Raw genomic sequence first — 52,328 nt, forward strand, 5'->3', positions numbered from 1 at the left:
TCACACCGAGCGCAGCGGCGCCAAGACCATTGTCATTGATGACCAGACCGGCGCATCGAAGGATGGCAAGGATCTCGGCATTCCGCTCTCCGACGAAATCAGGAAGGCAATCGAAGCCGCGAACCTGCCGCTGAAAACGCCATCGCGCGGCGACAACGGCAAGGCTGGCAGTTCCGAGAAACCCGGCACCACCATCGCCAACGTCGACCAGCAGCAATATTTCACCGATGTTGTGACGAAAGCGGTGCTGCCGATGTTCAAGGCGCGCAACAAGCCGTTCGTGCTGGTGCTGTGGTCGCGCGATCCCGACGGCACGCAACACAATCAGGGCGACAGCCTCGGGCAGTTGACGCCCGGCATCAACGGCCCGACCTCGCTCGCCGCGATCAAAAATGCCGACAACAACCTCGCGCAGGTCCGGCAAGCGCTGAAGGATCTGGGTCTCGATGCCAGCACCAACATCGTCGTCTCGGCCGATCACGGGTTCTCGACCATCTCGAAGGACAGCACGACCAGCGCCGCCGCCAAGGGCGAGTATAAAGATGTTCCCAAAGGCCAGTTGCCTCCGGGCTTCGTCGCGCTCGATCTCGCCAGGGCGCTCGATCTTCCGCTGCTCGACCCCGACAGCAACAACGCACCCGTCGCGGCGAACACCTATCCCCGCCTCGGCAACGGCCTGCTCGGCAAGGACGCTGCGCATCCCGCCGCAATCGTCGCGGCCAATGGCGGCTCGGACCTCGTTTACATTCCGGGAACCGGCAGGAAAGGCAAAAAGGCGAACAAGGCGCTGGCGCGCAGGATCGTCGCAGCACTTTTGAAGCAGGATTACGTCAGTGGCCTGTTCGTGCATGACGAGCTTGGCCGCATTCCGGGCACGCTGCCGTTGTCCGCCATCAATCTGAAGGGTGCGGGCGTCACGCCGCATCCGGCCATCGTCATCAACTTCCGGTCCTACGCCACCGATTGCGGCGATCCGCTATTGTGCGGCGTCACCGTCTGCGACACGCGCCTACAGCAGGGACAAGGCATGCACGGCAATTTCAGCCGCGCCGACACCATGAACTTCATGGCGGCGATCGGTCCCGACTTCAAAACCGGCTATGTCGATGCCCTGCCCGCCAGCAACGCCGATGTCGGCATGACGATCGCGCAGATTCTCGGCCTGCGTTCGACAGCCAATGGCGGACTGATGGGCCGTGTGCTCTCGGAAGCGATCCCGAACGGCATCACGCCGAAGGCCGCCGTCACCAGCCGGCTGATGTCAAAGCCGAGCGATAACGGGCTGCGGACCGTGGTGCAGTATCAGCGCGTTCTTGGTCAGCGTTATTTCGATGTCGCGGGTTTCCCCGGCCGCACGCTCGGGCTTGATCCGGTCGATACCGCCGAGAAATCAAACAAGAAGCACGCCAACGCAGCGCGCTAACTGCCTGTCGCCATTTCTGGCGACTTCAAAAAAGAAAACGCCGGATCGGCTGAACCGATCCGGCGTTTTTTGTCATTCGAAATAGCGCGGCGCTTACGTCGCGAGGTCGATCACAGCCGGGAGCGCAGCCACCAGCGGCAACGTCGCGGCCCCGATCAGGCAGGCAGCGACCAGCGTTTTCAGGACGCGGTTGCTGCGGCGCTTGCCGCGCATCTGCGCCGCGATCCACTCCAGCACTTCGACATTGACGCCCACCGCAGTGGTCGGCGCCCAGCTCTCGATTGCGGTGCCCGGCTGCAGCGCGACCGAGCGCGGCGGCACCGGCAAGCCGGAAGCAGCGGCGGCGTGATGGACCACGGCCTTGGCGAGGAGATCGTCGAACCGGCCATCGTCGGAGCGATCTGCACCAGCTTCGCCGATCTGAAAAAGCGTTTCGACTTCGGCCCGGCTGACCGGAATGTCGCGCACCCCAGCCGCGGTCAGGATGCGCGCGCACCAGGCGGCGTCATCGGCGTCGAGCGAACGGGAGAAATGAATGCGGCCCAGCGTGGTCGGCCCCTCGCCGGTGATCACCCCGTCCCGTACCATGCCCAGCGCGCTGACGGCGGAGGCCCTGGCGGCATCGCTTTGCAGCGTTTCAACCTGACGGATGAGTTCGGAGAGATCGGCGGGGCTGTCCTGGATAGACATGGTACTAACTCGCTGGGTACTTCCGTAGCATTTGCTGACGGGGCTTAACGTTGCGTTAATGAACGCCGGGGCGGCATTCGTTAGTCGCCGGGCTTGCTTTTTGGTCACACTCACCGGCGGTCAGGTTCATTTCCCAAACCGGATAGGCGCACGTGGGGCGCTGCCGGGGCTAATTCAGGGCATTTGAATAAAAACACGCAGTCGTGTTGTTTCAAATTGTTACGCACGACTAGAATGGCCTTGCTCCGATCGAGCGGAGAGAAGAAGGATATTGTCCTTTTTGCCGCACCATTTCGTTTATGTGGCGGGAGGCCTATATCCAAAGGGCCTTTTTCAAGAACCCACGACATGAGGACGTCACGATGACTTTATCGATTGGTGCCAAGGCCCCCGATTTCGAAGCTGAGAGCACCGAAGGCCATATCAGCTTCCACAAATGGCTCGGCGATAGCTGGGGCCTGTTCTTCTCCCACCCGAAGGATTTCACGCCGGTCTGCACGACAGAGCTCGGCGCTGTCGCCCGCCTCAAGCCGGAGTTCGACAAGCGCGGCGTCAAGCTGATCGGCATTAGCGTCGACCCGACCGACAAGCATCACCTGTGGGCCAAGGACATCGAGGAAACGCAGGGCGTCGCTCCGAACTACCCACTGATCGCGGACGTCGATTTCAAGGTCGCCAAGCTCTACGGCATGCTGCCGGAAAGCACCTCCGGCGACGTCAACAAGCGCACCCCGGCCGATAACCAGACCGTGCGCAACATCTTCGTGATTGGCCCGGACAAGACCATCAAGACGGTCCTGATCTACCCGATGAGCACCGGCCGCAACTGGCAGGAAGTGCTGCGCATCATCGACTCGCTGCAGCTCACCGCCAAGCACGGCGTCTCGACCCCTTCCGACTGGAAGCAGGGCGACGACGTGTTCTTCTCCGCCGCAGTGCCGGAAGAAGAAGCCAAGAAGAAATTTCCGAAGGGCTGGAAGTCACCGAAGCCCTACTTCCGCATCGTCGAACAGCCGAAATAACGGCAGCGAACTCGAGACAAAAAGGGACGCTTCGGCGTCCCTTTTTTATTTTTGGACTTTAACGGTACAGTCCTAGCCTGTCTCATTACAGGTAAAGCCGACCACCGATGAATGCACCCGCCGCCACCGCCATCGTCTGGTTTCGCGACGATCTGCGCCTGTCCGACCACGCCGCCCTGATCGCGGCAAGAGATGCCGGGGCCACCCTGATCTGTCTCTACGTCCTCGACGATACGGAAACCGGAAAGCATGGCCCTCGCTCCCTCGGTGCCGCCGCGCAATGGTGGCTGGCGAATTCTCTTCGCGCGCTCGACACAGACCTGAAAAAGCTCGGCCAGCACCTCGTGCTTCGCAGAGGCGATGCCCACGAGGTTTTGCCGAAACTTGCGCGCGAAGCGAATGCAAAAGCCGTGTTCTGGATCGACAGCGAGGTCTCGGCGGAGGCTGCACGCGCCCGCGACGTCGCCGAGGCTCTGAAAGAGATCGGCGTCGAAGTCCATGTCAGCGCGAGCGATCTGCTCGCGTCTCCGCAAAGCATCCGCAACAAAGAAGGCCACGGCTTGCGTGTGTTCACGCCGTTCTGGAAGCGCGTGCGGGCGCAAGGCGAGCCACCCCGCCCACTTGCCGCGGTCAGGAAACTGCCGCCGCCGGTCGTATCGCTCAAAAGCGAAAATCTGGAAGACTGGCAACTCGAGCCCACGCGCCCAGACTGGGCGGGCGGCTTCAGGGAAACATGGACGCCGGGCGAAGCCGGTGCGCACAGGCGGCTGCACGATTTTCTCGACGGCGCGATCAAGGGCTATGCGGAGGGCCGCGATTTTCCCGGCAAGGATCACGCCTCGCATCTGTCGCCGCATTTGCGGTTCGGCGAAATCTCGCCCCGCCAGGTGTTTCATGCCGCGCGCTTCGCCGCCGAACGGCATCCCGCGCTGTCCCGCGATATCGAGAAATTCCTCTCCGAACTCGGCTGGCGGGAATTCTGCCGCCATCTGCTGTTCGATCATCCCGATCTGCACCGGCACAATCTGCAATCCTCGTTCGACGATTTTCCTTGGCGGCGCGATGCGAAGGCGTTGCGCGCCTGGCAGCAGGGTCGCACCGGCTACCCTATCGTCGATGCGGGAATGCGCGAGCTCTGGCACACCGGCGCGATGCAGAACCGCATCCGCATGGTGACGGCTTCGTTTCTGGTCAAGCACCTGCTGCTCGATTGGCGCGACGGCGAACAGTGGTTCTGGGACACGCTGGTCGATGCCGATCCCGGCAGCAATCCCGGCAACTGGCAATGGGTCGCGGGCTGCGGCGCGGACGCCGCACCCTACTTCCGCATCTTCAATCCCATTTTGCAGGGCGAGAAATTCGATCCGGACGGAGCCTATGTCGCTCGCTGGGTGCCGGAGCTTTCGAAGCTGCCGCCTGCGCTCATCCACAAGCCTTGGGAGGCCACGCCGATGGAGCTTGCGGCGGCAGGGGTCACGCTCGGCAAGACTTATCCCGAGCCGATTGTCGATCACAAAGACGCGCGCGAGCGGGCGTTGGCGGCTTACCGCAGAACCCGGCGCTAGCTGCCCGGCGAAACCTCGGGCCTTCGGTCTGGCTTGTTCACCAGAAACACGCCGGCGGCGCAGATCGCCATGCCGACGATGCCGAGAACATCGAGCCGCTCGTTGAACAGCACATAGGCCATGAGCGCCGTGGTCGCGGGCACGAGATAAAACAGGCTTGCGACCTGCGTCGCCGCTGCGCGGCGGATCAGCCAGTACAGCACGCTGATCGAACCGATCGACAGCGCGACCACAAGCCAGCTCACGCCGAGGATGAATTCCATGCTCCAGTTCACCACGCGCGTCTCGAACAGCCACGCGCCGATGGCGTAGAGAATGCCGCTGGTGACGAACTGGATGGTGTTGCCGGTGCGCCAGTCGATATTGCCGCAAAAGCGCTTCTGATAGAGCGTGCCGATGGTGATGCTGACCAATGCCACGCAGGTTGCGAACCAGCCCCACCCGACCTCGCCCGTCATCGGACGGGATTTCAGCACCAGCAGCACGCCGACAAGACCGAGCAGCAGCCCGCCCCATTGCAACGGCGTCACGCGCTCGCCGAGCCAGCGGTTGGCGAGCGTCGAGGTCAGGATCGGCTGCAACCCTGGAATCAGTGCCGACAATCCGGCCGGCACATGGTGATAGATCGCGATCGACACGCCCGCGAGATAGAAGCCATGGATCAGAAGGCCCGCGACCGCGCTGTGCGCGGCCTCCCTCGGGCTCGGCCATTTCGGCCGCCAGATCGCGATGATGATCGCGAGCAGCACCACGACATAGGCCATGCGGATGGTGAGAAAGGTCAAGGGCTCCGCGCCCGAGACGGCATACTTCGTGCCGATGAAGCCCGAGCTCCACAGCACGACAAATACCGCTGGCGCAGCGCGCGCGGCCAGATCGTCCCATCTCTGATTCATTTGCCGTCCTGATTGCCCGAACCTATGCTGGGAGGCAATCAGCCAATTTGCGGGGCGTCCTGCCCCCGCGTAACAAAAGCGTCATCCCCCTACCTACTCCAAGGATCTTCGATATGGACGTTCGCGCCGCTCTCGCCATCGCCGCCGGAAAACCGCTGGAAGTGACCACCGTGCAACTCGAAGGCCCGCGCGAGGGCGAAGTCATGGTCGAGATCAAGGCGACCGGTATCTGCCACACTGACGAATTCACGCTGTCCGGCGCGGACCCCGAAGGGCTCTTTCCCGCCATCCTCGGCCATGAAGGCGCTGGCATCGTGGTCGATGTCGGCAAGGGTGTGACCAGCGTGAAGAAGGGCGATCATGTCATTCCGCTCTACACGCCGGAATGCCGCCAGTGTCCCTCCTGTCTGTCGCGCAAGACCAACCTCTGCACCGCGATCCGCGCGACGCAGGGTCAGGGCCTGATGCCGGACGGCACCTCGCGCTTCTCGTTTCAAGGCAAGCCGGTGCACCACTACATGGGCACCTCTACATTCGCGAATTACACCGTGCTGCCGGAAATCGCGGTTGCCAAAATCCGCGAGGACGCGCCCTTCGACAAGGTCTGTTATATCGGCTGCGGCGTCACCACCGGCATCGGCGCGGTCATCAACACCGCCAAGGTCGAGCAAGGCGCAAAGGCCATCGTGTTCGGCCTCGGCGGCATCGGCCTGAACGTGCTGCAAGGACTGCGGCTTGCGGGCGCCGACATGATCATCGGCGTCGACCTCAACAACGACCGCAAGGCGTGGGGCGAACGCTTCGGCATGACGCATTTCGTCAACCCGAAGGAAATCGGCAAGGACCTCGTGCCCTATCTCGTCGATATGACCAAATCCGGCGCGGACCAGATCGGCGGCGCGGACTACACTTTCGATTGCACCGGCAATGTCACGGTGATGCGACAGGCGCTGGAGGCCTGCCATCGCGGCTGGGGCCAGTCGATCGTAATCGGCGTTGCCCCCGCAGGCGCTGAAATCTCGACCCGCCCGTTCCAGCTTGTGACAGGCCGCACCTGGAAAGGCACCGCCTTCGGCGGCGCGCGCGGCCGCACCGACGTGCCGAAGATCGTCGACTGGTACATGCAGGGAAAAATCCAGATCGATCCGATGATCACCCATGTGATGCCGCTCAACGACATCAACAAGGCGTTCGATCTGATGAAACGCGGAGAATCGATCCGCGGCGTGGTGACGTTCTGATTGCAGGCAACGGCATGGGCGACTCCGCGAAATCCTCTCCTCTCGCGCTCGTGGCGACGGATGTTCCGCCTCGCACGAAACCATCGAATTATCCCGAGCCGTTCTTTTCACGCATGTTGAAGCGCGAGAAACGTCAGCTCGGCGATCAGTTCGGCCTGAAGAACTTCGGCGTGAACCTGACGCGGCTGTTTCCCGGCGGCGAATCCGCGCTCCTGCACCGGCACACCAAACAGGACGAGTTCATCTACATCCTCGAGGGGCGGCCTACCCTCGTCACCGACGAAGGCGAGGTTGAACTCGAACCCGGCATGTGCGCGGGCTTTCCGGCTGCGGGCCGCGCGCACCAGCTTGTCAATCGTACGGCCGCCGACGTGGTGTATATCGAGATCGGGGATCGCACAGCGGGCGATGAAGGTTCCTATCCCGTCGATGATCTTCAGGCGAAGATGACTGCATCCGGCAAATGGATATTTACCCACAAGGACGGAACGCCGTACGATTAGCGCCAATCCGATACAAAGCCACGCAGGAACGAGAGGACCCTAAATGAAGTCCGTCATCGCCCCCGCAGCCGTTGCGACTTTTTTCTGGAGCGCCGCGATCGCGCCCGCCTCCGCCCAAGCCGTCGCCGTTCAGGCGGGCTTCGACTGCGCCAGGGCCGAAGCACCGATCGAGAAACTCATCTGCGGCAATCCCACCCTCGCCATGCTCGACCGCGAAACCACCCGCGTGCTCACATTGACGCGCGAGGATGCAAGCGTCTCGCAGCCGAACATTCTCAAGGATCAGGACAGCTGGCTCAAGCAGCGCAACGAATGCATGACCTCCACAGACAAGGAGCGGTGCCTCGCGGACTCCTATGTCGGCCGGATCAGCGCGCTGCGCGCGGTTTCACGTGCTGTCCGGGCGGCAAAAGCCGGCATCAGTCTCGGGCCGTTCAACGCCGTCTGCGACAACGGCAACACATCGCTGACCGTGGTGTTCGTGAACAGCAAGCCCAGCTACGCCTATGTCGCGGGCCGGAAGGACACCATCGTCCTGAAGCAGGCGCTGTCCGGGTCCGGTGCGCGTTATGAAGCGCAATATCCGAAAGGTCAGGCCCGGCTGTGGAACAAGGGCAATGCCGCGCAGATCGCGCTACCGGGCGGCAAGGACATGGGCTGCACGATGACGCCGGCCGGCAAATAGGCCGGATCAGAAATCTTCCGGGCACGGATCGGCGATCTTCCACAGGTCCGGTCCGTTCTTGATCTTCTTCATGGTGGTGGTGAGCCCGCCATTGCGACGAATCCAGTCCTTCACCGGCTGCGGATAGTACGACATCAATTCCGATGTCCCCTCCACGCTCGTCACCTTGATGCCGAAGGTGAAGGACTTGTCGTAATAGGCCTCGTGCAGCCCGATGCTGGCACGCGGCGTCACGCAGATCTTGCTGTTCGGCACAATGCCGAACACCAGCGTGCAGGCGGAATTGCAAACGCCGTCGATGACGACGCGCTCACCCTTGGCGCGGATACGCTCGTACTTGGCCTTGTATTCCTCGACATAACCACCGTGGTCGCGCGTGATGCGCAACGTCGCGTGCGCAGGCGCAGCGCCTGCGGCAACGACCGCCAAAACCAGAAACGACAGACCGCGCATCAAGGAAACGATTCCACCCCGCCGTGCGAACGCCACGGCAAATGACGACAGGACTCTGGCGGGAGTGTGTTTGCATTCCGTTAATCATGCCTGCTTGCCGCAACGGCGCAGGGCAATGAAAACGCTGGAGAAATTTCCGCTCCCCGGCCCGGAGGCACCAAGGTTTGCTTAACGAAAGGTATCCGCATCGCAAATTAACCGGGCTTTTGGATCAAATTTTCAGAAAGTTCCCGGTGGTAGAAGACTTCCCGTGACCTTGAATAACAAGGGAGGAAGCAATGGCTGTTTTCAAACGGGAATCGCGCAAGGCGCGTCATCAAACACAGCTCGGCGCCTGGCTGACTCTCGATGGCGGCTTTGCCAAGCGGCCATGCACCATTGTCGATTTGTCCGCCACCGGCGCCCGCCTCTCGGTCCAGAACGGCGGCAAGCTCGGCAGCAAGATCGCGCTCGCGCTGACCATGGATGTGCGCAAGCTCACCCCCTGCCGCCTCGTCTGGCAGCGCGGCAACGAGATCGGCGTGGAGTTCGTCCATGTGGCGGGCTGACACGCAACCTGAATGCTAGTCTTCGGTCGCCTTGAAGCGGCTCATATTTTTCAGCACGAAGGGGACGATCAGCGCGATCAGCGCGATGCCCAGCAGCGTCGCCGAGATCGGGCTTTGCACCAGCGTCATCGGATCTCCCAGGCTGATCGATAGCGCGCGCCGCAACTGGCTTTCCGCAAGCGGACCGAGAATCAATCCCACCACCACGGGCGCGATCGGAAAATCGTAGCGCCGCATCAGAAAGCCCATCACGCCAAAGCCCGTCAGCATGGTCAGTTCGACCACCGAGGGTTTCGCGGCAATCGTACCCATGGTCGCGAACACGAGAATGCCGGCGTAAAGCCATGGCTGCGGTATAGCGAGCAGCCGGACCCATAGGCCGACCAGCGGCAGGTTCAACACCAGCAGCATCGTGTTGGCGATAAACAGGCTCGCGATCAGGCCCCACACCAGATCGGGCCGTTCGGCGAACAACAGCGGTCCCGGATTCAATCCGTATTGCTGGAAGCCCGCCAGCATCATCGCCGCCGTCGCCGATGTCGGCAGGCCAAGCGTCAACAGCGGCACCAGCGTGCCGGCAGCGGACGCATTGTTCGCGGCCTCCGGCCCGGCGACGCCCTCGATCGCGCCCTTGCCGAATTCCTCCGGATGCGCGGTCAGACGGCGCTCGGCCGAATACGACAGGAAGGTTGGAATTTCAGCCCCGCCCGCCGGCAACGCGCCGATGGGGAAGCCAAAGCCGAAGCCGCGCAGCCATGGTTTCCATGAACGCTTCCAGTCTTCCTTGGTCATCCAGAGCGAGCCGCGCACGGCCTCGATCTTCTCCTCTGCCTGATGCCGCCGCGAAACGACATAAAGTGCCTCGCCGACCGCGAACAGGCCGACCGCCAATGTCGTCACCTCGACGCCGTCGAGCAGTTCCGGAACACCGAACGACAGCCGCGGCTGCCCGGTCAGTTTGTCGATGCCGACAAGGCCGAGAGTCAGACCGATGAACAGGCTGGTCAATCCGCGCACCGGCGAGTCGCCGAACGTCGCCGAGACGGTGACGAACGCCACCACCATCAGGGCGAAGTAATCCTCTGGGCCGAACTTCACCGCGATATCCACGAGGTAAGGCGCGACGAATGCGAGGCCGATCGTCGCCAGCGTTCCCGCCACGAACGATCCGATCGCAGCGGTCGCCAGCGCCGGGCCGCCGCGACCGGCCTTGGCCATCTTGTTGCCTTCGAGCGCCGTCGCCATCGAGGCACTTTCGCCCGGCGTGTTTATCAGGATCGCCGTGGTTGAGCCGCCATACATGCCGCCATAATAGATGCCAGCGAACATGATCAGCGAACCGCCCGGATCGAGCTTGTAGGTCACCGGCAGCAGCAGCGCGACAGTGAGCGCGGGGCCGATGCCCGGCAACACGCCGACCGCCGTTCCGAGGAACACGCCGATCAGCGCAAACAGGAGGTTCATCGGCTGCAGGGCAACGACCATGCCGTGAGCCAGCGCGGCGAATGTATCCATGCCAACGATCCTTGGCTGATGACCTAGAACAGGCGCTCGATCGGGCCCGCGGGAAGGCTGAGAGTGAGGAGACGGCTGAAGGCGATATAAATGATGGTGCCGATGACGAAGCCGATGGCGAGATCGGCGAGGATGGCGCGCCGGCCAAACGCGGTGGCGGTTGCCGCGAACAGCACGGTCATCGCGGGAATGAAGCCGCCGCCCAGACCGATGATCGCAATCATCGCCGCGAGGCCCGCGAGCACCAGCCCGACAGGACGGAAATCCATGTGCTCGCGCGCGGGAAAGTCGCCACGGAGCGCATTGACTAGATTGCCGATCGCCAGCACGCCAAGACCCGCCGCGATCACAAGCGGTATCGCTTCCGGACCCATGCCGTAAGTGACATTCGCCTGAATATGCATCGCGTCGAAAGCGATCACCAATGCAAGCAACACCAACGCTGCCGCAATGGCGACGCCTGCCCGATCCACCCCGCGCCGCGCGGGTTTCGTCTCCTGCGCGCCGCTGTCCATGATCATGACTTCAGGAGCCCAATGGACTTCAGAACCCCGTTCACGCGCACCGCCTCCTTCTTCAGGAAATCGGCGAACGCATCGCCGGGCAGATAAGCATCCTCCCAGCCCTTCTGGGCCAGCACTTCCTTCCATGCCGGCGACTTCACAAGACGGTCGATGGCGTCCGCCAGAACCTTCTTCTGCTCGGGCGTGATGCCGGGCGGAGCGACGACCGAACGCCAGTTGGCGAGAACCAGATCGATCCCCTGCTCCTTGAAGGTCGGGATGTCGATGCCGGGCCGTCGCTCGCTCGAAGTGATACCGATGGCGCGCAACTTGCCCGACTTGATCTGGCCTTCGTACTCGCTATAGCCGGAGATGCCCGCCGTTACCTTGCCGCCGAGGATCGCGGCGAGCGATTCACCGCCGCCGGAAAACGGCACATAATTCACCTTGGCCGCGTCGGCGCCGACGGAGCCAGCGAACAGCGCCGCCATGATGTGGTCGATGCCGCCGGCCGAACCGCCCGCGAACGTCACCTTTGCGATGTTCGCTTTCAGCGCATCCCCGAGATCCTTCAAATTCTTGATCGGCGAATTGGCTGGAACGACCATCACCTGATACTCATCGGTGAGCCGTGCGATCGGCGTCACCTGATCGAGCGTGACCGGCGACTTGTTCATCGCCAGCGCGCCGACCATGACGAAGCCGTTCACCATCAACTGGCTGCCGTCGCCCTTCGCTGAATTGACGAACTGCGCGATGCCGACCGAGCCACCGGCGCCGCCGACATTGGTGACCTGCACGCTGCGGGCGATGCCTGCGGCGACCAGCGCCTGCTGCATCGAGCGCGCGGTCTGATCCCAGCCGCCGCCCGGATTGGCCGGCGCCATGATCTTCAGTTCGAGCGGCTGCTGCGCATGGGCCGGGACCGCGAGAATTCCCAGGCAGGCGACACCGGCCGCGCCAAGAAAATATCTCCGGGTCGGGTTTCGACCAGACTTCATGGGTGTTCCTCCCTGTCGCGACCGCGCCGCCGCCTCCGGTTCAAGATCACGCGCTCACGACATATCTTTGCTATATCAGCCGGAAAAATCGCCGCTGTCCAGAAAGGCTTGGTCGTCGGTGCGGTTACGCTATCGGGGCGCCCGGTACCGCGCCGACGGTACCGCTCGCGCCTTGCGCCGGCCGGGGGTCTAATTTACTAACGGACAGACGCGCTCCTAGCTCAGCTGGATAGAGCATCGGATTTCGATTCCGAGGGTCGGGAGTTCGAATCTCTCGGAGCGCGCCACTTCGGTACAGAACTGGGCACGCCAAATCCCGCCGTTTTTGCGCTTTCAGCGGCGACTAGCGTGCGCAGGAGCGCGCTTTTCGATCCCATGATGCGCAATTCTTTCTGATCGACTTCGATGCGTTGGGCGAGGGCGCGGAGGTGATCGCGGCGGTAACTTCCGCTCTCGGTCCGCATGCGCTTGCGGGCGCTCCTGGCAAACGTTTTGAGCGCGTCCGGTGTGATCGTCGGTCCGGCCTGTCCGATCGCATCCTCGGCCCGCTCCGCGTCAAGGCGGGCTTGATCGCCCGTGGCTTTCAGCTCGGCGATCCGGGATAGCAGACGCTAAAGCTGACGTCGCAAAATCGACGCGATTGGACATCGCGCGGTCAACTTCAGATCAAGAGGACGTAATCCGGTTGATCTAGGTCAACACCGATAGCTTTCCATCTGTCACATGTACGCGTTGGCGTTGTTGGTTGCGCTGTCGTTCGGGTTGAAGACTTGCGCTCCTTTCAGAGCCGGCGCCCTCAGGACGGATCCTTAAGCGCAAGACGAGAGGATTTTGGGATGTTCAAGTTTCCATTAGCACTGGCAGGCGTTTCTGGAATGCTTCTTACCCTCGCGACGCAAACCGCCGCCCAAACAGTTTCTAATCGGCCCGCTGGCGTCGACTGCTATGGCAAGACATTGGCTGATCTGCGCTCGAGCGGCCGCGTCATGGAGTTCAAACCGACGAAGTAAGTGCAAGCAGCGGGGCGGGATGATAATCCCGCATCTTCCAACCAATTTGAGAGAGGTTGTCATGAGCACGATGCAAGTCGGTCGGCCGCCCGGAATCGGCCTTGGGTCTGTTATGGTGCATGCATTGGCGAAGAACTGGTGGATGCTATTGTTGCGCGGCGTCGCCGCGATCATCTTTGGTGTGCTCGCCTTTGCCTGGCCGGGCATGACTATCCTGACGTTGATCATGTTCTACGGCGCGTTCGCGCTGATCGATGGAGTGCTCGCTGTCGTTGCCGCCATTACCGGTGGCGCGCCTGCACCACGCTGGTGGCTGGCCATTGTCGGTCTGCTTGGCATTGCGACAGGGCTCCTCGTGTTCATGATGCCAGGTCTTACCGCGCTTGTGCTGCTGTATTTCATCGCCGGCTGGGCGATTGCGACCGGTGTGTTTCAGATTATCGGCGCGATCAGGCTGCGCAAGGAAATCGACGACGAGTGGTACCTGATTCTGAGTGGCGTCGTTTCGGTCCTGTTCGGCATCGGCGTCATGATGGCTCCCGGTGCGGGTGCGCTCGCGCTGCTCTGGGTCATCGGAATTTACGCCGTTGTCATGGGCGCGATCATGGTCGCACTGGCGTTTCGGTTGAAGAAGTTCGCCCGTCCGTGATGTCGGTATTCGCGTCGCGGAGCTGACGCAGAACAATATTTCTGATTGCTGAGAGGACTATAGATATGAACTCAGTCAGGACCGTCTTGCTCGCTTCGCTCGCAGTCGCCGCTGGAGCGACAATCGCACCGGCGGGGGCTCAGCAGCCACAGCCTGTGGGGCCGTACAAGGATTTCAACGGCACCATCAATCTTGATGTCCGCGATTCAAAGGCCGACTGGGGGCCGTTCACGCCGAAGAAGGCGCCCGAGGGCGCGCCGAACATCCTGTTCGTGCTCTAAGACGACACCGGGCTTGCCGCCTGGTCGACCTATGGCGGCCGGATCAGCATGCCCACCATCGACAAGCTGGCGCAGAACGGGATCACCTACACGCAGTGGCACACGGTGGCGCTGTGTTCGCCGACCCGGTCCACGCTGCTGACGGGACGCAACCACACCTTGAACGGTATGGCGGCCATCACGGAGGGCTCCAACGGCTTTCCGGGCTGGGCGGGTCGTATACCGCCGCAAGCCGCTACAATCGCACAGGTGCTTCAAGACAATGGCTACAGCACCTTTTGGCTCGGCAAGAACCATAACGTGCCGGAGCAGGATGTTGCCGAGGGCGGCGATCGCAAGACTTGGCCGCTCGGCCAGGGATTCGAGCGCTACTACGGATTCATCGGCGGCGAGACCAATCAGTGGTATCCGGACCTCGTCGAGGACAATCACTTCATCGAGCCGCCGGCCTCACCGGAGCAGGGCTACCATCTTTCCAAGGACCTTGCCGATCAGGCGATCAAGATGATCCGGAACCAGCAGGCCGCCACCCCCTCGAAACCGTGGTTCATGTTTTACAATCCGGGCGCCAATCATGCGCCACACCAGGCTCCGAAGGAGTACATCGCCAAATACAAGGGTAAGTTCGACGACGGTTACGAAGCTTACCGCACCTGGGTGCTGGCGCGCATGATCGAGAAGGGCATCGTGCCGAAGGACACAAAGCTCACGCCGATCAATCCGCTGCCGGAGTCCCAGGCGAACCCGGCCGACGCCGTTCGCCCGTGGAACACGCTCAACGCGGACGAGAAGAAACTGTTCTCACACATGGCCGAGGTGTGGGCGGGATTGTCCGAATACACCGATGCGCAGATTGGCCGCGTCATCGACTACCTGGAGAAGACCGGGCAGCTCGAGAACACGATGGTGCTCTACGCCGCCGACAACGGCACCTCCGGCGAAGGCACGCCGAACGGTTCTGTCAACGAGAACAAGTTCTTTAATGGCTATCCCGATGATCTGGCCGAGAACATGAAGCTGTTCGACAAGCTCGGGGGACCTGACACCTACGGCCATTTCCCCACAGGTTGGGCTGTCGCATTCTCGACACCGTTCCAGATGTTCAAGCGCTACTCGCAATACTCCGGCGGTACGGCCGATCCGCTTGTCATTTCGTGGCCGAAGGGCATCAAGGCGCGTGGCGAGATCCGCGACCAGTACCACCACTCGGTGGACATCGTGCCGACCATTCTCGACGTCGTCGGACTGGAAATGCCTAAGGTGTACCGGGGCGTAGAGCAGTTCCCGCTCTCCGGTGTATCAATGAAGTACACCTTCGATGCGGCACCTCATGCGCCGACGCAGAAGAAGCGGCAGTTCTACTCCATGCTCGGCACACGCGGGATGTGGGAGGACGGCTGGCTCGCTGCGGCGGTGCACGCCCCGTTCACCGGCAAGGGTCATTTCGATCAGGACCAGTGGCAGCTCTACCATGTCGACACGGACCGTTCGGAGTCGACTGACCTGGCGAACCAGTATCCCGAGAAGCTGGAGGCGCTGAAGAAGGCATGGAACGAGGAAGCCCGAGCCAATCTTGCTCTGCCGATTGACGACCGCAGCGCGTCCGAACTTCTTACCGTCGAGCGCCCGTCGGCAGAGCCGATTCGCGACCGCTACGTCTATTACCCCGATACGGCGCCCGTGCCGGAAGGCGTTGCCGTCAACGTGCGTAATCGCTCGTACAAGATCCTCGCCAATGTCGAGATATCAGATGTGAACGCTGGCGGCGTGATCTTCGCTCACGGCTCGCGCTTCGGCGGGCACGCGTTGTTCATCAAGGATCACAAGCTCTACTATGTCTACAACTTCCTCGGCATCAAGCCCGAGCAGAAGTTCGTCTCGTCGGTTGAACTGAAGCCCGGAAAATACACGCTCGGCATGGAGTTCACGCGGACAGGTGCCGGTCCCCACCACGAGTCTTTGGGCACCATGAAGCTGTACGTCAACGACAAGGTCGTTGCTGAGGGCCCGATGAAGACGCAGCCGGCCAAGTTCACATTGTCGGGCGACGGCCTCTGCGTCGGCTACGACAGCGGCGACGCCGTGAGCGCCGAATACAAGACGCCCGGCACATTCCACGGCGGGACCATCCAGGGTGTCGGCATCACGGTCGAAAAGGCTTCATACGAGGCCCTCGAAATGGAAGCACAGAGAGCGCTGGCTCGCGACTAGACTAGTGAGGAGGTCCACAGTTCTGCGGGCTGCTCGTACGGCCCCGTGATCACTCTGCCTGAAGACCACGCGCTGAGAAACGCGAATGTCTGTTTGTAGCCCTTCGCGTGTATCTCGGAGGCTGATCGAGATTACCGCTATTTGAGGGTAAGCAGACCACCCGGCAACATCGGGGAATCCACGATGCGTAGTGCTGGATGGCAAAGCATCGCAGACTTGCCAATTGGAGCGTATCGCGGGCTGCAGCATCATAGGGGAATCGCGAAGGAGTAGTGCCCACCTTCATCGGCCGTGGCGCGCCACCGCCCTGTTCAGCCAAGCGTGAACGCCGTCCCGCTTGTGGGTCATCCCGAACCGGCGCAGACTTTGCGCCCGCCTTCAGGTTCAGGATCGCGCTCATGTCCCACGCGGATCAATCCACCTCCTCCAAGGCCATTGCCGTGCTTCGCGTCACCAGCGGCAATTTCCTTGAGATGTTCGATTTCTTCCTGTTCGGATTTTACGCCACCTATATCGCAGCGGCCTTCTTTCCCTCCCATAACGAATTCACCTCGCTGCTCGCGACCTTCATGACTTTTGGCGCGGGCTTCCTGATGCGGCCGCTCGGCGCCGTCGTGCTCGGCGCCTATATCGACAAGGTCGGCCGCCGAATCGGTCTGATCGTCACGCTGTCGATCATGGCGGTCGGCACCGTGCTGCTCGCCTTCACGCCGAGCTATGCCAGCATCGGCCTGCTCGCGCCCTTCCTCGTTTTGATCGGCCGGCTGCTGCAAGGCTTCTCCGCCGGTGTCGAACTCGGTGGCGTGTCCGTCTATCTCGCGGAGATCGCGCCACCCAACCAGAAGGGCTTCTATGTCGCCTGGCAATCCGGCAGCCAGCAGGTCGCCATCATCGTCGCGGCGCTGATTGGCTACACGCTCAACCGCACGCTCGCGGTGGAGGTGATCCACGACTGGGGCTGGCGCATCCCCTTCCTGATCGGCTCCCTGATCGTTCCTTTCATCTTCGTCATCCGGCGCAAGCTGGAGGAGACAGAAGAATTCCTCGCCCGCAAGCATCACCCGACCATACGGGAAATTCTCGCCTCGCTGACATCGAATTGGCGCATCGTCATTCTCGGCATGATGCTCGCGGTGATGACGACGGTGTCGTTCTATCTCATCACCGTCTACACCCCGACCTTCGGCAAGAGCGTGCTCAAGCTCTCGATCACGGATTCCCTGATCGTGACGTTCGCGATCGCGCTTTCGAACCTGTTCTGGCTGCCTGTCATGGGCGCGCTGTCCGATCGCATCGGACGAAAGCCGATTTTAGCCGGGATCACCATTCTGACCATTCTGACCGCCTACCCCACGATGTCATGGTTGGTCGCAAGCCCCTCCTTCGCCCGCATGCTGGAAGTGGAACTCTGGCTGTCGTTCCTGTACGGCAGTTACAACGGCGCGATGGTGGTCGCGCTGACGGAAGTGGTGCCGCCGAACGTGCGCACAGTCAGCTTCTCGTTGTGCTACAGCCTTGCGACCGCATTATTCGGCGGCTTCACGCCCGCGGTGTCCACCGCATTGATCGAACTGACCGGCGACAAGGCCGCGCCAGCGATGTGGATGACGGCCGCCGCCGTTTGCGGCCTTGCCGCCACGCTGCTGATTTACGGACGAAAGACCAAAGTGCTCAGTCCGGCCATGCCTTGATTGCACCTCAGGCGTGAACCAAACCATAAACCTCGGGCAAAGGCGCAACGGTTCCTTAACGCCACCGTCAATTCGAGGTTCGGGAACATGCCTCGCTGGCATAATCTGCCGGCGGAGGCTGTCCATGATCCATCTCGTCAAGGTCGCCGATGTGCTCGCCGCCAATATCGGCGTGCGTGCGCCCGCCACCATCGACACCAGCGACAAGGATGCCACGAGCTATTGGGCTTACCGGCTCAACGTCTCGCCGCAGGATCTTGCTGACGCGATCGCGAAGGTCGGCCCTTCGGTCGCGGCTATCCGCCAGCACCTCAACACCTGAAAGCTACCGCGCCGCTTACAGCGCCGCGCGCTTGTCGAACCTCGCCACCCGCGACAGCAGATAATCGACTTCGGACCGCGCCGCGGGTGTCAGGCCGGACGCCGGCTTGCGCTGTGCGTCGGAAGCCAGCAGGCCGCGCTTCTTCAGAACATACTTGCGCACCGCAAGGCCCACGCCCTGCTGCTGCTCGTAGCGGACCAGCGGCAGATGTGCATCGAACAGATCGTGCGCCGCATCGCGCTTGCCTTCCTTCGACAGCCGCACGACATCGACCAGCATGTCGGGAAACGCATAACCCGTCATCGCGCCGTCCGCGCCGCGCTCCATTTCAAAATCAAGGAACAGTCCGCCATTGCCGGTGAGGATCGACAACGGCCGCAGCGATCCGTCCTTCTGGAAGTTGCGCAGCGCCGTGATCTTCTCGAGACCCGGCCAATCTTCATGCTTGAGCATGACGCAGGACGGGTTCTCGGAGACGATGCGTTTGATGACGGCAGGCGTCATTACCACCGACAGCGTCAGCGGATAATCCTGCAATACCCACGGCACATCGCCGCCGATCGCCTCGACCGCCTGGCGGAAATAATTAACGATCTGATCGTCGGTGCGCAGCGACGGCACCGGCGCGATCATTACCGCCGCCGCACCGGCATCCATCGCGCCGTGTGCGAGCGAACGCATCGCGGCGAATCCCGGCGCGGACACGCCGACAATCACCTGCCTGTTGCCTGCGCGCTTGATGAAGCGCGACGCGACCGCGAGGGATTCTTCGCCATCGAGCTTCGGCGCTTCGCCGAGAATGCCAAGGACGGTGACCCCGGCGCAGCCGACCTCGCCATAGAAATCGCTGAGGCGATCGATCGAGCCTTCATCGATCCGGCCATCATCGTGGAATGGCGTGGGCGCAATGGTGAACGTGCCGTTCGCGGCAGGGGTCAGTTTCATGGTGATCTCGGCAGGATTCAAAAGGGTGAGATGGTTCCGAAGCGTTAGCATATTTGAAGGCAGCGGGAACCCCGCACTTGCGCATATCCGAGAGGTGGAAAGCTCGGAACATCAGGAACTGGCGTCCCTCCGGGCGGTTGCCTTTTCAAGGCATCCAACGAGGAGGATACAATCATGATTGTTGACCGTGATCCGAACGATCTGGCGCGGGATCAAGAGGAATGGCGCCGCCGTCAGACACTGGACAACGAATTGCAGGCCGATCCGGAGTTGGCGGAAGGCTCTGCGGGCGGCGGTCGAATCGCATTGTTCGCGATTGCTGTGCTCGCGATCCTCGGCGTCGTGCTTTACGGGTTGAACAGCACCTCGCCGACCGACACCGCCAGCAATCCGCCGGCGCAGACGTCAGCCAGCGGCACGACGGCGCCGGGCAAGATGTCTCCGAACAGCAATCCGGGCCAGACCACGGGCTCGGCGCCTGCCCCGGCGCCCAAGGCCGCGCCGCCTGCGGCTAACCAGTCACCGTCGCCCAGTGGCGCTGCGTCCGGCAGCAACGCGCCTGCCGGTGCATCGGGCAGCGAATAACGACCGGACCCTCGCTCCATCCGGAGCGAGGGTCTATTTTTCGTCGAAGAGACGATTGAGGTCGGCGTATTTCGCGGCATGAGCGAATTCGCCGAACTCGCCCTTCTCCAGAATCTCGTGCGCAGCACGCTGCACCGCGCCCCATGCGGCGCGCGCCATCGCACCGCCGACGCTGATCCGCCGCACGCCTAGCTCCGCCAATTCCATGACGCTGAGGCCCGGCGCGCCCATCAGGATGTTGACCGGCTTGGGAGCAACCGCCTTCACCATTTCGGCGACCTGCTCGCGTTTCGTGACACCCGGCGCATAAAGACATTCCGCGCCAGCCTCGGAATAAGCCACCAGACGGCGGATCACCTTGGCAAGGTCTGTCTCGCCCGTGAGGAAGCCTTCACAGCGGCCAATCAGCATGACATCGGCCTTGCTGGCATCGATGGCGCTGCGAGCGGCCGCGACGCGCTCGACGGCTTCATGAAAATCGTAGAGCGGCTGGCGCGCATCGCCGGTCGCGTCCTCGATCGACAGGCCGGCCACACCGGTCTCGATGCAGCGGCGGACATTGGTGGCCACCCCTTGCGGCGTTTCGGCAAACCCGCTCTCGAAATCGGCGTTCACCGGCAGGTCGGTCGCCGCGCAAAGCACCGACAGATGCGACAAGACGTCCTCGCACGTCACCTTGTTGTCCGGCCGCCCCTGCGACCACGCATAACCGGAACTGGTGGAGGCGAGAGCCTTGAAGCCCATCGCGGCGAACAGTCGTGCGCTGCCGACATCCCAGGGATTGGGCAGAACGAAACAGCCGCTGTCATGCAGACGGCGGAAAATGGTGCGTTTGCGGTCCAACGAAATCGGCATTCAAGCTCTCTCCTGTCTGTCCGAGCTATATCATGGCGAATGCGCAGTTGACATCCGATAGCAAGATTCGGCGTAATCGCTGCGCTTTTGACAGGCTTTCAGGACTGGGGCGGTTCATGTTGCGATCATTGATGCTGACCGGCGCGGCGCTGGTCTCGGCGGCCTCCATGGCGATGGCCTATGACATCAAGCCGAAAACGCCGGACACCGCGTTTTCCGGAAAATTACGCCCCGATATCATCGGCATTTCCAGCAGCGACGACGCCGCGAAGGTCGGCGGCACGTTCGAGGCCTATCTGAAGGATTTCCCGAACGCCAAACCGCAGGCCACCCAGCAGAAGTTCGGCAGCACCGACGTGACCTACGCCACCTTCATGAGATTCGACGCGCCGGCAAGCAAGGACCATGGCGCGGAATCGATGGAGGTGCATTTCACCTCGCCCGCGAGCGGCAATTTCGCCTATTACATCGCTCGCGATCTCGGCTTCGCCAAGGACAAGCAGCCCACGCAGCAGGAGATGATCCAGCGCGTGACCGATAAATACGGCAAGCCCACCGCGATCGGAGACGGCAGGCTGTATTATTTCTACAAGGGCGGAAAAACCGTCTCCGTCAAGCAGAAGTATACACCCGAGGGCGCCGTGACCGCGCTCAACGAACCGATCAGCCCGAGGGCCGCCGTTGCGCTCAACGATTCCAATGGCCGTGGCAGTTGCGTCGCGGTGCTGAAGCATGTTCAGGCCGAGCCGGAGAAATCGCTCGATCAGCTTGCCAAGGACGCGAAGAACGCCAACTGCGACGCGCTTCTCGACATTGCATTGTCTTCCGGCAGCGCGAAGGATCGCGTCGGCAAGGCCGTCTTCACCCTGATCGACTTCAAGCGCATCGCAAGCGCGGCGAAGATCGACAACGAGGCGCGCGCGGCCGAGAAAAACGCACCGCAGAAAGCCTCGTCGGGCGGCTCCCCGAAGCTCTGAGCTTTCACCAATCCATCAGCAGGATGTGATGCGCGGCAAGCGGCTGCCGCCTTCGCGGCATTCGCGCGATCTCCTATGATGCCATTCCATCCGGGAGACGATCATGAAGCATCTCTATGCCGCCATCTTGCTGCTTGCCTCGTTGGGCGTCGCTCACGCGCAAACGCCCGCCGCGAATGACACGCCGCAGAAGGAGCCTTACGGCATCGGGCTGGAGGGCTATCCGTACCCCTACCCCGTTCATCTGTTGCCACTGGTCAATGAAGGCGAACAGGTGCGGATGGCCTATATGGATGTCGCGGCGACCAGCCCGAATGGCCGCACCGTGGTCCTGCTGCACGGGCGCAATTTCCCGTCGAGCTACTGGGCGCCCGTCATTAAGGTGCTGAGCAACAACGGCTACCGCGTCGTGGTGCCGGACCAGATCGGTTTCGGCAAATCCTCCAAGCCGACCTTCGACCTGCATTTCGACACGCTGGCGCGCAACACCATCGCGCTGCTCGATCATTTACAGATTCCAAGGGCCGATATTGTCGCCCACTCGCTCGGCGGCATGCTGGCGGTGCGCATCTCACGCGCCTACCCTGATCGCGTCGATCACCTTATTCTCACCAACCCGATCGGACTCGAGGATTACCGGCTCTATGTGCCGCCGACTCCGACCGAGAAAATTCTGGCGCATGAAGACAAGCTCACCGCCGAGGCCTACCGCAAACAGCTCGTCAACAACTATTCGCTGAAACTGCCACCTGAGCAGATCACGCCGTTCATCGATGCGCGCTTCGGCATCAAGCAGAGCCCTGAATATCCGCGCTGGCTGCGCGCCTTTGTGAATTCGGCGCAGATGATCTACCGCGAGCCGGTGGCGCATGAAATTCCGCTTATTACCGAACCGACGCTGTTCATCATGGGCGAGGACGATCACAACGCGCCGGGCAAGCCGAACGCGCCCGAGGCGCTGCGGCCGAAAATGGGCCACAACGCCGATCTCGCCCGCGCACTGGCAGCGAAAATGCCGCATGGCCGTGCGGAGATCATTCCCCATGCCGGGCATCTGGCTTTTCTGGAGGAGCCGGAAAAGTTCAACAAGCTGATGCTGGATTTCCTGGCATCGAAATAATCGGGGCGGGAAATTCCCGCCCCTTCATCTCAATAATAGTAATAGCGGCGGCGCCAATGGCGATGACGCCAGTGCCGGCGGCGCCAATGCCTCCTGTGCCAGCCCCAGTGACGGCGGCGATGCCAGTGATGACGGTGCCAGTGACGATGATGCCAGCGCACCTTCTCCACCTTCGCGCCCTCGACATCCTGCGACGTCGCAACAGCGGGCTTGGCCTCGGTTTCGGGACTTGGCGGCTCTTTCGTGAGCGGCGATGGCGTCGGCGTCATGGCCTGCGCCGCACGCGCTGTCACGACCGCGCCTGCGGCCATGCCCAAAGCGATCTTCAGGAAGTCACGTCTTTCCATGTTCAATCCCTTCTCGCTGCCTCCAGCAGCCAGCCTCGCCGCTGCGGGATGAACGTCACCTGAATTGAACAAGTTCCCCAATCAGCGGATTTTACCCGACAACCGCATGACGAAGACCAGAACCTCCGCTACCGCTCTGTAGAGTTCAGCCGGAATCTCGTCGCCGATCTCGACATTGGAGAGCGCGCCCGCCAGCACTTCATTCTCCTGAATGGCGACATCGTGTTCGCTGGCGACTTCGATGATCTTTTTCGCGATCTCGCCCTTGCCCTTGGCGACGACGCGCGGCGCGCCCTTGCGATCGTAATGCAGCGCAACCGCAAGCGTGTTCTGGATCGGAGTTGTTGTCGTCGTCATAGCGCGCGATCCAGAAAATGCCCGCTCGGCGCGGACTGCGCGGGCGGCACGCCGCTGCCGATCACGATATCGCCCGGCGTCAGCTCGGCCTCGCGCAGGGCCGCCGAAAGCTGCGGCGCTTCGGCGCGCAGACGCTCGGTCGTCGCGCTGCGCTCCGCCCACATCCGTACCGATGTCCGCTCTCCCGCGAGCGACACTTGCGCATGCACCGGACCCGCCGGTTCGAGATCGATGGAGAAACGCGCGCGCCAGACCCGGCTCGGCGCTTCGGCCGACGCATTCTCGCCACCGCCATCGCGCGAGATTTCAAATTGCGCCACCGCCGTGCCCTGCGGGGTCGCGAACGGAACCTCGAAATTCCAGCGCGCCGTCGGATCGAATTTGGCGTGCGTGGTCTGATCCGGCAATGACGCGATCTGCAACAGCGTCTGGCGCGCGAGCGCGGCATCGGTGTCGTCGAGCAGGCGATGCGCCACGGCGTCCGCCGGTGTACGATGGTCGATCGTCGGTGGCACGGCGGGTTGCGCGGATGTCGCCGCACCACGGAATGGTGGCGGCACGCCATCGGCATCCGCCGCAACCGCATGGCCTGCCGCTGCGGACTGCGCGAGTGACGCGCCCTCCTCCGCAAGCAAGGACGCCACCGCATCCTGCACGCCTTTCGGGAACGCACGCAAAATCATTTGTAGAGAATCAGCTGGCGCCGCCGCTGTGCCTTTGCCCGAAAGCAAGGCTGAAGCATCGCGCACAGGAAACGTCGGATCGCCCAGATCCTCGACTTCAACTTCGCTCGTGACCTGCACCACCGCACCGGGCAGCATGATCTCTTCCATCTCTGCTACGGGCACGGCTGCGGGCGCGATCGAAGGTGCCGCGATCTCGGCCTGCGCTCGCGCCTGCCCTTGCTGCGCGAATTGCCCGGGTACGGCGGCTTCATCCAGCGGCGGCTGTGCGGCGTCGCCAAGCCACGAGCCGAGGATCTGCCTGAACACGATCAGCGCGGCCTTGAGGTCCGGTGCAGCCGTTGCGTTCGTCGAAACACTCGCGGGCGCGGCCACCGCCTGTTTCTGCGATTGTTCGTAGAACAGCCCGGACTGCCGGAATGCGGTCGCGATGTCGTCGCCGCTCAAATTCTCGCTCAGCGCCGGGCGGCCTGCGAGCAGCGAATGCGCCGCCTGCTGCAACACATCGGGCACCTGGCTGGAGGTTGCCGCCACCGTGAGATTGGCGAACAGCGGCGACAGGCTGCCCTGCTGTCCTGCGGCGGCCTGCAATGCCTTGGCAACCGCGACGACTTCAAGCGGCGTCAGCGGCCGGGTGACGGAGACACCTTGCGCATCGCTCGGAACCGAAGGTGCGCTCGGCGCAATGGAGGGGCTGACGAGCGTTGCAGGCTGCGCTGGAGAGGATGTGTCAGGCGCCGCCTGCGGCACGATCTGCAGGCGCACGCCGTCCGGCGTTTGCGACACTGCAAGTTGTAACGTCTGCCCGGCCTGCAACGGTACTTCGGACGCTACCTCGATCGACAGCGAGGCGACGGCGATGCGCACGAAATCGTTTGCCAGCACCTGCAGCACCCTGGCGTCGATCACGCTGCCGGGTTGCAGCGTCACCGAAGGCGAGACTGCATCGGCGGCAATCACCGGCGTGATCGGATTGATGCTGATGGCCATGAACGCTCCGCGAGTTCGGAGCCCACGGTATCGTCGCGTCGTTAATCTCTCGTTAACTAGCGCCCCGGCATCTAGCGCGGAACCGCCTCCAGCACCTTCACGGCAGCATCGAAATCGCGCCGCCGCTGGGCACGGCGCTGCGTTACGTCCTCGTCCGCGCCCCATTGCTGGCTGTTCCAGTCCTCATCGACATGCGCCGCGGCCCAGACCTCATCCGGCGTCAGCGCCTTGCGATATAATGCGAGCGCCAGCAGCGCCGATCCGGTGATCGTCGTCACCACATGCATCGCGGCGACCGCCCAAGGGGTTTCGGGCAAAGCCTGACGTGCCGCTTTAACTGCGGGCTCCGGCTGCTTCACATGCATCACGCCCTCGGCGAGGATGAAATGCGCCCCCAGTTCATCGGCCAGCCAGCGCAGTGCCGGGTCCCAATGTTCGGCTTGCCGGGCAATGAGTTCCTCGGGAAAGCTCGCGCGATAGAACAAGAGATCAGTGTCGAAATATTTCGCGATGTCGTCGCGCACCGCCGCCACGTCGTCCGCAACGCCGTCGATGGTGCTGTTCGCCAGTCGCGTCACCGGCATCGACAGCGGGTCGATGGAATCCGTCTGCGCGCCCCACTCCGCCGCCATCGCCTCGGCCAACTCGCGCACGGGAGCACTCAGGAACCGCTTGCCGGGTGTGCGCACCTGCTTGCCGTCAAGCGTGACCGCAAAGCCCTCCGGAGTCTCTGCGACGCCAGCCGATTCATAGAAACGCTTGCGCAGCGGCGTCGTTGAGGATTTGCGCGAGGCTTCCCGCGGATCGAGCGGCGAATGGCCCTGTGCCTCGTCGAACAACTCACGCATATTGCGAACTTCTCTTTCTCTTATCGCTGGTGGGCACAGTTGCGGGCATAGGCCGAGCGTTGGCCGGGGCCAAGACCCATCGCGGCGCCCTCATCGAGACAGTGCGACATCCGCTGGCCGAAGGAATCCCGCTTCTGCGGCTTGAGCACCTGTTTCGGCGGCTTGCCTTCCTGCACGTAGCCGGGCGTCGTGTTCTGCAACGCGAACGGCGGCGGGGAATTCATGGTCGGCACCTGCGGCACCGTGATGGCCGGTGGCGGCGGTGGAGCCGGCGGCGGCGGAAGCACCGCTCTGCCGCTGGGGGTGGTGTAGATCTGCGCGAACGCAGTTGCGCCAAGCGGCGCGATGCATAACAGACAGACGACAACCAGCTTGCGCATGGAACACCCTACTCTTCCGGCGCATCCTCGATCGGGTCGAACCTGTCAGCCTCGAGCCCGAGCAGATTCCAAGATTGCAGCATATGCGGCGGCAACGGCGCGGTCACGTCGATCACGCCGCCGCGCGGATGCGGGATAACGATGCGGCGCGCCAGAAGATGCAGCCGCTTCTGTAACCCGCCCGGAAGCTGCCAGTTCTCCTTGTTGAAATATTTAGGATCGCCCACGATGGCGTGATCGATATGCGCCATATGGGCGCGCAACTGATGCGTGCGGCCGGTCACCGGCTTGAGCGACACCCAGGCGAGCTTCTGGGCGGAAGCCTCGACCACCGCATAATAGGTCACGGCGTGGGCGGCGCCCTCGTCGCCGTGCTCCGCGATGCGCATGATCGAATCTTCCTCGTTCTCTTCCTTGGCGAGATAGGTCGATATGCGCCCCTGCTTCGGCTTCGGCACGCCAGCGACCAACGCCCAATAGATCTTGCGCGCCGAGCGATGGCGGAACGAGCCGGTCAGCACGGACGCCGCGAAGCGTGTCTTGGCGATCAGCAAGCAGCCGGAGGTTTCGCGGTCGAGCCGGTGCACGAGACGCGGCCGCTGGCCCTTGGCGTCGCGCATCACTTCCAGCATCTGATCGACATGACGCGACAGGCCCGAGCCGCCCTGCACGGCCAAGCCCGCGGGCTTGTTCAGTACCATCACGTCGGCGTCCTCGAACAGGATCATCTTGCGCAATTCTTCGAGCGTCTTGGTCGCGGCCTCGGAGAGGTTGCCGCCCGTCTTCGGCGCGTCGAGCTTCAGCGGCGGAATGCGAACGCTCTGGCCTTCCTCAAGACGATCCTTGCTGTCGGCGCGCTTGCCGTTGACGCGCAATTCACCCTTCCGGACGATGCGCTGGATATGGGAGAACGACAGGCCCGGAAACCGCGCCTCAAGAAAGCGATCGACCCGCATGTTGTTCTCGTCGGCGGTGACGACAACGGTCTGCACCTTGGTCGGCAAAGGTGGCGCGGGCTTCTTCTCCTCCCGCACCTCGGGAAACGCCTCGTGCGCGGCCTTCGCCGGGCGGCGTGGCTTCTGATCGCCAAACCGCGCACCCGGCTTGTCGAACGAGCGCTGGGTCGGCCCGCGCTTGTCCGAGCCCTTTTTGGCGAAAGACGGCTTGGCGCGCTTGTCGCCACGCTTCTCGCCTTTCTTGGCCTCGCGCACCGATTTCTTTTCGAGGGGTTTGCGGAAACGCCGGCTCATGACGATTTGTCTTTTCTCAGTTTCGCCCAGTAATCGAGGCGTTTGCGAATCTCGCGCTCAAAGCCGCGCTCGGGCGGATTGTAGAAGGTCTGGCGGCCAAGCGCCTCCGGGAAATAGTCCTGCCCGGAAAAACCTTCCGGCGTGTCATGGTCGTATTCGTAGCCTTCGCCGTAGTTTTCGGCCTTCATCAGCTTGGTCGGCGCATTGAGGATGTGCTTGGGCGGCAACAGCGAACCCGCCTGTTTCGCCGTGCGCATCGCCGCGCCGAAGGCCTTGTAGGAGGCATTCGATTTCGGCGCGGTCGCGACATACACGACTGCTTGGGCGATGGCGAGTTCGCCTTCGGGCGAGCCGAGAAAGTCATAGGCATCCTTGGCGGCGTTGGCGACGACCAGCGCCTGCGGGTCCGCCATGCCGATGTCTTCCACCGCCATTCGCACCACGCGCCGCGCCAGGAACAGGGGGTCTTCGCCCGCATCGAGCATCCGTGCGAGATAATAGAGAGCGGCATCGGGGTCGGAGCCGCGCACCGATTTATGCAAGGCCGAGATCAGGTTGTAATGACCGTCGGCGGACTTGTCGTAGATCGGCGCGCGCCGCTGCAGGATCTCCTGCAACTGCGCCGCATTGAATACCTCGTCGGCACGGGCGGCGCGCCAGACTTCTTCCGCCAACGTCAGCGCCGCGCGCCCATCGCCGTCAGCCATCCGCACCAGCACGGCGCGCGCCTCGGAATCGAGCGGCAACGCCCGGCCCTCGATTTCTTCGGCCCGTGCATAGAGCTTTTCGATCGCGGCATCGTCGAGCGAATGAAACACCAGCACGCGCGCCCGCGACAGCAGCGCCGCGTTGAGCTCGAACGACGGATTTTCCGTGGTCGCACCGACCAGCACGACCGTGCCGTCTTCCATCACCGGCAGGAATGAATCCTGCTGCGCGCGATTGAAGCGATGCACCTCATCGACGAACAACAATGTGCCCTTGCCGGTTTCGCGACGCGCGCGCGCGGCGTCGAACACCTTCTTCAGGTCCGCGACGCCGGAAAACACCGCCGAGATCTGCTCGAAATGCAGTTCGGTGGCATCCGCCAACAGCCGTGCCACCGTGGTCTTGCCGGTGCCGGGCGGCCCCCAGAAGATCAGCGAGCCGAGCGTACGCGTCTCCAGCATGCGCGTCAGCGCGCCGTCCGGCCCGAGAATGTGGTCCTGCCCCACGACATCGGCGAGCGCATGCGGACGCAATTTCTCCGGCAGCGGACGCGGCGCGTCCTGCTCCAGCCCTGCGGCGGCAAAGAGATTCGCAGATGGCGCGGCGCGCTTTGCGTTCATGAAGAACCTGCCTGCTCTCCCGGCCCCGCCGTTATCCGCCCAACGTGACGTTGATGCGCTGGCCGCCGCGAATGATGGTAATGCGCCAGAGCCGCGCCGGTTCGCTGGTCACCTGCTCCAGATCGCTGGTTTTTGCGATGGTCTTGCCGTTCACGGCGGTGATAATGTCGCCCTTCTGGAAGCCTACATTCGAGGCCAGCGCATTGTCGGCCACCGCGGTGACGACCACGCCTTCGACATTGGAATCCAGCCGCAACTCATCGGCAAGCGCCGGCGAGATATTGGCAACCCGCGCGCCCTGGAACGGCGAACGCGACTTCAGTTCGATTTCATCGCGACCGGTGTCGGGCGCGACCTCCAGCGGCACCTTGAGCTTGATGACGACGTTCTGCCGCCGCACGTCCACCTGCGCTGTGCCGCCAAGCGGCCGGGTGGCGAAGCGATAGTCGAACCCGTTGGGGTCATCGACGTTCTGGCCGTCGATCGACACAATGAGATCGGAAACCTTCATGCCCGCCTTCGCTGCCGGGCTGTTCGGGGCAATGTTCGTCACCAGCGCTCCACTCGGGCGCGGCAGGCCGAGCGTTTCGGCGATTTCGGGCGTCACGGCCTGTAACCGCGCGCCGAGCCACGGACGCCGCACGGCCTTGCCGCCGCTCTTGGCGGACGCGACCACCACGCGCACCATGTTCGCCGGGATCGCGAAGCCGATGCCTTGCGAGCCGCCCGAGCGCGAGAAGATCGCGGTGTTGAGGCCGACGAGCTTGCCCTGCATGTCCACCAGCGCGCCGCCGGAATTGCCGGGGTTGATCGCCGCATCGGTCTGGATGAAGAACTGATAATCGGTGATGCCGACCTGTGTCCGCGCCAGTGCCGAGACAATGCCGTGTGTCACCGTCTGGCCGACGCCGAACGGGTTGCCGATCGCGAGCACCACGTCACCCACCTGCAATTCATCGGAATTGGCGAGATCGAGCGTGGGGAATTTCTCGTGCGTTCCCTTGAGGCGCAGCACCGCAAGGTCGGTGCGGCTGTCCTTCAATACGATCTCGGCCTCGAACTCGCGCTTGTCGGATAACGACACCTTGACCTGATCCGCGCCCTCGATGACGTGATTGTTCGTCACCACGAGGCCGGAGGAATCCACCAGCACGCCCGAGCCGAGCGAGCGCTGCATCTGCTCCTGCTGGCCGCCGGGCACGCCGAAGAAGCGGCGGAAAATCGGATCGTCCAGAAGCGGATTGCGGTTCTGCACGATCTTGGCGGCATACACATTCACCACCGCAGGCTGCACATGCTGCACGATCGGCGCATAGGACAACCGCAACTGATTCATCGAGGACGGCACCACCCGGTCCTGCGCGACAACGGGTGCGGCCGCGAGGGTCGCGAATGAAAGGACAGCCAAACCGAAGATGCGAGAAACAATCATGCATGAATTCCGCTGTGAAAGAGCATCGATATAATGGGGCTACGCACGGGAGGCGAGCCGGAGAATCCGTCACGCCGCACGTTTGCGGGCGATTTTTGGTTTTTGCGAGGCTGCGCTGGCTGCCGCCAGCCGGGCCTTGTGCTCGATGCCCCAGGCCCGCAGGGCATCGATGACCGGGCGAAGCCGCTGGCCGGTCTGCGACAGCGCATATTCCACGCGTGGCGGCACTTCCGGATAGACCGTGCGGGTAATCAGCCCGTCTTCCTCCAGCGCCCGCAACTGCTTGGTGAGCATCCGCTGGGTGATGCCCGGCATTTTCCGGCGCAGCTCGCCGAACCGGAGCAAACCCTCCTGCAAGTGAAACAGGATCACGCCCTTCCACTTGCCATCGATCAGCCCCAGCGTGACCTCGACCGCGCAGCCTGCTTCGCCGCGACCGCTCCCTTGGTCGTTCCCTTGGCCGTTCTTGCGCTTCATCATGAGCCTTTCCGCATTCCGGCAAAGCCGGGCGCGAATTCCATGGTATCAATTATGGTACTATCTCACATCCTCGACAGTACTTGCAAATAACGTCCCGACGGCTCCTTATGGGGCATATTCAAGACCAAAGGAGACGCGGAATGAAGGCCGTCGGACACCAGCAACCCTTGCCGATCGAGGACGAGCGCTCCCTGCTCGACTGCGACGTGCCGAAGCCCGAACCCGGGCCGCGTGACATCCGCGTCGCGATCAAGGCGGTGTCGGTCAATCCGATCGACACGAAGGTGCGCAAGCGTGCCACCCCACCCGCGGGCGAATACAAAATCCTGGGCTACGACGCCGCGGGCATCGTCGACACCGTCGGCTCCGAGGTGACGCTATTCCAGCCGGGCGACGAGGTGTTCTATGCCGGTTCGCTCGTCCGTCAGGGCACCAATGCCGAATTCCATGTCGTCGATGAACGCATCGTCGGGCGCAAGCCGCGCACGTTGTCGTTCGCCGAGGCAGCCGCCCTGCCGCTGACCTCGATCACCGCATGGGAGTTGATGTTCGACCGGATGGGCATTGCACAGGGCAAGGCCGACAACCGCACGCTGCTCATCATCGGCGGAGCCGGCGGCGTCGGCTCGATCATGATCCAGCTCGCGCGCAAGCTGACCGGCCTCACCGTGATCGCCACCGCCTCCCGGCCGGAAACGATCGAGTGGTGCCTCGATCTCGGCGCGCATCATGTCGTCGATCATTCCCAGCCGATGAAGGAGCAGATCGAGAAGCTGAACCTGCCGCCGGTCGCGTGGATGGCATCGCTGACCGCGACCGACCAGCATTTCAAGGCGATGGCGGATATCCTCGCGCCGCAGGGCGTGATCGGCCTGATCGACGATCCGCCGCCGCTCGACATCACCCTCATCAAGTTCAAGGCAGGCTCGCTGCGCTGGGAATCGATGTTCACGCGCTCGACGTTCCAGACGCCCGACATGGTCGCGCAGCACCACCTGCTCAACCGGGTTGCCGACATGATCGACGCCGGCGAAATCAAGACCACGCTCGACAAGGTGTTCGGCAAGATCACCGCTTCGAACCTGCGGGCCGCCCACGCCACCATTGAAAGCGGCAAGTCCATCGGTAAGATCGTGCTGGAGGGATGGTAGACGCCAAAACGGGGGCTACATGAAAATCGTAAAGCTGATCGCAGCCGCGGCAATTCTCGCGCTTTCCACGTCCATTTCGTTCGCGCAGGCGCTGGAAAAGAAAAGCATCGCACTCGGCGTCGGCGGCAAGCCCCTGCTCTATTACCTGCCGCTGACGCTGGCCGAGCGGTTGGGTTACTTCAAGGAAGCCGGGCTCGACGTTCAGATCAACGATTTCGGCGGCGGCGCCAAATCGTTGCAGGCGCTGATCGGTGGCTCGCTGGACGTGGTCACCGGCGCCTATGAGCACACCATCCGCATGCAGGCGAAGGGGCAGGACATTCGCGCCGTCATCGTGCTCGGACGTTATCCGGGCATCGTGCTGGCCGTCCGCAAGGACAAGGCCGCGAATTTCAAATCAATCGCCGACCTGAAAGGCATGAATATCGGCATTACCGCGCCGGGCTCATCGACGCACAGTCTCGTGCAATACCTCATGATCAAGAACGGCCTGAGCCCGCACGATGCCTCCTTCATCGGCGTCGGCAGCGGCGCGCAGGCGGTCGCGGCGGTTCAGAACAAGCAGGTCGACGCCATCTCGCATCTCGACCCGGTCATCACCAAGCTGGAGCAGACCGGCGACATCAAGGTCATTGTCGATACGCGGACAACCAAAGGCACCATGGATGTGTTCGGCGCGACCAACCCGGCCGCCGTGCTCTACATGAAGAAGGACTTCATCGACAAAAACCCGAAGACGGTGCAGGCGCTGGTCAACGTCTTCAAGAAGACGCTGACGTGGCTCTCCAAGGCCACGCCGGAGCAGATCGCAGAGGTCGTGCCGCACGAATACTGGCTCGGCGACAAGGCGCTTTATCTCAAGGCACTGGAGAACTCGCGCGAGAGCTATTCGATCGACGGCTCCATGTCGCGCAAGGACATGGAAACATCGCTCGACCTGATCGCCAAGACCGATCCGGGCTTCAAGGCATCCTCGGTCAAGCTCGAGAACACCTTCGACGACCGCTTCCTGAAAGCGGCCCCTTAAACGGTCCGCAAATCGATCAGGCGATCGTCGGCACCAGTCCGCCTTCAGCGCGCAGCGCAGCGCCGTTGGTGATCGAGGCTTCGCGCGAAGCGACATACACCACCATGTTGGCGACCTCGTCCACGGTCGCAAACCGCTGGATCAGCGACGACGGCCGGTGCTCCCTGATAAAATTCGCCGCTGCCGTCTCGACCGATTGGCCGTTCTGCTTGGCGAGATCCGCCACGAACGTCTCTACGCCCTCCGACATCGTCGGCCCCGGCATCACCGCATTCACCGTCACGGCGGTGCCCTTGGTCATCTCGGCCAATCCGCGTGAGACCGACAATTGCGCGGTCTTGGTCATGCCGTAATGGATCATCTCTTTCGGGATCATGATCGCGGATTCGGAGGCGATGAAAACAATCCGTCCCCAGTTCTTCTCCAGCATGCCCGGCATATAGGCCCGCGACAGCCGCACGCCCGACATGACGTTGACGTTAAAGAACCGATGCCAGTCCTCGTCCGGAATATCGAAAAACGGCTTCGGCTCGAAGATGCCGGCATTGTTGATAAGAATATCGACCTGCGGCACGGCCTTCACGAGAGCCGCGCAGCCCTCCGCCGTCGACACGTCAGCCGCAACGCCGCGCACCTTCGCCGACGGTGCAATCTTGCCGATGGACGCGATAGCCTGATCGACCTTGGCCTGGCTGCGGCCATTAACGATGACATCGGCCCCTGCTCCCGCAAGGCCCTTGGCGATGGCGTGACCGATGCCGCCGGTCGAACCGGTGACGAGCGCTGTGGTGCCGGACAAATCGATTTTCATGAGAACCTCCTTTGGCTGACACCGATATGGTCACACCCCGTGACGGACGCCATCATCGTTCGCAGAAAAGTGTCGGTGGCGGCACGCACAAAAAAGCGGCGCCGAAGCGCCGCTGATTGTTCTCGTCGTCAGGTGAATCGGGCCCGGCTTACGCCGCCTCGGACTCGGCCTTCTCCTGCACCGGGCCGGAATCCTGGCCCTTGGCATCGACGTCGCGGTCGACGAACTCGATCACCGCCATCGGGGCATTGTCGCCGTAGCGGAAGCCGGCCTTGATGATGCGGGTGTAGCCGCCCTGGCGGTCCTTGTAACGGGCAGCCAGCACGTCGAACAGCTTCTTGACCTGATCGTGGTCGCGCAGCTCGCTGATGGCCTGACGGCGCAGCGCGAGGCCGCCCTTCTTGCCCAGCGTGACGAGCTTCTCGACGATCGGGCGAAGCTCCTTCGCCTTCGGCAGCGTGGTGACGATCTGCTCGTGCTTGATGAGCGCCGCCGCCATGTTGGCAAACATCGCCTTGCGGTGTTCCGCCGTGCGGTTGAGCTTACGATGAACTTTTCCGTGACGCATAATCTTGATCCTCAATCTATCCGACGGCGTGTCGGCGTTTCTCAGGTGGGCTTCCTGCGTTCGCCCGCGAAATCATGGCCGGATGGTCCGGCCATGACGATGGTCTCAGTAGTGATCCTCGAAGCGCTTGGCCAGCTCGTCGATATTCTCCGGCGGCCAGCCGGGCACTTCCATGCCGAGGTGCAGACCCATCTGGGCCAGCACTTCCTTGATCTCGTTCAGCGACTTGCGGCCGAAGTTCGGGGTGCGGAGCATTTCCGCTTCCGACTTCTGCACGAGGTCGCCGATGTAGACGATATTGTCGTTCTTCAGGCAGTTGGCCGAGCGAACCGACAGTTCGAGCTCGTCCACCTTCTTGAGGAAGGCCGGGTTGAAGGCGAGATCCGGAATGATCTCCTGCACCACTTCCTTGCGCGGCTCTTCGAAGTTGACGAACACGTTGAGCTGGTCCTGCAGGATGCGCGCGGAATAAGCGAGCGCGTCCTCAGGCGAAATCGCGCCGTTGGTCTCGATGGTCAGCGTCAGCTTGTCGTAGTCGAGAATCTGACCCTCGCGGGTGTTCTCGACCTTGTAGGACACCTTGCGGACCGGTGAGAACAGGCTGTCGACCGGGATCAGGCCGATCGGCGCGTCTTCCGGACGGTTGCGGTCGGCGGCGACGTAGCCCTTGCCGGTGTTGATGGTGAACTCCATGCGGATTTCAGCGCCATCGTCCAGCGTGCAGAGCTGAAGCTCGGGGTTGAGGACGACGACGTCGCCCACGGTCTGGATGTCACCGGCGGTGACAACGCCCGGACCCTGCTTCTTGATCACCATGCGCTTGGGGCCTTCGCCCTGCATCTTGACCGAGATGTCCTTGATGTTGAGCACGATGTCGGTGACGTCCTCGCGCACACCGGCAATCGAGGAGAACTCGTGCAGCACGCCGTCGATGTGAACCGACTGCACCGCCGCACCCTGCAGCGAGGACAGCAGCACGCGGCGCAGCGCGTTGCCGAGCGTCTGGCCGAAGCCACGCTCCAGCGGCTCAGCCACCACGGTGGCGAAGCGAGTCGCGTCGGCGCCCGGCGTAACCTGGAGCTTGTTCGGACGGATAAGTTCTTGCCAATTTTTCTGGATCGTCACGTTTTCACCCCTGACATTCCGGAGCTCTGGCCCCGGCGTTGGAGAGCGCGGCTTATTCCGCGCGGCATCAATTCAAGACGGCCGCGGACAACTCGCCCGCGACCGGTAAGTCACATCAGACGCGGCGGCGCTTGCGCGGCCGGCAACCATTGTGCGGGATCGTCGTCACGTCCCGGATCGAGGTGACGGTGAAGCCCGCCGCCTGCAAGGCACGCAGCGCCGACTCACGGCCCGAACCCGGACCAGCAACCTCGACTTCGAGCGTGCGCATGCCGTGTTCCTGCGCCTTCTTGGAAACGTCCTCCGCGGCAACCTGCGCCGCATACGGGGTCGACTTGCGCGATCCCTTGAAACCCATCGTGCCAGCCGACGACCAGGCAATGGTGTTGCCCTGCGCGTCGGTGATGGTGATCGTGGTGTTGTTGAATGAGGAGTTCACATGCGCGATGCCAGAGGCAATGTTCTTGCGCTCACGACGGCGGACGCGCCCAGCTTCTTTAGCCATTTCAGTTCCTTTTCAAGATCTCAACGCCGCCGTAATGCCAGCGGCTACACCGAACGACGCGAGACGAGACAGCCTCACGCCGCAGATTCGTTTGCTTACTTCTTCTTGCCGGCGATCGCCTTCGCCGGACCCTTGCGGGTGCGGGCGTTGGTGTGCGTGCGCTGACCGCGCACCGGCAGGCCGCGGCGATGACGCAGGCCGCGATAGCAGCCGAGGTCCATCAGGCGCTTGATGTTCATGCCGACTTCGCGGCGAAGGTCGCCCTCGACGAGATAGTCGCGGTCGATCATTTCGCGAATCTGCAGGACTTCGGCGTCGCTCAACTGCGACACACGACGGTCGAGCGGAATCTTGACCTTCTCCATGATGTCGGCGGCATTCTTCTGGCCGATGCCATGGATGTACTGAAGCGCGATGATGACGCGCTTGTTGGTCGGGATATTGACGCCTGCGATACGGGCCACGGTCTTCACTCCTGTCGCCACCCTCGGGCGGCTGCTTTCTTATTTAGTCGGGGCGCCTGCTGGCTGTCTGGATTCGGACGACCGAATTCCCAAAAGCAAACACGACGCCCTGCCCTTTTCAACTTTGGGGCCCGGCATCGTCTGAAACCTATCCGACTGGATGCTGGGTATTAAAGGATTCACCGCCGTTTCGTCAACCGTTTGGCGGGCTTGGAACGGCGTTTGGCGACCTTTTTCGCCGCCTTCCGGCCCCGTCCGGCTGCCGCCTTGGCGGCTCGGCCGGTCCGGTTCCCGGCGGCCTTGGCTGCCTTCTTCTTGCCGCCTCCACGGGTTGCGGAGGAGGATTTAGATACCTTTTTGGCGGCCTTACCGATGGCTTTCTTGGCGACCTTCTTAGTCGCCTTCTTAACCACCCGCCTGGCCTTGGATTTAGCCTTGGATTTGACCTTGGCCTTAGCCCCCTTGGAGGATGTCTTCTTGGCCGCTTTCGGGGCCTTGGACGGGCTTGCGGCCCGCTTGGCGGCAACCTTCCGCTTGGCCGCCTGGGTCGTCTCGTCAGCCTTGGTGACCGCCGCGAGCACGCGCTCGATTTCGGCGGTGACCTCCTCGATCGGCATCATGCCGTCGATGGTGATGAGCTTGCGCTTGTCGGAATAGTGATGGACCAGCGGCTCGGTCTGCTCGCGATAGTTCGCAAGCCGCTTCGAAAGCACTTCCGGCGTGTCGTCGGCCCGGACGCTCTCGCCCCGCTCCAGCATCTCGGCGACGCGCTTCTCGACGCGAGCCAGCAGCGCGCTTTCGTTGACGCGCAACTCGATCACGGCGTCGAGCTTGAGCTTCTTCTTTTTCAGGAGAGCATCGAGCGCTTCCGCCTGCGGCACGGTGCGCGGGAAGCCGTCGAGAATGAATCCGTTTTTGGCGTCATCCTGCTCGATCCGGTCGGCGATGATGCTGACCACCACCTCGTCCGGCACCAATCCACCGCTGGCCATGATGTCTTTCGCGATCAGACCCGTCGGGGTCTGCGCGGCGACGGCTGCGCGCAGCATGTCTCCGGTGGAGAGTTGAACGATGCCGTGTCTTTGAACCAGTCGTTGTGCCTGTGTTCCCTTGCCCGCCCCCGGCGGCCCGAGAAGGATGAGTCTCATTTACGGCGGCCCCTCAGCTTCGATTTGCGGATCAAGCCTTCATACTGGTGAGCCAGCATGTAGCCTTGTACCTGCGCGACCGTATCCATCGTCACGCTGACGACGATCAGGAGCGAGGTGCCGCCAAGATAGAACGGCACCGACGCATACGAGATCAGAATTTCCGGCACGAGACAGACGGCGGCAAGATAAATCGCGCCGATCACCGTGATGCGGGACAGAACGTAATCGATATATTCCGCCGTGCGTTCACCCGGACGGATGCCGGGAATGAAGCCGCCGTGCTTCTTCAGATTGTCGGCCGTCTCGGTCGGGTTGAACACGATGGCCGTGTAGAAGAACGTGAAGAAGACGATCAGCGCCAGATACAGGATCAGGAACAGCGGACGCCCGTGGCCGAGCTGCGTCGTGAGCCACTGAAACCATTCCGGTCCCTTGCCCGCGTTGAAGCTCGCGATCGTGGTCGGCAGCAAGAGCAGCGACGACGCGAAGATCGGCGGAATCACGCCCGAAGTGTTGAGCTTGAGCGGCAGATGCGAGGACTGCCCCTCGAACATCCGGTTGCCGACCTGACGCTTCGGATACTGGATCAGGAGGCGGCGCTGCGCGCGTTCGACGAACACGATCACCGCGATGACGACCACGGCCATGATCAGGATCGCGAGAATCACTACCGTCGACAGCGCGCCCTGACGGCCGAGCTCGAGGGTGTTGGCGATCGCCGTCGGCAATTCGGCGACGATGCCCGCCATGATGATCAGCGAGATGCCGTTGCCGATGCCGCGCGAGGTCACCTGCTCGCCGAGCCACATCAGGAACATGGTGCCACCGGTCAGCGTCACCGCCGTCGAGAGCAAGAAGAACATGCCCGGATTGGACACGACATTGCCCGCACCCTGCAAACCGATCGCGATGCCGTAGGCCTGGAACGCCGCGAGCACCACCGTGAGGTAGCGCGTGTACTGGTTGATGATCTTGCGGCCGGCCTCGCCTTCCTTCTTCAGCGCCTCGAGCTGCGGCGAAACCGTCTGCAGGAGCTGAATGATAATGGAGGCCGAGATGTAGGGCATGATGTTCAGCGCGAACACGGCCATGCGGTCGATGCCGCCGCCGGAGAACATGTTGAACACGCCGAGAATGCCGCCCGCCTGCGACTTGAACACCTGACTCCAGACGCTCGGATCGATGCCCGGCAGCGGGATGTAAGTGCCCAGCCGATAAACAACGAGCGCACCTAGCGTAAACCAGATGCGCTTCTTGAGTTCGTCGGCTTTTGCAAACGAGGAGAAATTGAGATTGGCTGCGAGCTGTTCCGCTGCGGAGACCATTGAGTATCGGTCCTTTCACTTCATGACCGGCTTTCGCCCGCCATCGCCGTCTTGAGGTCAGTCAAGAGGTAGCAACGCAAATGCCCGGCGCAATGCCGGGCATGATTCTTTAGGAAGCCTTCGCCTTCTTACCCTTCTTGGCGGCAGCCTTCTGGGCCGCCTCATCCTTCGCCGGAGCGAGGATCTTCACCGAACCGCCGGCCTTCTCGACCGCCTCGATCGCCGACTTGGTGGCGCCGTGGACTTCGACGGTGATCTTGGACTTCAGTTCGCCACGGCCCAGCAGCCGAACGCCGCCCTTGGAGCGGCGCAGCACGCCGGACTTTACCAGCGACTCAGCGTTGATGGTGCCCTTGGCGTCGAGCTTCTTGGCGTCGATGGCTTCCTGCAAGCGGTCCAGGTTCACTTCCGACAGTTCGATGCGGAAGATGTTGTTGAACCCGCGCTTCGGCAGGCGGCGATGCAGCGGCATCTGGCCGCCTTCAAAGCCCTTGATGCGCACGCCAGAACGCGCGGTCTGGCCCTTGCCGCCGCGGCCGGATTGCTTGCCCTTGCCGGAGCCAATGCCACGGCCGACGCGCATGCGCTTCTTGCGCGAGCCTTCGTTGTCGGCGATCTCATTGAGCTTCATTGTCTTGTTCCTTACTTCTCGTCGACGACGCGAACGAGGTGCTGAACCTTCGCGATCATGCCACGCACGGAAGGCGTATCCTGCAACTCCGAGACGCGGCCGATCTTGTTGAGGCGCAGACCGATCAGGGTCTCGCGCTGTGCTTTTTGACGGCGGATCGCGCTGCCGGTCTGTTCGACCTTGATGGTTTTTGCGGCCTTGGCCATTGTCCTAAACTCCAATCAGCGTCCGGTTAGTCCGCAGATGCCTCGGCATCGCCGCCGACGCGGCGCGCCTGAAGCGCGGAAACCTTGATGTTGCGGCGGTTGGCCACCGAGCGCGGCGAATCCTGGTGCTTCAGCGCGTCGAAGGTGGCGCGAACCATGTTGTAGGGGTTCGACGAACCGACCGACTTGGCGACGACGTCCTGGATGCCGAGCGTCTCGAATACGGCGCGCATCGGGCCGCCGGCGATGATGCCGGTACCGGCAGGTGCTGCACGCAGGTAGACGCGGCCGGCGCCGTGACGGCCAGCGATGTCGTGATGCAGCGTGCGGCCCTCGCGCAATGCGACGCGGGTCAGGTTGCGCTTGGCCGAGTCGGTTGCCTTGCGGATCGCCTCCGGCACTTCGCGAGCCTTGCCGTGGCCGAAGCCGACGCGGCCCTTCTGGTCGCCGATGACGACGAGTGCAGCAAAGCCGAAGCGCTTGCCGCCCTTCACCACCTTGGCGACGCGATTGATGTGGACGAGCTTGTCCACGAACTCGCTGTCGCGCTCTTCCCGATCCCGACCGCCCCGTTCGCGTCCACCGCGTTCGCGTTCAGCTGCCATTGTTCTGTCCAATCCTTGAGAGGCTCAAGCCTCTGTCCTTTGAAACCAAAATTAGAAGCTCAGCCCGCTTTCGCGAGCCGCATCAGCCAGAGCCTTGACGCGACCGTGGTAGAGATAGCCACCACGATCGAAAATGACTTCCTTCACACCGTTCTTCACGGCGCGCTCCGCGAGGAGCTTGCCGACAGCCTTCGCCGCATCGATGTCGGCGCCGGTCTTGCCGGTGTCGCGCATCGTCTTTTCCAGCGAAGAAGCGGACGCGAGCGTCTCGCCCTTCAGGTCGTCGATGACCTGAGCGTAGATGTGCTTCGACGAGCGAAACACCGAGAGGCGCGGACGGCCGCCAGCATTGCGGCGCAGGGAATTGCGCACGCGCTGCTTGCGCCGGGCATTCGTGACCTTGAGTTTCGACATGACCGGCTCCGTTACTTCTTCTTGCCTTCCTTGCGGAAGATAAATTCGTTGGCGTACTTCACGCCCTTGCCCTTGTAAGGCTCAGGCGGGCGATAGCCGCGAATCTCGGCCGCAACCTGGCCGACGCGCTGGCTGTCGTTGCCGACGATGGTGATTTCCGTGGGCTTCGGCACCGTGATCGTGATGCCTTCCGGGATCGGATAAATCACGTCATGGCTGTAACCGAGCGAGAGCTGCAGGTTCTTGCCCTGCAAAGCCGCGCGGTAGCCGACGCCGGTGATTTCCAGCTTCTTCTCGAAACCCTTGGTGACGCCCTCGACGAGGTTCGCGATCTGGGCACGCGCGGTGCCGTACAGCGACTGCGCGCGCTTGGTCTCGAAGCGCGGTGCGACGCGGATCACGTTGTCCTTCAGTTCCACCGACACGTCGTCGTGCACGGTGAACTGCAGAGCGCCTTTCGGGCCCTTCACCTTGACGGTCTGACCGTCGATATTCGCGGTGACGCCCGAGGCGATCGCGACGGGCCGTTTGCCTACGCGTGACATCTTCTATCCTTCCTCAGAACACCGTGAAGAGAATTTCGCCACCCACGTTCGCGTCGCGCGCGGCGTGGTCGGCCATGATTCCCTTCGGCGTCGACAGCACCGAAATGCCCAGGCCGTTCTTGACGCGCGGCAGGTTCTTCACCGACGCGTAAACCCGGCGGCCCGGCTTCGACACGCGCTCGATCTCCTTGATGACCGGCTCGCCGTCGAAATACTTCAGCTCGATCTCAAGCTCGTTGTGGCCGCTCTTGTGCTCGACGCTGGCGTAGCCGCGGATGTAACCCTCGGACTTCAGCACTTCGAGAACGTTGGCGCGCATCTTCGAGCCCGGGGTCGAAACCTTGGACTTGGAGCGCATCTGCGCGTTGCGGATGCGGGTGATGAGATCGCTGATCGGATCGTGCGTTGACATGCGCCCCTCCTTACCAGCTCGACTTGACGAGACCCGGGATCAGGCCCCGGGAACCGAAGTCACGGATCGCGATGCGGCTCATCTTGGTCTTGCGATAGACCGCATGAGGCCGGCCGCTGATCTCGCAGCGATTCTTGATGCGGGTCGCAGACGAATTGCGCGGCATCTCGGCAAGCTTGATGGTTGCGGCAAAGCGCTCTTCCATCGGCTTCGTCTTGTCGGAGATGATCGCCTTCAGCCGCGCGCGCTTGGCGGCGGCATTCTTCGTCATCTTCTGACGCCGGTTATTCTTCTCGATCGAACTCTTCTTAGCCATTCGATAGTCTCCATACCTTTCCGCGTCTGAAACGCCTGGCTCAGCGTCTCACTGCCGGAACGGGAAATTGAATGCGGTCAACAGCGCCCTCGCCTGCTCGTCGTTGGCGGCGGTGGTGCAAACCGTGATGTCCATGCCCCAGGTCTCGCCCGACTTGTCGTAGTCGATTTCCGGGAACACGATGTGCTCTTTCAGGCCGAGCGAATAGTTGCCGCGGCCGTCGAAGCTCTTGGGGTTGAGGCCACGGAAGTCGCGCACGCGCGGCAGGGCCACATTGATGAGGCGGTCGATGAATTCGTACATCTTCGCCTTGCGCAGCGTGACCTTGGCGCCGATGGCCTGGCCTTCGCGCAGCTTGAAGGTCGCGATCGCCTTGCGCGAATGGGTGACGACCGGCTTCTGACCGGCGATCAGCGCGAGATCGTTCGCTGCCAGCTCGACCTTCTTGCGGTCGTTGACGGCCTCGCCGATGCCCATGTTGAGCACGACCTTCTCCAGACGCGGAACCTGCATCGCATTGGTGAGGCCGAACTGCTCGGTCAGCTTGCCGCGGATGTCGCGGTCATACACCGTGCGCAGGCGCGGAATATATGCATTCTCAGCCATCGATCTCAGCTCCCGAGCTCTTGGCGATGCGCACCTTGGTGCCATCCTTCTGAATCTTGAAACCGACGCGGGTCGGCTTGCCGTCCTTGCCGACGAGCGCGATGTTCGACAGGTGGATCGGGCTCTCCTTGGAGATGATGCCGCCCTCCTGCTGCTGCGTCTGCTTCTGGTGACGCTTCACCAGATTGACGCCACGAACCAGCGCGCGGCCTTCCGACGGACGCACTTCAAACACTTCGCCGGTACGACCCTTGTCGCGGCCGGTCAGAACGATAACCTTGTCGCCTTTGCGGATCTTGGCGGCCATTACAGCACCTCCGGCGCGAGCGAGATGATCTTCATGTGGTTCTTGGCGCGCAGCTCGCGCGGCACGGGCCCGAAGATACGGGTGCCGACCGGCTCGGACTGGTTGTTCACCAGCACGGCGGCGTTGCGGTCGAAACGGATCACCGAACCGTCGGCGCGGCGAATGTCCTTCGCAACACGCACGACCACGGCCTTCATCACGTCGCCCTTCTTCACCTTTCCGCGCGGAATGGCTTCCTTGATGGACACGACGATGATGTCGCCAACGGTGGCGTAACGGCGCTTGGAGCCTCCAAGCACCTTGATGCACATGACACGGCGCGCGCCGGAATTATCGGCCACGTCGAGGTTGGTCTGCATCTGAATCATTGATGCACCTCGTCCTCTTTCTATGCGCTAGAGCGCTTAACAGCACGATCCCGAAATCGGTTTTCGTGCCTATTTCAAACGGTTTGCCCGAAAGCCATCCGGCGGATGCCGGACGTTTCTCAAGCGGTTTTCTTCTCTTCGCCCCGGACAACCGTCCAGCGCTTCAACTTCGAGAGCGGCTTGCTCTCCTCGATCCAGACCGTGTCACCCGCCTTGAACTGATTGTTCTCGTCGTGCGCATGGTAGTTCTTGGACCGGCGAATGGTCTTCTTGTAGATCGGATGGGTGAAGCGGCGGTCGACACGCACGACAACTGTCTTGTCCTGCTTGTCGCTGACGACGACGCCCTGGAGAGTACGCTTCGGCATCTGGCTCGCCCCTTACTTCTTCTTGCTGTCCGCGGCGCGTTTCTGCGCAGCGATGGTCTTGATGCGTGCGATCTCGCGGCGGGCTTCGCGCAGGCGCGAGGTGTTCTCGAGCTGGCCGGTCGCCCGCTGGAAGCGCAGGTTGAACCGCTCCTTCTTCAGATTGAGGATCGCATCCTCCATCTGGTCGGCGCTCATCGCACGGACGTCTTCAGCTTTGTGTGCCATCTCGTTACTCCGCGATGCGCGCAACGAAGCGCGTCTTGATCGGAAGCTTGGCGGCAGCGAGCGACAGCGCCTCACGCGCGATCTGGTCGTTGACACCATCGATCTCGAACAGGATACGGCCCGGCTTCACCCGCGCCACCCACAATTCCGGCGAACCCTTGCCCGAGCCCATGCGGACTTCGGCAGGCTTCTTCGACACCGGAAGATCGGGAAACACGCGGATCCACACGCGACCGACACGCTTCATGTGACGGGTCAGCGCGCGGCGCGCGGCTTCGATCTGGCGCGCAGTGATGCGCTCCGGCGCCATCGCCTTCAGGCCGAACTGGCCGAAGGACAACGTCGCGCCCGACGAGGCGACGCCGTGGATACGGCCCTTATGCGCCTTGCGGAACTTCGTCTTCTTGGGTTGCATCATGGCTTTACGCCCTCAAACCTTCTTCTTTATGCGATCAAGCAGCGTCGCGACGCGAACGGCTGTCACCGCCGCTGGTGTCGTTCAGGCGCTTGTCCTGTGCCATCGGATCGTGCTCGAGGATCTCGCCCTTGAAGAGCCAGACCTTCACGCCGCAGGTGCCGAACGTGGTGAATGCGGTCGCCACGCCGTAATCAATGTCCGCGCGCAGCGTGTGCAGCGGCACGCGGCCTTCACGATACCATTCCATGCGCGCGATTTCCGCGCCGCCGAGACGGCCCGAGCAATTGATACGAATGCCCTGGGCGCCAAGACGCATCGCCGACTGAACCGCACGCTTCATCGCACGGCGGAACGCCACGCGACGCTCGAGCTGCTGGGCAATCGATTCGGCCACCAGCGTCGCGTCGAGTTCCGGCTTGCGGATTTCGACGATGTTGATGACGACGTCGGACTGGGTGATTTCCGCGACCTTCTTCTTCAGCTTGTCGATGTCGGCGCCCTTCTTGCCGATCACCACGCCGGGGCGCGCCGAGTAAACCGAAACGCGGCACTTCTTGTGCGGGCGCTCGATCACGATGCGCGCCACGGCCGCCTGCTTCAGTTCCTTCATCAGCACTTCGCGAATGCGCACGTCCTCGTGGAGGAGCTTGGCGTATTCGCCCTTGCCGGCGAACCAACGGGAATCCCAGGTCCGGTTGATGCCGAGACGCAGCCCGATTGGATTGATCTTCTGACCCATCGTTTTCTCCTGCGCCTTAGGCGCTCGCCTCGGCTTCGACCTGACGAACAACGATCGTCAACTGCGAGAACGGTTTATAGACACGGCCCGAACGGCCACGGCCGCGCGGTGCGAAACGCTTCATGACGATGCCGTTGCCGACATGCGCCTCAGCCACGACCAGCGCGTCGACATCGAGATCGTGATTGTTCTCGGCGTTGGCGATTGCCGATTCCAGGCACTTCTTGACGTCACCGGCGATCCGCTTGCGCGAGAACTGCAGGTCGGCGAGCGCGGAAGCAGCCTTCTTGCCGCGGATCAACTGCGCGACAAGGTTGAGCTTCTGCGGGCTCACGCGAAGCATGCGGGCAACCGCCTTTGCTTCATTCTCCGAAAGGGCGCGTTCGCGCTTTGGTTTGCTCATGACTTAGTCCTCAAGCCTTCTTGGCTTTCTTATCGCCCGAATGGCCATGGAAAGTGCGGGTCGGCGAGAACTCGCCGAACTTGTGGCCGACCATTTCCTCGTTCACGGCGACCGGAACGTGCTTCTGGCCGTTGTAGACGCCGAAGGTCAGACCCACGAACTGCGGCAGGATCGTCGAGCGACGGCTCCAGATCTTGATGACGTCGTGACGGCCGCTCGCGCGCGCTGCATCTGCCTTCTTGAGCAGAGAGCCTTCAACGAACGGGCCTTTCCAGACTGAACGTACCATGTCCGGCGATCCTTACTTCTTCTTCCGCTTGTGGCGGCTGATGAGAATGAACTTGTTGGTCGACTTGTTCGTGCGGGTCTTCTTGCCCTTGGTCGGCTTGCCCCACGGGGTGACCGGGTGACGGCCGCCCGAGGTGCGGCCTTCGCCGCCGCCGTGCGGATGGTCGATCGGGTTCATGACGACGCCGCGGTTGTGCGGGCGACGGCCCATCCAACGCTTGCGGCCGGCCTTGCCGATCGAGGTATTCATGTGGTCCGGGTTCGACACCGCACCGATGGTCGCGGTGCAGCGGCCATGGACCATGCGCTGCTCGCCCGAGTTCAGGCGCAGGATGACGTAGTCGTGGTCGCGACCGACGATCTGGGCGTAGGTGCCCGCCGAGCGCGCCATCTGGCCGCCCTTGCCGATCTTCATCTCGACGTTATGGACAATCGTTCCGACCGGCATGTTGCCCATCGGCATGACGTTGCCCGGCTTCACGTCGACGTAGTTGCCGGCGATCACGGTGTCGCCCACGGCCAGACGCTGCGGCGCCAGGATGTAGGACTGCTCGCCGTCGGCGTACTTGATCAGCGCGATGAACGCGGTGCGGTTCGGATCGTATTCGAGCCGTTCCACGGTCGCGGCGACATCGACCTTGGTGCGCTTGAAGTCGACCAGACGATAGGTCTTCTTGTGACCGCCGCCACGGAAACGCACGGTGATGCGGCCGGTGTTGCCACGGCCACCGTTCGAATGCTTGCCCTCGGTGAGCACCTTGACCGGCTTGCCCTTATAGAGGGCCGAACGGTCGACCATCACCAATTGGCGCTGGCCGGGCGTCGTGGGGTTGAATGTTTTCAATGCCATCGTCGTAAACCTTACAGTCCGGTGGTCACGTCGATGCGGTGGCCCTCTTCGAGGGTCACGACAGCGCGCTTGGTATCAGACTGAGAGCCGAACTGGCCGCGGAAGACCTTGGTCTTGCCCTTGCGGACCAGCGTATTGACGCCCTTCACCTTGACGTCGAACAGCTTCTCAACCGCTTCCTTGATCTGCGGCTTGGTCGCCTTCGCGGCAACCTTGAACACAACCTTGTTGTGCTCGGACGCCGCCGTCGCCTTCTCGGTGATCACCGGAGCGACGATGATGTCGTAATGGCGCGAGTCCTGAGTGCTCATTTGAAGCGCGCCTCCAACGCGTCCACCGCGGCCTTCGTCAGCACCAGCTTCTGACGGCGCAGGATGTCATAGACGTTGATGCCCTGGATCGGCAGCACGTCGATGTGCGGAATGTTGCGGGCAGCCTGTGCAAAGCCGTTGTTCACTTCGGCGCCGTCGACAATCAGCGCGCTGGTCAGGCCGAGGCCCGAGAAGTGAGCGATCAGCGCCTTGGTCTTGGCGTCCTTCAGTTCGGCGTTGTCGATCACGACGAGACCGCCGTCCTTCGCCTTCGCCGACAAAGCGTGACGCAGGCCGAGTGCACGAACCTTCTTCGGCAGATCATGCGCATGGCTGCGCACGACGGGACCGAATGCGCGGCCACCGCCACGGAACTGCGGCACGCGGGCCGAGCCGTGACGAGCACCGCCGGTGCCCTTCTGCTTGTACATCTTCTTGCCGGTGCGCCAGACTTCCGCACGGCCCTTGGCCTTGTGCGTACCGGCCTGACGCTTGGCGAGCTGCCAGTTGACGACGCGCTGGATGATGTCCTTGCGCGGCTCGAGACCGAAGATCTCGTCCGACAGGTTCACCGAACCGGCAGCCTTGCCCTCAAGAGTTGTGACGTTCAGTTCCATCACGCGCCCTCCCCGGCAGTCGCTTCTGCAGCAGGAGCAGCCTTCTCGCCGCCTTCGGCGAGCTTGAACTTGCCCGGCTTCGCAGCTTCCTTCGGAAGCGGCTTCTTCACGGCATCGCGCACGGTGATCCAGCCGCCCTTCGAACCAGGAACGGCACCCTCGACGAGCAGCAGGCCGCGCTCGACATCGGTCTGGACCACGCGCAGGTTCAGCGTGGTGATGCGATCGACACCCATATGACCGGGCATCTTCTTGTTCTTGAAGGTCTTGCCCGGGTCCTGACGGCCACCGGTCGAACCGATCGAACGGTGCGAAACCGAGACGCCGTGGGTGGCGCGCAGACCGCCGAAATTCCAGCGCTTCATACCGCCCGCGAAGCCCTTACCGACCGAAGTGCCGGTGACATCGACGAACTGGCCGGCAACGAAGTGATCGGCAGTGATTTCAGCACCAACCGGGATCACCGCATCGTCACTGACGCGGAATTCCACGACCTTGCGCTTGGGCTCGACCTTGGCGACCGCGAACTGTCCGCGTTCGGCCTTCGGCATGTAAACGGACTTGCGAGCGCCCGAACCGAGCTGCAGCGCGGTATAGCCGTTCTTGTCCTTGGTGCGGTGGCCGACAACCTGACAGTTGCCCAGCTTCAGCACGGTCACAGGAATATGTTCGCCGGCCTCAGTAAAGACCCGCGTCATCCCGACCTTTTGTGCGATCACTCCGGAGCGCATCGGCGTGCTTCCTATTCTTTCTGTCCGACAGGCGGACTAACGTACAAGTTTCAGAGCTTGATCTCGACATCGACGCCAGCGGCGAGGTCGAGCTTCATCAAAGCATCGACCGTCTGCGGCGTCGGATCGACGATATCGAGAAGACGCTTGTGAGTGCGCATCTCGAACTGCTCGCGGCTTTTCTTATCGACGTGAGGCGAACGGTTCACGGTGAACTTCTCGATGCGGGTCGGCAGCGGAATCGGTCCGCGAACCTGAGCACCGGTGCGTTTTGCCGTGTTCACGATCTCGCGGGTCGACGTATCGAGAATCCGATGGTCGAACGCCTTGAGACGAATGCGAATATTCTGGCCGTTCATTGCCGTTTCTTTCTTGCCCGTCACGACCGGTCAGTCCGGTCATCCACGTCGGTATTCAAAGGGGTCGTGAATGCCCGGCCTTCCGGCCGGGCATGACGACGGATCGTTTCTTACTCGATGATGCTCGCGACGACGCCTGCACCAACGGTGCGGCCGCCTTCGCGGATCGCGAAGCGAAGCTTCTCTTCCATCGCGATCGGCACGATCAGGTGCACTTCCATCGCGATGTTGTCGCCCGGCATCACCATCTCGGTGCCTTCCGGCAGGTGAACCACGCCCGTCACGTCGGTCGTGCGGAAGTAGAACTGCGGACGGTAGTTGGTGAAGAACGGGGTGTGACGGCCGCCCTCTTCCTTGGTGAGGATGTAGGCCTCGGCCTTGAACTTGGTGTGCGGCTTGACCGAACCCGGCTTGCAGAGCACCTGACCGCGCTCGACTTCCTCGCGCTTGGTGCCGCGCAGCAGCGCGCCGATGTTGTCGCCAGCCTGGCCCTGATCGAGCAGCTTGCGGAACATTTCAACGCCGGTGACGGTGGTCTTCTGGGTCGGCTTCAGACCGACGATCTCGATTTCCTCGCCGACCTTGACGACGCCACGCTCGACGCGGCCGGTGACAACCGTGCCGCGGCCCGAGATCGAGAACACGTCTTCGACCGGCATCAGGAACGGCTGATCGATCGGACGCTCCGGCTGCGGAATGTACTCGTCGACGTTCTTCATCAGTTCAAGGATGGCTTCCTTGCCGAGCTTGGCATCGCTGTCTTCCAGCGCGGCCAGAGCCGAACCCTTGACGATCGGAATCTTGTCGCCCGGGAAGTTGTACTTCGAGAGCAGTTCGCGAACTTCGAGTTCGACGAGCTCGAGAAGCTCCGGATCGTCAACCATGTCGCACTTGTTGAGGAACACGACGAGCGCCGGAACGCCGACCTGACGGGCAAGCAGGATGTGCTCGCGGGTCTGCGGCATCGGGCCGTCAGCGGCCGACACGACGAGGATCGCGCCGTCCATCTGGGCAGCGCCGGTGATCATGTTCTTCACGTAGTCGGCGTGGCCGGGGCAGTCGACGTGCGCGTAGTGGCGGTTCGGCGTCTCGTACTCGACGTGAGCGGTCGAGATCGTGATGCCGCGGGCCTTTTCTTCCGGCGCCTTGTCGATCTGATCGTAAGCCGTGAACGTAGCGCCACCAGCTTCGGCCAGAACCTTCGTAATCGCCGCAGTCAGCGACGTCTTGCCATGGTCGACGTGACCGATGGTGCCGATGTTGCAGTGGGGTTTCTTACGTTCAAATTTCTCTTTAGCCATGACACTCTCCGTTCAGACTTTGGCTTTCACCAAAGACAATCAGGCAAACTTCTTCTGGACTTCAGCCGACACGTTGGCCGGCGCTTCAGCGTAGTGATCGAATTGCATCGTGAAGGTCGCGCGACCCTGACTCATCGAGCGCAGGTTGTTCACGTAACCGAACATGTTCATGAGCGGCACCATCGCGTTGATGACGTTGGCGTTGCCGCGCATGTCCTGACCCTGGATCTGGCCACGGCGGGAGTTGAGGTCGCCGATCACAGAACCCGTGTAATCTTCCGGCGTCACCACCTCGACCTTCATGATCGGCTCGAGCAGGACGGACTTGCCCTTCTGCAGAGCCTCACGGAAAGCCGCGCGCGAGGCGATTTCGAACGCCAGCGCCGAGGAGTCGACGTCGTGGTACTTGCCGTCCACGAGCTGAACCTTGACGTCCACCACGGGGAAGCCGGCGACCACGCCCGAATTCATCACGCTGTTGAGACCCTTTTCGACGCCGGGGATGTATTCCTTCGGCACCGCGCCGCCGACGATCTTCGATTCGAACTCATAGCCGGCGCCCGGCTCGTTCGGCTCGACGACGAGCGACACTTCGGCGAACTGACCCGTACCGCCGGTCTGCTTCTTGTGGGTGTACTTGACCTCGGCCTTCTTGGTGATCTTCTCGCGGAACGCCACCTGCGGCGCGCCGATGTTGGCGTCGACCTTGTAGGTGCGCTTGAGAATATCGACCTTGATGTCGAGGTGGAGTTCGCCCATGCCCTTGAGAATGGTCTGGCCGGATTCCTGATCGGTCGACACGCGGAAGGACGGGTCCTCAGCAGCGAGCTTCGCCAGAGCGACGCCGAGCTTTTCCTGATCGGCCTTCGACTTCGGCTCGATCGCGATCTCGATCACCGGCTCGGGGAATTCCATCTTTTCAAGGATGACCTGATGGTCCGGGTCGCACAGCGTGTCGCCGGTGCGCGCTTCCTTAAGGCCAGCCAGCGCGACGATGTCGCCCGCATAGGCTTCCTTGATGTCTTCGCGGTTGTTCGCATGCATCAGCAACATGCGGCCGATACGCTCTTTCTTCTCGCGGGTCGAGTTCACGACGCCGGTGCCGCTGGTCAGAATGCCCGAATAGATACGGCAGAAGGTGATGGTGCCGACGAACGGGTCGTCCATGATCTTGAACGCGAGGAGCGACATCGGCTCCTTGTCGTCCGCATGGCGCAGAACCTCGTTGCCGCTCTCGTCCACGCCCTTGATCGCGGGCACGTCGAGCGGCGACGGCAGATAGGCGACCACGGCGTCGAGCAGCGGCTGCACGCCCTTGTTCTTGAACGCGGTGCCGCAGAGCACCGGATAGAACGCGCCGGTGATCACCGCCTTGCGGATCAGCTTCTTCAGCGTCGCCTCGTCCGGCTCATTGCCGTCGAGATAGGCAGCCATGGCGTCGTCGTCGAGCTCGACGGCGGCTTCAACCAGCTTCTCGCGATATTCCTTCGCCTTGTCGGCGAGGTCGGCCGGGATCGCCTCGACGTCGTACATCGAGCCGAGCGAGTCCTGATTGTAGACCAGCGCCTGCATGCGAACGAGGTCGATCATGCCCTTGAAGTTGTTCTCGGAGCCGATCGGCAACTGGATCGCGATCGGCTTGGCGCCGAGACGGTCAACGATGTCGGACAGGCACTTGTAGAAGTCGGCGCCGGTCTTATCCATCTTGTTGCAGAAAACGATGCGCGGAACCTTGTACTTGTCACCCTGACGCCAGACGGTCTCGGTCTGCGGCTCGACGCCCTGGTTGGAGTCGAGAACGCAAACGGCGCCGTCGAGCACGCGCAGCGAACGCTCGACTTCAATGGTGAAGTCGACGTGGCCGGGGGTGTCGATGATGTTCAGGCGCTTGCCATCCCAGAACGCGGTGGTCGCGGCCGAGGTGATCGTGATGCCACGCTCCTGCTCCTGCGCCATCCAGTCCATCGTCGCGGCACCTTCGTGCACTTCGCCGATCTTGTGGCTCTTGCCGGTGTAATAGAGGATGCGCTCGGTCGTCGTGGTCTTGCCAGCGTCGATATGCGCCATGATACCGAAATTACGGTAGTCCTCGATGGCATGTTGGCGGGGCATGGGCCTGTCCTTAAATTTCCGTTCGGGTCGCCGTTACCAGCGATAGTGCGAGAAGGCGCGGTTGGCTTCCGCCATCTTGTGCACGTCTTCACGCTTCTTCACGGCGTTGCCGCGGTTGTTGGCTGCATCGAGCAATTCCGCCGAGAGACGCTCGGTCATGGTCTTCTCGTTGCGGCCGCGCGCGGCCGAAATGATCCAGCGCAGGCCGAGAGCCTGACGGCGGGTGGAGCGGACTTCGACCGGCACCTGATAGGTCGCACCACCGACGCGGCGCGAGCGCACT

General features: G+C 62.5%; 65 protein-coding genes, 1 tRNA gene and 1 pseudogene (2 of these 67 only partly in view). 19 read left to right on the forward strand and 48 right to left on the reverse strand.

The features are described 5' to 3' along the window. Positions 1-1,423 carry the 3' portion of an alkaline phosphatase family protein gene (locus AFIDRAFT_RS17510; RefSeq protein WP_009340982.1) on the forward strand. 488 nt of this gene lie to the left of the window's left edge, so the window shows 1,423 of its 1,911 coding nt (coding positions 489-1,911); the start codon falls outside the window, past its left edge; it ends in the stop codon at positions 1,421-1,423. Positions 1,424-1,516: 93 nt separating this feature from the next. Here AFIDRAFT_RS17510 and AFIDRAFT_RS17515 read toward each other — a convergent pair whose 3' ends face one another. Continuing rightward, entirely contained in the window at positions 1,517-2,113 is a 597-nt protein-coding gene (locus tag AFIDRAFT_RS17515; RefSeq protein WP_009340983.1) for a hypothetical protein, read from the reverse strand. A gap of 362 nt (positions 2,114-2,475) precedes the next feature. On the opposite strand from AFIDRAFT_RS17515, the gene AFIDRAFT_RS17520 reads away from it, so the two are divergent. Continuing rightward, complete coding sequence (locus tag AFIDRAFT_RS17520) at positions 2,476-3,135, forward strand: peroxiredoxin (protein ID WP_009340984.1); 660 nt, start codon at positions 2,476-2,478, stop codon at positions 3,133-3,135. A gap of 107 nt (positions 3,136-3,242) precedes the next feature. Further along, positions 3,243-4,700, forward strand: a complete 1,458-nt coding sequence (locus tag AFIDRAFT_RS17525; protein WP_009340985.1) for a cryptochrome/photolyase family protein — start codon at positions 3,243-3,245, stop codon at positions 4,698-4,700. Here the strand turns inward: AFIDRAFT_RS17525 and AFIDRAFT_RS17530 are convergent. Then, on the reverse strand, positions 4,697-5,596 hold the full coding sequence (locus tag AFIDRAFT_RS17530) for a DMT family transporter (protein ID WP_009340986.1): 900 nt from the start codon (positions 5,594-5,596) through the stop codon (positions 4,697-4,699). The genes AFIDRAFT_RS17525 and AFIDRAFT_RS17530 overlap by 4 nt on opposite strands. A 113-nt stretch (positions 5,597-5,709) precedes the next feature. On the opposite strand from AFIDRAFT_RS17530, the gene AFIDRAFT_RS17535 reads away from it, so the two are divergent. Genes AFIDRAFT_RS17535 through AFIDRAFT_RS17545 form a run of 3 tightly spaced genes read left to right on the forward strand, consistent with a single transcriptional unit; the run spans position 5,710 to position 8,025 of the window. After that, positions 5,710-6,837 (forward strand): S-(hydroxymethyl)glutathione dehydrogenase/class III alcohol dehydrogenase, encoded by a 1,128-nt coding sequence (locus AFIDRAFT_RS17535; protein WP_009340987.1) that lies wholly within the window; start codon positions 5,710-5,712, stop codon positions 6,835-6,837. A gap of 14 nt (positions 6,838-6,851) precedes the next feature. Continuing rightward, a complete protein-coding gene (locus AFIDRAFT_RS17540) occupies positions 6,852-7,340 on the forward strand; it encodes a cupin domain-containing protein (RefSeq protein WP_009340988.1) in 489 nt (162 codons plus the stop codon). Positions 7,341-7,383: 43 nt separating this feature from the next. Further along, positions 7,384-8,025 carry an MliC family protein gene (locus tag AFIDRAFT_RS17545; protein ID WP_009340989.1) on the forward strand — a complete coding sequence of 214 codons (642 nt, stop codon included), beginning with the start codon at positions 7,384-7,386 and terminating at the stop codon, positions 8,023-8,025. Between the two features lie 6 nt (positions 8,026-8,031). Here the strand turns inward: AFIDRAFT_RS17545 and AFIDRAFT_RS17550 are convergent, their stop codons facing one another. Continuing rightward, on the reverse strand, positions 8,032-8,478 hold the full coding sequence (locus tag AFIDRAFT_RS17550) for a hypothetical protein (RefSeq protein ID WP_009340990.1): 447 nt from the start codon (positions 8,476-8,478) through the stop codon (positions 8,032-8,034). A 278-nt stretch (positions 8,479-8,756) separates the two neighbouring features. Between AFIDRAFT_RS17550 and AFIDRAFT_RS17555 the strand changes: the two genes are divergently transcribed. Continuing rightward, the gene (locus AFIDRAFT_RS17555) at positions 8,757-9,026 is read left to right on the forward strand and encodes a PilZ domain-containing protein (protein ID WP_009340991.1); all 270 of its coding nucleotides are present in this window, start codon (positions 8,757-8,759) and stop codon (positions 9,024-9,026) included. 15 nt (positions 9,027-9,041) lie between these two features. Here the strand turns inward: AFIDRAFT_RS17555 and AFIDRAFT_RS17560 are convergent, their stop codons facing one another. Genes AFIDRAFT_RS17560 through AFIDRAFT_RS17570 form a run of 3 tightly spaced genes read right to left on the reverse strand, consistent with a single transcriptional unit; the run spans position 9,042 to position 12,045 of the window. Then, positions 9,042-10,541 carry a tripartite tricarboxylate transporter permease gene (locus AFIDRAFT_RS17560; RefSeq protein ID WP_009340992.1) on the reverse strand — a complete coding sequence of 500 codons (1,500 nt, stop codon included), beginning with the start codon at positions 10,539-10,541 and terminating at the stop codon, positions 9,042-9,044. 23 nt (positions 10,542-10,564) lie between these two features. Next, positions 10,565-11,062 carry a tripartite tricarboxylate transporter TctB family protein gene (locus AFIDRAFT_RS17565; RefSeq protein WP_009340993.1) on the reverse strand — a complete coding sequence of 166 codons (498 nt, stop codon included), beginning with the start codon at positions 11,060-11,062 and terminating at the stop codon, positions 10,565-10,567. After that, positions 11,059-12,045, reverse strand: a complete 987-nt coding sequence (locus tag AFIDRAFT_RS17570) for a Bug family tripartite tricarboxylate transporter substrate binding protein (protein ID WP_009340994.1) — start codon at positions 12,043-12,045, stop codon at positions 11,059-11,061. Before AFIDRAFT_RS17570 ends, AFIDRAFT_RS17565 begins: the two co-directional genes overlap by 4 nt. A 210-nt stretch (positions 12,046-12,255) precedes the next feature. On the opposite strand from AFIDRAFT_RS17570, the gene AFIDRAFT_RS17575 reads away from it, so the two are divergent. The 7 genes and pseudogenes from AFIDRAFT_RS17575 to AFIDRAFT_RS17600 all read left to right on the forward strand — a co-directional run bounded on the left by AFIDRAFT_RS17575 (position 12,256) and on the right by AFIDRAFT_RS17600 (position 18,209). Beyond that, a tRNA-Arg gene (locus tag AFIDRAFT_RS17575) sits at positions 12,256-12,332 on the forward strand. Between the two features lie 549 nt (positions 12,333-12,881). Further along, positions 12,882-13,055 (forward strand): hypothetical protein, encoded by a 174-nt coding sequence (locus AFIDRAFT_RS19890; RefSeq protein ID WP_009340995.1) that lies wholly within the window; start codon positions 12,882-12,884, stop codon positions 13,053-13,055. A 61-nt stretch (positions 13,056-13,116) separates the two neighbouring features. Further along, entirely contained in the window at positions 13,117-13,704 is a 588-nt protein-coding gene (locus tag AFIDRAFT_RS17585) for an HdeD family acid-resistance protein (RefSeq protein WP_009340996.1), read from the forward strand. Between the two features lie 65 nt (positions 13,705-13,769). Further along, positions 13,770-13,985, forward strand: coding sequence for a hypothetical protein (locus AFIDRAFT_RS20290; protein ID WP_009340997.1), 216 nt, complete (start codon positions 13,770-13,772; stop codon positions 13,983-13,985). Between the two features lie 12 nt (positions 13,986-13,997). Beyond that, positions 13,998-16,196, forward strand: a pseudogene (locus AFIDRAFT_RS17590) (arylsulfatase); the annotation flags it as partial. Positions 16,197-16,594: 398 nt separating this feature from the next. Beyond that, complete coding sequence (locus AFIDRAFT_RS17595) at positions 16,595-17,887, forward strand: MFS transporter (protein WP_009340999.1); 1,293 nt, start codon at positions 16,595-16,597, stop codon at positions 17,885-17,887. A 124-nt stretch (positions 17,888-18,011) separates the two neighbouring features. Further along, entirely contained in the window at positions 18,012-18,209 is a 198-nt protein-coding gene (locus AFIDRAFT_RS17600; protein ID WP_009341000.1) for a DUF3606 domain-containing protein, read from the forward strand. A gap of 15 nt (positions 18,210-18,224) precedes the next feature. On the opposite strand, the gene AFIDRAFT_RS17605 is transcribed toward AFIDRAFT_RS17600, so the two are convergent. Continuing rightward, entirely contained in the window at positions 18,225-19,154 is a 930-nt protein-coding gene (locus AFIDRAFT_RS17605) for a dihydrodipicolinate synthase family protein (protein WP_009341001.1), read from the reverse strand. Between the two features lie 174 nt (positions 19,155-19,328). Here AFIDRAFT_RS17605 and AFIDRAFT_RS17610 point away from each other — a divergent pair, with 174 nt between their 5' ends. Continuing rightward, positions 19,329-19,739 (forward strand): hypothetical protein, encoded by a 411-nt coding sequence (locus AFIDRAFT_RS17610; protein ID WP_009341002.1) that lies wholly within the window; start codon positions 19,329-19,331, stop codon positions 19,737-19,739. A gap of 33 nt (positions 19,740-19,772) precedes the next feature. Here AFIDRAFT_RS17610 and AFIDRAFT_RS17615 read toward each other — a convergent pair whose 3' ends face one another. Continuing rightward, positions 19,773-20,594, reverse strand: coding sequence for an isocitrate lyase/PEP mutase family protein (locus AFIDRAFT_RS17615; RefSeq protein WP_009341003.1), 822 nt, complete (start codon positions 20,592-20,594; stop codon positions 19,773-19,775). 116 nt (positions 20,595-20,710) lie between these two features. Here AFIDRAFT_RS17615 and AFIDRAFT_RS17620 point away from each other — a divergent pair, with 116 nt between their 5' ends. Both AFIDRAFT_RS17620 and AFIDRAFT_RS17625 read left to right on the forward strand, forming a co-directional pair. Continuing rightward, the gene (locus tag AFIDRAFT_RS17620) at positions 20,711-21,571 is read left to right on the forward strand and encodes a hypothetical protein (protein ID WP_009341004.1); all 861 of its coding nucleotides are present in this window, start codon (positions 20,711-20,713) and stop codon (positions 21,569-21,571) included. A gap of 103 nt (positions 21,572-21,674) precedes the next feature. Next, positions 21,675-22,691: an alpha/beta fold hydrolase gene (locus tag AFIDRAFT_RS17625; protein WP_009341006.1), complete on the forward strand. Its 1,017-nt coding sequence runs from the start codon at positions 21,675-21,677 to the stop codon at positions 22,689-22,691. Positions 22,692-22,720: 29 nt separating this feature from the next. Here the strand turns inward: AFIDRAFT_RS17625 and AFIDRAFT_RS17630 are convergent, their stop codons facing one another. The 9 genes from AFIDRAFT_RS17630 to AFIDRAFT_RS17670 all read right to left on the reverse strand — a co-directional run bounded on the left by AFIDRAFT_RS17630 (position 22,721) and on the right by AFIDRAFT_RS17670 (position 30,786). Beyond that, positions 22,721-23,038, reverse strand: a complete 318-nt coding sequence (locus AFIDRAFT_RS17630) for a twin-arginine translocation signal domain-containing protein (RefSeq protein ID WP_009341008.1) — start codon at positions 23,036-23,038, stop codon at positions 22,721-22,723. Between the two features lie 81 nt (positions 23,039-23,119). Continuing rightward, positions 23,120-23,395 (reverse strand): EscU/YscU/HrcU family type III secretion system export apparatus switch protein, encoded by a 276-nt coding sequence (locus AFIDRAFT_RS20435; protein ID WP_009341010.1) that lies wholly within the window; start codon positions 23,393-23,395, stop codon positions 23,120-23,122. After that, on the reverse strand, positions 23,392-25,068 hold the full coding sequence (gene fliK / locus AFIDRAFT_RS20440; RefSeq protein WP_009341012.1) for a flagellar hook-length control protein FliK: 1,677 nt from the start codon (positions 25,066-25,068) through the stop codon (positions 23,392-23,394). Before fliK ends, AFIDRAFT_RS20435 begins: the two co-directional genes overlap by 4 nt. A gap of 71 nt (positions 25,069-25,139) precedes the next feature. Further along, a complete protein-coding gene (locus tag AFIDRAFT_RS17645) occupies positions 25,140-25,916 on the reverse strand; it encodes an ATP12 family chaperone protein (protein ID WP_009341014.1) in 777 nt (258 codons plus the stop codon). Positions 25,917-25,936: 20 nt separating this feature from the next. Beyond that, positions 25,937-26,296, reverse strand: a complete 360-nt coding sequence (locus tag AFIDRAFT_RS17650) for a hypothetical protein (RefSeq protein ID WP_009341016.1) — start codon at positions 26,294-26,296, stop codon at positions 25,937-25,939. Between the two features lie 8 nt (positions 26,297-26,304). Beyond that, entirely contained in the window at positions 26,305-27,546 is a 1,242-nt protein-coding gene (locus AFIDRAFT_RS17655) for an RluA family pseudouridine synthase (protein WP_009341018.1), read from the reverse strand. Then, the gene (locus AFIDRAFT_RS17660; RefSeq protein ID WP_009341020.1) at positions 27,543-28,874 is read right to left on the reverse strand and encodes a replication-associated recombination protein A; all 1,332 of its coding nucleotides are present in this window, start codon (positions 28,872-28,874) and stop codon (positions 27,543-27,545) included. The genes AFIDRAFT_RS17655 and AFIDRAFT_RS17660 overlap by 4 nt, the downstream gene beginning before the upstream one ends. A gap of 31 nt (positions 28,875-28,905) precedes the next feature. Beyond that, positions 28,906-30,306, reverse strand: a complete 1,401-nt coding sequence (locus tag AFIDRAFT_RS17665) for a DegQ family serine endoprotease (RefSeq protein ID WP_009341022.1) — start codon at positions 30,304-30,306, stop codon at positions 28,906-28,908. 69 nt (positions 30,307-30,375) lie between these two features. Next, positions 30,376-30,786 carry a winged helix-turn-helix transcriptional regulator gene (locus AFIDRAFT_RS17670; RefSeq protein ID WP_009341023.1) on the reverse strand — a complete coding sequence of 137 codons (411 nt, stop codon included), beginning with the start codon at positions 30,784-30,786 and terminating at the stop codon, positions 30,376-30,378. Between the two features lie 140 nt (positions 30,787-30,926). Between AFIDRAFT_RS17670 and AFIDRAFT_RS17675 the strand changes: the two genes are divergently transcribed. Continuing rightward, positions 30,927-31,937, forward strand: coding sequence for a zinc-binding alcohol dehydrogenase family protein (locus AFIDRAFT_RS17675; RefSeq protein WP_009341025.1), 1,011 nt, complete (start codon positions 30,927-30,929; stop codon positions 31,935-31,937). Positions 31,938-31,956: 19 nt separating this feature from the next. Continuing rightward, a complete protein-coding gene (locus AFIDRAFT_RS17680; protein WP_009341027.1) occupies positions 31,957-32,964 on the forward strand; it encodes an ABC transporter substrate-binding protein in 1,008 nt (335 codons plus the stop codon). A 16-nt stretch (positions 32,965-32,980) separates the two neighbouring features. Here AFIDRAFT_RS17680 and AFIDRAFT_RS17685 read toward each other — a convergent pair whose 3' ends face one another. From AFIDRAFT_RS17685 to rpsG, 31 genes are all read right to left on the reverse strand, one after another. Beyond that, a complete protein-coding gene (locus AFIDRAFT_RS17685; protein WP_009341029.1) occupies positions 32,981-33,775 on the reverse strand; it encodes an SDR family NAD(P)-dependent oxidoreductase in 795 nt (264 codons plus the stop codon). 148 nt (positions 33,776-33,923) lie between these two features. Then, on the reverse strand, positions 33,924-34,343 hold the full coding sequence (rplQ, locus tag AFIDRAFT_RS17690) for a 50S ribosomal protein L17 (RefSeq protein ID WP_009341031.1): 420 nt from the start codon (positions 34,341-34,343) through the stop codon (positions 33,924-33,926). 105 nt (positions 34,344-34,448) lie between these two features. Next, positions 34,449-35,468 (reverse strand): DNA-directed RNA polymerase subunit alpha, encoded by a 1,020-nt coding sequence (locus tag AFIDRAFT_RS17695; RefSeq protein WP_009341032.1) that lies wholly within the window; start codon positions 35,466-35,468, stop codon positions 34,449-34,451. 115 nt (positions 35,469-35,583) lie between these two features. Further along, positions 35,584-35,973, reverse strand: a complete 390-nt coding sequence (gene rpsK, locus AFIDRAFT_RS17700; RefSeq protein WP_009341034.1) for a 30S ribosomal protein S11 — start codon at positions 35,971-35,973, stop codon at positions 35,584-35,586. 95 nt (positions 35,974-36,068) lie between these two features. After that, a complete protein-coding gene (gene rpsM, locus AFIDRAFT_RS17705; protein ID WP_009341036.1) occupies positions 36,069-36,437 on the reverse strand; it encodes a 30S ribosomal protein S13 in 369 nt (122 codons plus the stop codon). A 179-nt stretch (positions 36,438-36,616) separates the two neighbouring features. Next, complete coding sequence (locus AFIDRAFT_RS17710) at positions 36,617-37,585, reverse strand: adenylate kinase (RefSeq protein ID WP_009341038.1); 969 nt, start codon at positions 37,583-37,585, stop codon at positions 36,617-36,619. Then, the gene (secY, locus tag AFIDRAFT_RS17715) at positions 37,582-38,913 is read right to left on the reverse strand and encodes a preprotein translocase subunit SecY (RefSeq protein ID WP_009341040.1); all 1,332 of its coding nucleotides are present in this window, start codon (positions 38,911-38,913) and stop codon (positions 37,582-37,584) included. Before secY ends, AFIDRAFT_RS17710 begins: the two co-directional genes overlap by 4 nt. Positions 38,914-39,022: 109 nt before the next feature. Further along, on the reverse strand, positions 39,023-39,544 hold the full coding sequence (gene rplO, locus AFIDRAFT_RS17720) for a 50S ribosomal protein L15 (protein WP_009341042.1): 522 nt from the start codon (positions 39,542-39,544) through the stop codon (positions 39,023-39,025). 11 nt (positions 39,545-39,555) lie between these two features. Further along, positions 39,556-39,750, reverse strand: coding sequence for a 50S ribosomal protein L30 (gene rpmD / locus AFIDRAFT_RS17725; RefSeq protein ID WP_009341044.1), 195 nt, complete (start codon positions 39,748-39,750; stop codon positions 39,556-39,558). Between the two features lie 26 nt (positions 39,751-39,776). Beyond that, positions 39,777-40,355, reverse strand: a complete 579-nt coding sequence (gene rpsE, locus AFIDRAFT_RS17730; RefSeq protein ID WP_009341045.1) for a 30S ribosomal protein S5 — start codon at positions 40,353-40,355, stop codon at positions 39,777-39,779. 51 nt (positions 40,356-40,406) lie between these two features. Further along, on the reverse strand, positions 40,407-40,769 hold the full coding sequence (rplR, locus tag AFIDRAFT_RS17735; protein ID WP_009341046.1) for a 50S ribosomal protein L18: 363 nt from the start codon (positions 40,767-40,769) through the stop codon (positions 40,407-40,409). Between the two features lie 11 nt (positions 40,770-40,780). Further along, positions 40,781-41,314 (reverse strand): 50S ribosomal protein L6, encoded by a 534-nt coding sequence (rplF, locus tag AFIDRAFT_RS17740; protein WP_009341047.1) that lies wholly within the window; start codon positions 41,312-41,314, stop codon positions 40,781-40,783. 13 nt (positions 41,315-41,327) lie between these two features. Continuing rightward, on the reverse strand, positions 41,328-41,726 hold the full coding sequence (rpsH, locus tag AFIDRAFT_RS17745; protein WP_009341048.1) for a 30S ribosomal protein S8: 399 nt from the start codon (positions 41,724-41,726) through the stop codon (positions 41,328-41,330). Positions 41,727-41,736: 10 nt separating this feature from the next. Beyond that, the gene (gene rpsN / locus AFIDRAFT_RS17750) at positions 41,737-42,042 is read right to left on the reverse strand and encodes a 30S ribosomal protein S14 (protein ID WP_009341049.1); all 306 of its coding nucleotides are present in this window, start codon (positions 42,040-42,042) and stop codon (positions 41,737-41,739) included. Between the two features lie 48 nt (positions 42,043-42,090). Next, the gene (gene rplE / locus AFIDRAFT_RS17755) at positions 42,091-42,648 is read right to left on the reverse strand and encodes a 50S ribosomal protein L5 (RefSeq protein WP_009341050.1); all 558 of its coding nucleotides are present in this window, start codon (positions 42,646-42,648) and stop codon (positions 42,091-42,093) included. Next, positions 42,641-42,955: a 50S ribosomal protein L24 gene (gene rplX, locus AFIDRAFT_RS17760; protein WP_009341051.1), complete on the reverse strand. Its 315-nt coding sequence runs from the start codon at positions 42,953-42,955 to the stop codon at positions 42,641-42,643. Before rplX ends, rplE begins: the two co-directional genes overlap by 8 nt. Beyond that, positions 42,955-43,323, reverse strand: coding sequence for a 50S ribosomal protein L14 (rplN, locus tag AFIDRAFT_RS17765; RefSeq protein ID WP_002715379.1), 369 nt, complete (start codon positions 43,321-43,323; stop codon positions 42,955-42,957). The genes rplX and rplN overlap by 1 nt, the downstream gene beginning before the upstream one ends. 119 nt (positions 43,324-43,442) lie before the next feature. Next, the gene (rpsQ, locus tag AFIDRAFT_RS17770; protein WP_009341052.1) at positions 43,443-43,691 is read right to left on the reverse strand and encodes a 30S ribosomal protein S17; all 249 of its coding nucleotides are present in this window, start codon (positions 43,689-43,691) and stop codon (positions 43,443-43,445) included. 12 nt (positions 43,692-43,703) lie between these two features. Beyond that, a complete protein-coding gene (gene rpmC, locus AFIDRAFT_RS17775; RefSeq protein ID WP_002715377.1) occupies positions 43,704-43,916 on the reverse strand; it encodes a 50S ribosomal protein L29 in 213 nt (70 codons plus the stop codon). A gap of 4 nt (positions 43,917-43,920) precedes the next feature. Beyond that, positions 43,921-44,334, reverse strand: coding sequence for a 50S ribosomal protein L16 (gene rplP / locus AFIDRAFT_RS17780; RefSeq protein ID WP_009341053.1), 414 nt, complete (start codon positions 44,332-44,334; stop codon positions 43,921-43,923). Between the two features lie 34 nt (positions 44,335-44,368). Continuing rightward, positions 44,369-45,073: a 30S ribosomal protein S3 gene (gene rpsC / locus AFIDRAFT_RS17785; protein ID WP_009341054.1), complete on the reverse strand. Its 705-nt coding sequence runs from the start codon at positions 45,071-45,073 to the stop codon at positions 44,369-44,371. 16 nt (positions 45,074-45,089) lie between these two features. Next, positions 45,090-45,476 (reverse strand): 50S ribosomal protein L22, encoded by a 387-nt coding sequence (gene rplV, locus AFIDRAFT_RS17790; RefSeq protein WP_009341055.1) that lies wholly within the window; start codon positions 45,474-45,476, stop codon positions 45,090-45,092. A gap of 10 nt (positions 45,477-45,486) precedes the next feature. After that, positions 45,487-45,765 (reverse strand): 30S ribosomal protein S19, encoded by a 279-nt coding sequence (rpsS, locus tag AFIDRAFT_RS17795; RefSeq protein ID WP_008136357.1) that lies wholly within the window; start codon positions 45,763-45,765, stop codon positions 45,487-45,489. Between the two features lie 12 nt (positions 45,766-45,777). After that, complete coding sequence (gene rplB / locus AFIDRAFT_RS17800; RefSeq protein ID WP_009341056.1) at positions 45,778-46,614, reverse strand: 50S ribosomal protein L2; 837 nt, start codon at positions 46,612-46,614, stop codon at positions 45,778-45,780. A gap of 11 nt (positions 46,615-46,625) precedes the next feature. Beyond that, entirely contained in the window at positions 46,626-46,925 is a 300-nt protein-coding gene (locus AFIDRAFT_RS17805; protein ID WP_009341057.1) for a 50S ribosomal protein L23, read from the reverse strand. Further along, positions 46,922-47,542, reverse strand: a complete 621-nt coding sequence (rplD, locus tag AFIDRAFT_RS17810) for a 50S ribosomal protein L4 (RefSeq protein WP_009341058.1) — start codon at positions 47,540-47,542, stop codon at positions 46,922-46,924. Before rplD ends, AFIDRAFT_RS17805 begins: the two co-directional genes overlap by 4 nt. Next, positions 47,542-48,273, reverse strand: a complete 732-nt coding sequence (rplC, locus tag AFIDRAFT_RS17815) for a 50S ribosomal protein L3 (RefSeq protein WP_009341059.1) — start codon at positions 48,271-48,273, stop codon at positions 47,542-47,544. Before rplC ends, rplD begins: the two co-directional genes overlap by 1 nt. Positions 48,274-48,323: 50 nt before the next feature. Further along, complete coding sequence (rpsJ, locus tag AFIDRAFT_RS17820; protein ID WP_002712302.1) at positions 48,324-48,632, reverse strand: 30S ribosomal protein S10; 309 nt, start codon at positions 48,630-48,632, stop codon at positions 48,324-48,326. 110 nt (positions 48,633-48,742) lie between these two features. Then, positions 48,743-49,933 carry an elongation factor Tu gene (gene tuf / locus AFIDRAFT_RS17825; RefSeq protein ID WP_009341061.1) on the reverse strand — a complete coding sequence of 397 codons (1,191 nt, stop codon included), beginning with the start codon at positions 49,931-49,933 and terminating at the stop codon, positions 48,743-48,745. 39 nt (positions 49,934-49,972) lie between these two features. Then, on the reverse strand, positions 49,973-52,045 hold the full coding sequence (fusA, locus tag AFIDRAFT_RS17830) for an elongation factor G (RefSeq protein WP_009341062.1): 2,073 nt from the start codon (positions 52,043-52,045) through the stop codon (positions 49,973-49,975). A 33-nt stretch (positions 52,046-52,078) separates the two neighbouring features. Beyond that, on the reverse strand, positions 52,079-52,328 hold the 3' portion of the coding sequence (gene rpsG / locus AFIDRAFT_RS17835; RefSeq protein WP_009341063.1) for a 30S ribosomal protein S7. It continues 221 nt past the right edge of the window; only the last 250 of its 471 coding nucleotides appear in the window; its start codon lies off the right edge, out of view — the gene reads right to left on this strand; it ends in the stop codon at positions 52,079-52,081.

Source organism: Afipia sp. 1NLS2 (assembly GCF_000178995.1).
Taxonomy (GTDB): Bacteria; Pseudomonadota; Alphaproteobacteria; order Rhizobiales; family Xanthobacteraceae; genus Afipia.

Excerpts from the sequence above, each read along its gene's own strand:
- AFIDRAFT_RS17515 (WP_009340983.1), bottom strand. The coding sequence starts at position 2,113 with ATGTCTATCCAGGACAGCCCCGCCGATCTCTCCGAACTCATCCGTCAG.
- AFIDRAFT_RS17520 (WP_009340984.1), top strand. The coding sequence starts at position 2,476 with ATGACTTTATCGATTGGTGCCAAGGCCCCCGATTTCGAAGCTGAGAGC.
- AFIDRAFT_RS17525 (WP_009340985.1), top strand. The coding sequence starts at position 3,243 with ATGAATGCACCCGCCGCCACCGCCATCGTCTGGTTTCGCGACGATCTG.
- AFIDRAFT_RS17530 (WP_009340986.1), bottom strand. The coding sequence starts at position 5,596 with ATGAATCAGAGATGGGACGATCTGGCCGCGCGCGCTGCGCCAGCGGTA.
- AFIDRAFT_RS17535 (WP_009340987.1), top strand. The coding sequence starts at position 5,710 with ATGGACGTTCGCGCCGCTCTCGCCATCGCCGCCGGAAAACCGCTGGAA.
- AFIDRAFT_RS17540 (WP_009340988.1), top strand. The coding sequence starts at position 6,852 with ATGGGCGACTCCGCGAAATCCTCTCCTCTCGCGCTCGTGGCGACGGAT.
- AFIDRAFT_RS17545 (WP_009340989.1), top strand. The coding sequence starts at position 7,384 with ATGAAGTCCGTCATCGCCCCCGCAGCCGTTGCGACTTTTTTCTGGAGC.
- AFIDRAFT_RS17550 (WP_009340990.1), bottom strand. The coding sequence starts at position 8,478 with ATGCGCGGTCTGTCGTTTCTGGTTTTGGCGGTCGTTGCCGCAGGCGCT.
- AFIDRAFT_RS17555 (WP_009340991.1), top strand. The coding sequence starts at position 8,757 with ATGGCTGTTTTCAAACGGGAATCGCGCAAGGCGCGTCATCAAACACAG.
- AFIDRAFT_RS17560 (WP_009340992.1), bottom strand. The coding sequence starts at position 10,541 with ATGGATACATTCGCCGCGCTGGCTCACGGCATGGTCGTTGCCCTGCAG.
- AFIDRAFT_RS17565 (WP_009340993.1), bottom strand. The coding sequence starts at position 11,062 with ATGATCATGGACAGCGGCGCGCAGGAGACGAAACCCGCGCGGCGCGGG.
- AFIDRAFT_RS17570 (WP_009340994.1), bottom strand. The coding sequence starts at position 12,045 with ATGAAGTCTGGTCGAAACCCGACCCGGAGATATTTTCTTGGCGCGGCC.
- AFIDRAFT_RS19890 (WP_009340995.1), top strand. The coding sequence starts at position 12,882 with ATGTTCAAGTTTCCATTAGCACTGGCAGGCGTTTCTGGAATGCTTCTT.
- AFIDRAFT_RS17585 (WP_009340996.1), top strand. The coding sequence starts at position 13,117 with ATGAGCACGATGCAAGTCGGTCGGCCGCCCGGAATCGGCCTTGGGTCT.
- AFIDRAFT_RS20290 (WP_009340997.1), top strand. The coding sequence starts at position 13,770 with ATGAACTCAGTCAGGACCGTCTTGCTCGCTTCGCTCGCAGTCGCCGCT.
- AFIDRAFT_RS17595 (WP_009340999.1), top strand. The coding sequence starts at position 16,595 with ATGTCCCACGCGGATCAATCCACCTCCTCCAAGGCCATTGCCGTGCTT.
- AFIDRAFT_RS17600 (WP_009341000.1), top strand. The coding sequence starts at position 18,012 with ATGATCCATCTCGTCAAGGTCGCCGATGTGCTCGCCGCCAATATCGGC.
- AFIDRAFT_RS17605 (WP_009341001.1), bottom strand. The coding sequence starts at position 19,154 with ATGAAACTGACCCCTGCCGCGAACGGCACGTTCACCATTGCGCCCACG.
- AFIDRAFT_RS17610 (WP_009341002.1), top strand. The coding sequence starts at position 19,329 with ATGATTGTTGACCGTGATCCGAACGATCTGGCGCGGGATCAAGAGGAA.
- AFIDRAFT_RS17615 (WP_009341003.1), bottom strand. The coding sequence starts at position 20,594 with ATGCCGATTTCGTTGGACCGCAAACGCACCATTTTCCGCCGTCTGCAT.
- AFIDRAFT_RS17620 (WP_009341004.1), top strand. The coding sequence starts at position 20,711 with ATGTTGCGATCATTGATGCTGACCGGCGCGGCGCTGGTCTCGGCGGCC.
- AFIDRAFT_RS17625 (WP_009341006.1), top strand. The coding sequence starts at position 21,675 with ATGAAGCATCTCTATGCCGCCATCTTGCTGCTTGCCTCGTTGGGCGTC.
- AFIDRAFT_RS17630 (WP_009341008.1), bottom strand. The coding sequence starts at position 23,038 with ATGGAAAGACGTGACTTCCTGAAGATCGCTTTGGGCATGGCCGCAGGC.
- AFIDRAFT_RS20435 (WP_009341010.1), bottom strand. The coding sequence starts at position 23,395 with ATGACGACGACAACAACTCCGATCCAGAACACGCTTGCGGTTGCGCTG.
- fliK (WP_009341012.1), bottom strand. The coding sequence starts at position 25,068 with ATGGCCATCAGCATCAATCCGATCACGCCGGTGATTGCCGCCGATGCA.
- AFIDRAFT_RS17645 (WP_009341014.1), bottom strand. The coding sequence starts at position 25,916 with ATGCGTGAGTTGTTCGACGAGGCACAGGGCCATTCGCCGCTCGATCCG.
- AFIDRAFT_RS17650 (WP_009341016.1), bottom strand. The coding sequence starts at position 26,296 with ATGCGCAAGCTGGTTGTCGTCTGTCTGTTATGCATCGCGCCGCTTGGC.
- AFIDRAFT_RS17655 (WP_009341018.1), bottom strand. The coding sequence starts at position 27,546 with ATGAGCCGGCGTTTCCGCAAACCCCTCGAAAAGAAATCGGTGCGCGAG.
- AFIDRAFT_RS17660 (WP_009341020.1), bottom strand. The coding sequence starts at position 28,874 with ATGAACGCAAAGCGCGCCGCGCCATCTGCGAATCTCTTTGCCGCCGCA.
- AFIDRAFT_RS17665 (WP_009341022.1), bottom strand. The coding sequence starts at position 30,306 with ATGATTGTTTCTCGCATCTTCGGTTTGGCTGTCCTTTCATTCGCGACC.
- AFIDRAFT_RS17670 (WP_009341023.1), bottom strand. The coding sequence starts at position 30,786 with ATGATGAAGCGCAAGAACGGCCAAGGGAACGACCAAGGGAGCGGTCGC.
- AFIDRAFT_RS17675 (WP_009341025.1), top strand. The coding sequence starts at position 30,927 with ATGAAGGCCGTCGGACACCAGCAACCCTTGCCGATCGAGGACGAGCGC.
- AFIDRAFT_RS17680 (WP_009341027.1), top strand. The coding sequence starts at position 31,957 with ATGAAAATCGTAAAGCTGATCGCAGCCGCGGCAATTCTCGCGCTTTCC.
- AFIDRAFT_RS17685 (WP_009341029.1), bottom strand. The coding sequence starts at position 33,775 with ATGAAAATCGATTTGTCCGGCACCACAGCGCTCGTCACCGGTTCGACC.
- rplQ (WP_009341031.1), bottom strand. The coding sequence starts at position 34,343 with ATGCGTCACGGAAAAGTTCATCGTAAGCTCAACCGCACGGCGGAACAC.
- rpsK (WP_009341034.1), bottom strand. The coding sequence starts at position 35,973 with ATGGCTAAAGAAGCTGGGCGCGTCCGCCGTCGTGAGCGCAAGAACATT.
- AFIDRAFT_RS17710 (WP_009341038.1), bottom strand. The coding sequence starts at position 37,585 with ATGAGACTCATCCTTCTCGGGCCGCCGGGGGCGGGCAAGGGAACACAG.
- secY (WP_009341040.1), bottom strand. The coding sequence starts at position 38,913 with ATGGTCTCCGCAGCGGAACAGCTCGCAGCCAATCTCAATTTCTCCTCG.
- rplO (WP_009341042.1), bottom strand. The coding sequence starts at position 39,544 with ATGAAGCTCAATGAGATCGCCGACAACGAAGGCTCGCGCAAGAAGCGC.
- rpmD (WP_009341044.1), bottom strand. The coding sequence starts at position 39,750 with ATGGCCAAGGCCGCAAAAACCATCAAGGTCGAACAGACCGGCAGCGCG.
- rpsE (WP_009341045.1), bottom strand. The coding sequence starts at position 40,355 with ATGGCAGCTGAACGCGAACGCGGTGGACGCGAACGGGGCGGTCGGGAT.
- rplR (WP_009341046.1), bottom strand. The coding sequence starts at position 40,769 with ATGTCGAAACTCAAGGTCACGAATGCCCGGCGCAAGCAGCGCGTGCGC.
- rplF (WP_009341047.1), bottom strand. The coding sequence starts at position 41,314 with ATGTCACGCGTAGGCAAACGGCCCGTCGCGATCGCCTCGGGCGTCACC.
- rpsH (WP_009341048.1), bottom strand. The coding sequence starts at position 41,726 with ATGTCAACGCACGATCCGATCAGCGATCTCATCACCCGCATCCGCAAC.
- rpsN (WP_009341049.1), bottom strand. The coding sequence starts at position 42,042 with ATGGCTAAGAAGAGTTCGATCGAGAAGAATAACCGGCGTCAGAAGATG.
- rplE (WP_009341050.1), bottom strand. The coding sequence starts at position 42,648 with ATGGCTGAGAATGCATATATTCCGCGCCTGCGCACGGTGTATGACCGC.
- rplX (WP_009341051.1), bottom strand. The coding sequence starts at position 42,955 with ATGGCCGCCAAGATCCGCAAAGGCGACAAGGTTATCGTTCTGACCGGC.
- rplN (WP_002715379.1), bottom strand. The coding sequence starts at position 43,323 with ATGATTCAGATGCAGACCAACCTCGACGTGGCCGATAATTCCGGCGCG.
- rpsQ (WP_009341052.1), bottom strand. The coding sequence starts at position 43,691 with ATGCCGAAGCGTACTCTCCAGGGCGTCGTCGTCAGCGACAAGCAGGAC.
- rpmC (WP_002715377.1), bottom strand. The coding sequence starts at position 43,916 with ATGGCACACAAAGCTGAAGACGTCCGTGCGATGAGCGCCGACCAGATG.
- rplP (WP_009341053.1), bottom strand. The coding sequence starts at position 44,334 with ATGATGCAACCCAAGAAGACGAAGTTCCGCAAGGCGCATAAGGGCCGT.
- rpsC (WP_009341054.1), bottom strand. The coding sequence starts at position 45,073 with ATGGGTCAGAAGATCAATCCAATCGGGCTGCGTCTCGGCATCAACCGG.
- rplV (WP_009341055.1), bottom strand. The coding sequence starts at position 45,476 with ATGAGCAAACCAAAGCGCGAACGCGCCCTTTCGGAGAATGAAGCAAAG.
- rpsS (WP_008136357.1), bottom strand. The coding sequence starts at position 45,765 with ATGGTACGTTCAGTCTGGAAAGGCCCGTTCGTTGAAGGCTCTCTGCTC.
- rplB (WP_009341056.1), bottom strand. The coding sequence starts at position 46,614 with ATGGCATTGAAAACATTCAACCCCACGACGCCCGGCCAGCGCCAATTG.
- AFIDRAFT_RS17805 (WP_009341057.1), bottom strand. The coding sequence starts at position 46,925 with ATGAGCACTCAGGACTCGCGCCATTACGACATCATCGTCGCTCCGGTG.
- rplD (WP_009341058.1), bottom strand. The coding sequence starts at position 47,542 with ATGGAACTGAACGTCACAACTCTTGAGGGCAAGGCTGCCGGTTCGGTG.
- rplC (WP_009341059.1), bottom strand. The coding sequence starts at position 48,273 with ATGCGCTCCGGAGTGATCGCACAAAAGGTCGGGATGACGCGGGTCTTT.
- rpsJ (WP_002712302.1), bottom strand. The coding sequence starts at position 48,632 with ATGAACGGCCAGAATATTCGCATTCGTCTCAAGGCGTTCGACCATCGG.
- tuf (WP_009341061.1), bottom strand. The coding sequence starts at position 49,933 with ATGGCTAAAGAGAAATTTGAACGTAAGAAACCCCACTGCAACATCGGC.
- fusA (WP_009341062.1), bottom strand. The coding sequence starts at position 52,045 with ATGCCCCGCCAACATGCCATCGAGGACTACCGTAATTTCGGTATCATG.